Raw genomic sequence first — 55,992 nt, 5'->3', positions numbered from 1 at the left:
GACGAGAGGTTCGGCCACGACCGCCCCCTGCACTACGGCCAGGTCTACTCGACGATGTCGCGCCTCCTCAAGAACGGTCTCGTCGAGGTCGACGGCATCGAGGCCGGCGGCGGCCCCGAGCGCAAGCGGTACGCGATCACCGAGGCAGGCGTCACCGATGTCGCCCAGTGGCTCGCCACACCCGAGAAGCCGGAGCCGTACCTCCAGTCGACCCTGTACACGAAGGTCGTCCTCGCACTGCTCACCGGCCGCAGCGCCGCGGACCTGCTCGACACGCAGCGCTCGGAGCATCTGCGGCTGATGCGCATCCTCACCGACCGCAAGCGCCGCGGCGACCTCGCCGACCAGCTCATCTGCGACCACGCGCTCTTCCACCTGGAGGCCGACCTGCGCTGGCTGGAGCTGGCCGCCGCCCGGCTCGACCAGCTCGCGAAGGCGGTGACCGCATGACCCCCGCCGGCTCCCTGCTCGTCGCGGACAACCTCCGCAAGGCGTACGGGCCCACGACCGCGCTCGACGGCGCCGAGTTCTCCATCCACCCGGGCGAGGTCGTCGCCGTCATGGGGCCCTCCGGGTCCGGGAAGTCGACCCTGCTGCACTGTCTCGCAGGGATCGTCACCCCGGACTCCGGCACCATCACCTACAACGGCCGTGAGCTGTCCGCGATGAATGACGCGGAGCGCAGCGCGCTGCGCCGCGGCGAGTTCGGCTTCGTCTTCCAGTTCGGCCAGCTCGTACCGGAGTTGACCTGCGTGGAGAACGTGGCGCTGCCGATGCGGCTGAACGGCACCAAGCGCAAGGACGCCGAGCGCACCGCCCTGCAGTGCATGGAGCGCCTGGAGGTCGACGACCTCGCGACCAAGCGTCCCGGTGAGGTCTCCGGCGGTCAGGGCCAGCGCGTCGCCGTGGCCCGCGCGCTGGTCACCAGCCCGCGCGTGCTGTTCGCGGACGAGCCGACCGGCGCCCTCGACTCCCTCAACGGCGAGCGCGTGATGCAACTGCTCACGGAGGCCGCCCGGTCCACGAACGCCGCCGTCGTCCTCGTCACGCACGAGGCTCGGGTGGCCGCGTACTCCGACCGCGAGATCGTCGTACGTGACGGAAGGTCCCGGGACATGGAGCGCGCCATATGACCGCCCGGATCTGGGCGCGCGATCTGCTCATGGGCGCCAGGTTCGCGGTGAGCGGCGGCCGTGAGGGCTGGACGCGCACCCTGCTCACGGGCGTCGGCGTCGGCCTGGGCGTGGCGCTGCTGCTGGTCACGACCGCGATCCCGAGCGCGCTGGGCGGACGCGACGCACGCGCGAGCGCCCGCAGCGAGCACACCGCGCCGACCGCCGAGAAAGCCGGGCACAACACGCTGCTCATCGCCGAGGTCGACACCCGTTTCCGTGACGAGGAGATCTACGGCAGGCTGCTGAAGCCGGAGGGCCCGGACGCGCCGGTTCCGCCCGGTCTGCGGTCCTTCCCGGCAGCGGGCGAGATGGCCGTGTCGCCCGCCCTCGACAAGCTGCTCAAGTCCGCGGACGGCAAGCTCCTGCGCGAGCGGCTGGACGGGAAGGTCACCGCGATCATCGGCGACCAGGGTCTGGTCGGCCCCGGCGAACTCGCGTACTACGCGGGCAGCGACACCCTGAAGCCGCTCGACGGAAAGGTCCCTCGGGTCACCGGCTTCGACAACTCCGCCGAGCCGGAGCCCCTGGACCCCGTACTCCTTCTCCTGCTCACCTTGGTGTTCGTCGCCCTGCTGACGCCCGTCGCCGTCTTCATCGCGGCCGCCGTGCGCTTCGGCGGCGAGCGCCGCGACCGCCGTCTGGCCGCGCTGCGCCTGATCGGCGCCGACGGCCGGATGGCGCGCCGGATCGCGGCGGGAGAGGCGCTCGCCGGATCCGTGGCCGGGCTGGTCCTCGGCACGGGGTTCTTCTTCGCGGTACGCCAGTCGGCGGCCGGAGTCGACCTGTACCGGCTGAGCGTTTTCCCCGGCGATCTCGATCCCACTCCATGGCTCGCGGCGCTCGTCGCGCTCGCGGTGCCGGCCGCTGCCGTCGCGGTGACGCTGTTCGCCCTGCGCAGTGTGGTGATCGAGCCGCTCGGAGTGGTCCGTACGGCCAAGCCCGCCCGCCGGCGCATCTGGTGGCGGCTGCTGCTGCCGCTGGCCGGCCTCGCCCTGCTCTACCCGATGATCGGGCGGGGCAACGACAACGGGAACTTCAACCAGGCACAGGTCATCGGCGGTGTCGTCCTGTTGCTGATCGGGATCACAGCACTGCTGCCCTGGCTCGTCGAGACGGCCGTGGCCCGGCTCGGCGGTGGCGGGGTGTCCTGGCAACTGGCGGTCCGGCGGCTCCAGATGAGCAGCGGGGACGCCGCTCGGCTGGTCAACGGCATCGCCGTCGCGGTCGCCGGCGCGATCGCGCTGCAGATGATGTTCACCGGCCTCGAAGACGCGTACACCAGGGACACCGGTGAGGACCCCTCGCGCGCCGCGATCTCCGCGCTGGTTCCGCAGGACGGCGAGGCGGCCACCCGGATCACCGCCGTCGCCCGGCAGATCGAGCAGGCCGACGGGGTTTCCAAGGCCGTCCCCCTGACCAGCGTCTCGATCGCCGCCACACCGGACTCGGAGCAGGCGACCAGCCTCACCATCGGTACCTGTGCCGCGCTGCGTGAACTGGCGCAGCTGCCCTCCTGCAAGGACGGCGACACCTTCGTCCTGCACGGCGGATACGACGACGCCGGTACGCAGGCGCTGGCAAAGCCCGGCCGCAGGCTCTACGCGGGGAACGTCTACGGCGACGAGGACGAGCCCGGGCCCGTCGCCTGGACGCTGCCCAGCACTGCCAAGCAGGTCGCGAGCCGTGAGGACCCGACCGGCGTCAAGCAGAGCGGTGTCCTCGCCACGCCGGGCGCGGCGCCCGGGAACCTTGGCCGGACGCGGTACGCCACCATCTACATCCAGCTTGATCCGAAGGTGCCGGACGCGATCGAGCACGCCCGTACGGCGGTCCTGAAGGCCGACCCGTTGCTGACCCCGATGCATCTCCAGGCCACCGAGCAGTCCAACCGCTTCGCGTCGATCCGTACCGGACTGTTCGTCGGAGCCACCTGTGTGCTGCTGCTCATCGGAGCCAGCCTGCTCGTCTCCCAGCTGGAGCAGCTGCGCGAGCGCAAGAAGCTGCTGTCCGCGCTCGTCGCCTTCGGCACCCGGCGCTCCACCCTGAGCATGTCCGTGCTGTGGCAGACCGCGGTGCCGATCGCCCTCGGGCTGCTGCTCGCCACCGCGGTGGGCCTGGCCCTCGGCGCCGTGCTGCTCGAGATGGCGAGTGTCGAGGTGACCGTCGACTGGCTCTCGGTGATCTCGATGTCCGGCGTCGGCGCGGGCGTGGTCCTCCTGGTGACCTTGCTCAGCCTCCCGCCGCTGTGGCGCCTGATGCGCCCGGAGGGGCTTCGGACGGAGTGACGGAGTAACGGAGCAAGGGGATTCGTTGCGGCGGGACGCCCGCCCTCTCGCCTGTGCGGCCCTTCCCGTCGGGGAAGAGCCGCACAGGTTTCGTGCGAGGGACGATCAGATCCCGTACTCCTTCATCACCCGCCTGGCCTGGGCGAAGAGCATGCCCACGTTCACCGACTTACGGCACACCGCGACCGCGACGACGTCCTGGCTCTCGTTCATCCGGATGAAGAGATGGGTCAAGTTGTCGCTGTTGACCAGGATTTCCTGGAAGTAGTGCTGGTCGCTCTGGACGCCTCGCCGTTCCTTGAACACGTCCTCGATCATCACGACCGTGCGCCCCTGGAACAGGTCGAGGGTCGCTCCGGCGAGCAGGTCCAGGACCTCCGGTGGGTGGCTGTCGACGGTCTCGTACGACAGGAGCATGCCCGTCGCCATGTCGACGACGCCGGCCGCGACACAGTCGGGTGTCTCCGCACGCAGAGCCTTCACCAGCGCCATGACCTGGTCCGAGAACCCCTGCCCGATGCGTTTCGTCGCCATGAATACGTCACTTCCTCTCGGACAGGATGGCCCCGATGCGCTTCAGCATCGGCTGGGACTCCAGGTGGAGCCGTTCGACGTCGAGCCCTTCGTCGCCCAGCACCACCATCAGGGCGGTGTCGCCGACCGCGTACACCGCGGTGCAGCCCTGGCTTCCGTAGGCCACCGTGCGCCGAAGGGTTCCGCGGCCGGTGGCCGCCGCCGTACGCCGGGCGATGCCCAGGCCCGCCGCGGCGAGCGCGGCGAGGCCGTTCGGTTCGATGCCTTCCTCCGTGTCGGCCGCGATGAGCAGCCCGTCCACGGCCGCGAGCGCCGTATCGGTGACGCCTGTTATCTGGTCGCGCAGTCCTCTCATTTCCCCGGCCAACGCCTTGTCGTCCATTCACTGACCCCCTGCCACGTATGCATGTTCTTCCCCGGGTGCATCAGGAATCGCCGACCCTGAAATTCTGCGCCCGGGTACGGCTCCGAAATCGGAAGAGCCCTTTCCAGCTCGCCGTGGATTCCTCCGCGACGAGAGTCTTCGCCCGGAAGCCGCTGGCCCCGGGAGTGCGGCGGGGCAGCGCCTCGCCGGCGCGCGGCCGGTCCCCGGCGGCGGCCGCCTGCCGGGGCGCCGGAGCCCGGTCCGCCCACACCTTCGGTACGCCGGCGCCCACACTGCGCGCGGCCCGCTCCAGCAGCCCTTCGCCGAGCATGCGAGAGGTCTCGACGGTGACGTTGTAGACGCCCCGGCCGAGCGTGAAAGCGATGTCCCGCGGGGTGCGCCTGCCGTCGGCGAGAAAAAGGATCTCCCGCCTCTGGGGCGTCAGATCGTCCGGCGGACCGTCGACCCCGCGGCCGGCCACGACCGGCTCCCGGTCCGGCAGGACGGCCTGCGGCAGCGCGGCGAGCGCGGCGAGCTTCCTGGCCGCCGTGTCCAGCAGCCGCATCGGGTCCTCGCCGGTGCCGGCGGGGACCGCCGGACCCGCGTCCGGCTCGGCCACGCAGTCGGTCATGTCGCCCGCGATGACGGCGAAGACCGCGTCCTGCATGGCCATCGCGGAGACGACCTGCAGCTCGGCCGCCCCGATGTGCCCCCGTGCGACCAGTGCCGCCCCGGGCCGCCCCCAGGTCACCTCCGCGGCCGGCAGTTCCGCCCAGTCCGCCTCACTGACCCGGCCGGACCGCAGCAGCAGTGCCTCGATCCCGGGGGCTCCGGAGGTCTCGACCGCGACCACGCTGCCCTGCCGCAGGTGGAACACGCCGCCCGGTCTGCCGCGCACGCGCAGTGCCGTGGTGGAGCGGTCCGCCCGGCACTGGGCGAGGGCGAGGTACAGGACACCATGTCCGGCGCGGTGAAGGGATTCGCGAATGTCCGACACCACACCACTTCCCCAGGCCCCGGCACCCATGGCAGGGCACATGAATTTCGTACTGGTGCCTGACATATGACACCCGAGGGGGAATATGTATCAGCCGCGGAGTCTGTTCTTCCGCCCGTGGCGGAATGTGAGAGAACCTGTAATTTCCGCTGATCGAAGAGTTTTTCGTCGAGCGGAAATTCGACCGGCTTCTTGCGGTTACCGTCGGTCACTGAACACGATCACGGAAGCACCCGCACCGGGAGCTCCGCGAGGGCCTCCCGGAGGGCATCCGCGAACTCCTCGAACTCGCCCTGGCGGGCCGCCCCGGCGCGCATCGCCAGAGCGACGCGCCGCGAGGGGGCCGGATCGGCGAAGTACCCGGTCACGAGGCGGTCGTTGCGACCCGTCTCGACCTGGACGGCGGTGCGCGGCAGCAGCGTCACGCCGAGCCCGCCCGCGACCAGCTGGACCAGCGTCGAGAGGCCGGCCGCGGTCGTGGTGACCGGGGCCCCCTCCGTGCGGCCCGCCTCGCGGCAGATGTCGAGGGCCTGGTCACGCAGGCAGTGGCCCTCGTCGAGCAGCAGCAGCGGGAGCTCCTTCAGCGCCTCGCGCGGAATGTCATGGCGACCGCCGAGCCAGTGCTCCTGCGCCGTGACGAGGACAAAGTCCTCGTCGAAGAGCGGCAGTTCGGTCACCCCCGGCACCCCGAGCGGCACCGCGAGCAGCAGCAGGTCGAGCCGTCCGCCGGACAGCCCCTCCAGCAGTGACGAGGTCTGCTCCTCGTGCACCTGGAGGTCCAGCTCCGGATAGCGCTCGTGCACCAGCCGCAGCACGCTCGGCAGCAGGTACGGCGCCACTGTCGGGATCACGCCCAGCCGCAGTACCCCGGTGAAGGGGGCCCGCACCGCATCGGCCTCCTCCAGCAGCTCCCCCACCGCGTCGAGGACCGCCTTCGCGCGGACCGCGAGCCGCTCCCCGGCGGGCGACAGCAGCACCTTGCGCGTCGTACGCTCCAGCAGCTGGACACCCAGTGCCTCCTCCAGCGCCGACACGGCCCCGGACAGCGCGGGCTGACTCATCCCGATAGCGGCCGCCGCGTCCCGGAAGTGCAGATGCTCGGCCACGGCCGCGAAGGCGCGCAGCTGCGCCAGGCTGGGCTGTTTGCCCCGGTTCGCCGTACTCACTCCGCCAGTCACCGCCGCCACTGATAGGCACCTCCGATCACGATGACCCAGTCTAGCTATTTCCGTGATCAATGCACTCTGTGCCAGGCTGAGGGTCCGTCCAACCCCCGGAAGCCCTCACGAGGGGTACTTCCAATCTGCAAGGAGAGCGCGTGCTCACTGTCGGTGACCAGTTCCCCACGTTCGAGCTGACCGCCTGCGTCTCGCTGGAGAGCGGCAAGGAGTTCGAGCAGATCACCCACAAGTCCTACGAGGGCAAGTGGAAGGTGGTCTTCGCGTGGCCCAAGGACTTCACCTTCGTCTGCCCCACCGAGATCGCCGCGTTCGGCAAGCTGAACGACGAGTTCGCCGACCGTGACGCCCAGGTCCTCGGCTTCTCCGGCGACTCCGAGTTCGTCCACCACGCCTGGCGCAAGGACCACGCCGACCTGCGTGACCTGCCCTTCCCGATGATGGCCGACTCCAAGCACGAGCTGATGCGCGACCTCGGCATCGAGGGCGAGGACGGCTTCGCGCAGCGCGCCGTCTTCATCGTCGACCCGAACAACGAGATCCAGTTCACGATGGTGACCGCCGGCTCCGTCGGCCGTAACCCCAAGGAGGTCCTGCGGGTCCTCGACGCCCTGCAGACCGACGAGCTGTGCCCCTGCAACTGGACCAAGGGCGAGAACACCCTCGACCCGGTCAAGCTGCTGGCCGGTGAGTGAGCATGGCCCTCGATGAGCTGAAGTCCGCGCTGCCGGACTACGCCAAGGACCTGAAGCTGAACCTCGGTTCGGTGATCGGCAACAGCGAGCTCCCGCAGCAGCAGCTGTGGGGCACGGTCCTGGCCTGCGCGATCGCCTCGCGCTCGCCGATCGTGCTGCGCGAGCTGGAGCCTGAGGCCAAGGCCAACCTCTCCCCCGAGGCGTACACCGCCGCCAAGTCCGCCGCCGCGATCATGGCGATGAACAACGTCTTCTACCGCACCCGGCACCTGCTGTCGGACCCCGAGTACGGGACGCTGCGCGCGGGCCTGCGGATGAACGTCATCGGCAACCCGGGCGTCGAGAAGACCGACTTCGAGCTCTGGTCGCTCGCCGTCTCCGCGATCAACGGCTGCGGCCAGTGCCTGGACTCGCACGAGCAGGTGCTCCGCAAGGCGGGCGTCGACCGTGACGTCATCCAGGAGGCCTTCAAGATCGCTTCGGTGATCCAGGCCGTCGGTACGACGCTCGAGGCCGAGGCCGTTCTGGCGGGCTGACGCACCGAGAGATGACATGGGCGCCCCTGCCCGGCTGCATGCCGGGGAGGGGCGCCGTTGTCGTGTGTGGACGTGTTGTCGTGGGTGGACGTGTGGACGTGCTGTCGTGTGTGGACCTTACGGGCCCAGGAGCTGCCCCGCGGCAACCGCCGAGGCCACCGTCCCACCGGCCACCACCGCCGAGGCCGCGAACAGCGGAATCCGCGGAATCCACGTCCGCAACGCCTGGGACCGGGAGACACGGTCCAGCAGCGCGTCCCTGCCGCGCAGCACGATCAGGCCGACGCCGGTGAGCGTCAGCGCCATGCCGAGGCCGAAGGCGACGACCATCGCGAGGGCGATGCCGACCTTGCCGGTGAGCAGCCCTGTGAGCAGGACGAGGAAGGCGGACGGCGAGGGCAGCAGACCGCCCGATGCGCCGAGGAGCACGAGGCCGCGCCACGTCAGCAGTGAGGGTGCGTCCGGGATGTGATGACTGTGCCCGTGATCGTGATCGTGGGCATGGGCATGGGCATGGGCATGGGCATGGGCATGGGCATGATGGTGGTGCCTACGGTGACGCAGATGCCGCCGGAGCAGGCTCACCCCCACCCCGGCCACCACCAGCGCCGCGATCAGCTGGAGCCACCCCGTCAGCGCCGCGATGTCCGGCGTGCTGTTCGCCGCCAGCCACCAGCCGACTGCCAGGGCGGCGACCGAGAACGTGTGCATCACGGCGACGATCCCGCCCAGCCACACCGCGTCGCGCGGCCGGCCCCGGCCGCCCACCAGATACCCGGCGGCGAGCGACTTTCCGTGCCCCGGCGCGCACGCGTGGAGCGCGCCCACGGCCGCGGCCACGAGCAGCGCCAACGGGAGAGCCGCACCGTGGTCCAGCAGCGACGTCAGATCGATCGTCCAGGCCGTCCTGCCCGCGGTCTCCGGGCCGGCCCCGGCGGCAGCCGTCGTCGTGAGTGCGAGCGAACGCGTCGGCTCCTTCGCCGTGTGCAGCCCGCCGGAGCCCGTGTCCGTCACCGACAGCGTCCGGTACGCCGGATTCACGTCCGTCAGCGCCGTGACCGTCAGGTCGATCCGGTCCACCGGCTTGGGGCAGACGAAGTGGAGCTCCATGCCGTCCGCCCGGTCCACACGGCACGGGCGGCCGTCCTGTCGTACGACGATGTGCGCGCGCAGATAGCCCGCCTCGTCACCGCCGGACTCCTTCTTCAGGACGGCGACATCGTCCTGCTGCGCGGACCAGGCCGCGTCGACGGCGTTGCCCGCAGCCTCGATCCTCACGACGGGCGGGGTTCCGAAGGGGTGCGCCTGCGCCGTCCCCGCGCTGCCGAGGAGCAGCGCGGGGACGGCGGCCAGCAGGAGCAGCACCCCGGTGCGGAGTGATCGCACGGTGGTGCTCCCCCTCTACTTCCGGCGTGCGGCGAGCGCGTGGACCGTGCCGTCGTCCGTGAGGGCGAAGACCCAGTCACCGCTGACGGAGAGGGCCGAGGCCACTCCCGCGCCGAGGTTGTACGAGGCGACCTGCGTGCCGCTCGCCCGGTCCAGGACGAGCAGGCGGCCGTCCCACGTCCCGACGTACACATGGGACTTCGTCACCAGCGGGTGCATCGTCGGCGAGCCGGCACCGGCCGAACAGCCCATCGCGACCCGCCACTTGTCGTCCAGCGGGCTCTCCCCGGCCAGATAGCCGGACTTGGCCTCCCACACCGGCTTCGACGGATCGGCCGCGCTCGTGTCGTAGGCCCGTACGACACCGTCCCGGCCCGCGGCATACGCGGTGTCGCCCCACACGGCCGGGCTGGTGAGCGGGGCGCGCCCCGGCTCGCAGGTGCTGGTGCCGCCCAGCTTGGACTCCCAGGTCACCGCGCCCGTCTTCGGGTCGTGCCCGCGGACGCCGTACGCCGTGAACGTCACCAGCTTCGCCCGGCCGCCCGCAGCCGGGTCGGTCAGCACCGGCGACGAGTGGCTGTCGATGTCGCCCGCGGTGTCCTTCACCCACAGCTGGGTGCAGGTCGCGAGGTCCATCGCGATGACGGTGTTGCTCGACATGGAGTGCAGATAGGCGGTGTTGGAGCCGGGCTCGCGGATGACCGTGCTGTGGGCCTGTCCCCAGGAGAACGCGGCACCGAAGCCACCGGGCAGCATCCCGCCGGTCTCGGCGTCCCGGCAGCGGACGGTGTACGCGTCCTGGTGGACGGCGACCGAGCGATGGTCCGCGCCCGCGAGCGCGAAGACGCTGACCGGTCCGCCCGCGCGGCCGTAGCGGCGCACGGTGTCCCCGTGGGTCTCCTCGCGGTCGATCGACTGCCAGACGATCCGGCCGCTCGCCGCGTCGAGCGCGTAGACGCGGCCGACACCGGTGGTCAGATAGACCTTGCCGCCGTGGAGCGTCGGCGCCGACTCGGCGTCGCCGTCCAGGTACGTACGCCACAGCTCACGCCCGGTGGCGATGTCGTAGGCCAGCATCATGCTGTACGGCGAGTCGAAGGCGCGGGACGAGACGATGAGCCTGCCGTCCGCGACGACCGAGCCGTTGAGGTTGAACTGCTCGCCGGTCTGCCGCGCCCACTTGAGGTCGAGCTTCGTCCCCGGCTCGTCACCGCTCGCGGACCGCCCCGCCTCGTCGCCGCCCTGCCGCAGCCAGTCCTGGCCGGTCCTCGGCCCGGCGAGCTCGGAGTCCCGTACGACCTCGAAGGAGTTCTTGACGACGGGGAACTTCATGCCCCGGGTGTCGTACGCGACCGACTCGGCCGTGTACGTGCCGGGCCGCAGTCCGCTCAGCCGGTCGCTCGCCCGTGTCCACGCGCCGCGTGCGTCGGGGCACGGCTCGGGCGTGCCGCCGGGCGGGGTGTAGCAGTTCTCGATGCCGGGCCGCGCGGCCGCGGTGCCGAAGCGCACCGTGGTCCGCTTCACCACATGACCGCGGTCGTCGCGCACGGTCAGGGACGCCTTCGCGGGCGTACGGCCGTCGTCCTCCGCGTACACCTCGACGGGCACTCCGGCCCGCTTGCCGTGCACGCTGCCCTGTGCGGGGCTGACCAGCGCGGAGTCGTCGTCGATGTCGAACTGCCGGTGGATGCCGGTCACATGACCGGTGTCCTCGTTGCGGCGGGTACGGGGGTCGTCCGTGATGGCGCTGAAGTCGAGGACCTTGTAGTCGGGGTGTGCGCCGTCGATGCCGTACGTGCCCTGGTTGTTGATCTCGACGGATCGCTTGAAGGCGCCGCGCCGGAACTCGGCCTGCTGGTTGTGACCCGCGGCGACCATCCGTACGTCGTACTTCGCGAGCTCGTCGATCGTCGGCTGCATGCCGGCGCCCGGGCCCCACTGGGTGAACAGCGAGCGGTGGGCGAAGACGAACACCTGCTTGCCGACCGCGTGCCGGGCGAGGTCCTGGCGCAGCCACTCCAGCTGCGGCTTCAGCCCGCTCGCGTCGTAGTTGTCCTCGAGGACGACGATGTGGCGGCCGCCCCGGTCGAAGCTGTACCACTCGGGGGCGAGGTTGCGTCGGTAGTACTCCATGCTGCCGGCGTAGCCCTGGGAGGTCGCTGTGCCGCCGAAGTCGTGGTTGCCCATCACCGGGTAGAAGGGGTGGCCGAGCCTGCCCTCCTCCAGGCCCTTGCTGAACAGGTCGTACGCGCCCTGCCGGCGCGGCTCCGCAGCGTAGTCCGTGACGGTGAGGTCACCGGTCGAGATCTGCATCGTCGCGCCGTCGACCTCGGACATCGCCTGGACCTGGCCGGTCCACTGGGGCAGCGCGCGGCGGGCCTCGTCGTCGGTGCGGTTGCCGACCTCGGGGTCGGAGTTCATGACCCACTTCTCGGTGGGGTTCGAGGCGTTGCGGTCCGGTACGAGCGCGAAGTCGACGCCCGTGCCGCCGGTCTCGGGGACCTTGTGGAAGAACTGCGGGATGTAGTCCTTGCGCAGGGCGGGTGTGTATCCGTCGGGCGAGACGATGCCGACGAGGTCGGTCTCGCGCCGCTTCGGGTCGATCTGCAGGCTGTACGACCCGTCCGCGCCGGTCGTGGTCCACGCGGCGCCGTCGGTGACGTCGATGCCGGGCATGGGCTGCTCGCCCTTGTCCCGCGCGCCGTTGCCGTTGCGGTCCTTGAAGACGGTGCCCTCGACGGTGACGGTGGCGGCCCGGTCCGCGCTGTCGTCGGCGAAGGCCGCCTGGGGCGCGAGGAAGGACAGCGCGACGGCTCCGGCGATCGTCAGCTGCCGACGGCGCCGGCTGCGGCGCACACCGCGGACGAGGGAGGGCAGTCGCCGGGCGGCGAGCAACAGCACGACACCGGCCGCCGTGACGAGCGCGACGGTGAGCCAGGGGAACGACGGCAGGGCGTGTGCGCCGTGGACGTCGACGAGCGGAGTGGCGGCGGAGGCGTCGACCGCCGTGCCGTCGAACTCGACGACGACCTGGGTCAGTCCGCCCTTGTCGATGAGCGGGCTCAGGTCGAGCGCGGCGACGTGGCAGCTCCACGCCAGCTCGATGACGACACCGCCGGGCACGCCGCCGTTGTCGCCGGGCACGCCCGAGCCGGTGGCCGGGCAGGGCGCCGAGAGCAGTGCGGCCGCCCACGCACCGGCCCGCTCGGGGGCCACGACGGCGTTGTGCACGACGAGGCGGCCGCTGGTGACGTTGTCACCGGTCGCGATCACAAGTTCCGCATGCTCGCGCGAGACATGCGCGAACGCGGGCTGGGCGCCGATGCCCAGCACGAGAAACAGCAGCGCGAGCGTGAGCCCGGCTGCTCTGCGTATGTGTGTCATGACGCGGACGCTAATGATCCGGTGTTCGGTTACCGGTCGGTCGTGAGCGACTTTACGGAGCCGTCGGGAAGTGTTCAGCGCCCTGTTCGCGACTGTTGGGTCATGCGGGGCGCTTGAGGCGTGCGATCAGTGCCTTCATGTCCTCGATGACAGGGGTCCTGAGATCGGAGATGTTCACGGGGTCCGGCGTGGTCTCCACGACTCCCTCTCCCTCTCCCTCTGTCTCCACGAGGCGCTCGGCAGAGAGGTCGATCCGGACCACCGCCTGGCCGTCGAGCACCACCAGATGAAGCTCGCCCAGACCGCCCTCACCGGTCAGCAGCAACGCGCGTTCGCCGATGCCTGCGAGCCGTTCGGCCTCGACATTTTCACCGTAGACCGACGGCGGGAGGGCCAGGGCGTCGAACTCCGGCTCCGGGTCGGTCTCCTTGTGGAGCTCGTAGGAGACCGAAACCCAGTACAGGAGCTCCTCGGTCTTCTCGATGTCGAAATTGCAGGACGCGTCGTCGAGCGCCGGGTGCTCGTCGAGCTCCGGGCTGCCCTCGCTCCGCTTGCCGATCGCCGACACGGCCTTGAGCTCCGCGTCCTTGCACAGATTGCGGCTCACCCGGTAGCCCCCGAGGTCGGGGCCGATGCGCTCGTACGCGTACAGACCGCCCGCCCACACCGCGGACGCCAGCACCGCGCCGCCGACGGCCCACAGCCAGGGGCGCGGCGGGCGCGGGGGCTTCGGTGTGTCGTCGCGGCCGGCGACGACATCGGCGGGGTGCGGTGCGGGGAAGTCGACCCCGCCCACCAGCTCCGGTTCCGAGATCACTGTTCCCCCTCCTGACCCGGCGCCGGTGTCGGCGCCACGTCCATCACCGTCGCTCCGTGGGGCCCGGGGCCGATGCGGTGCAGCGGCCCTTGGCCGTACGAACGGAGATAGCCCACCACCGTGTTGGTCACCGCCACCAGCGGAACCGCCACCACCGCGCCGCCGATGCCCGCCGTCAGCCCACCCGCGGCGACCGCGAGGACGACGGCGAGCGGATGGACCCGCACCGCGCGGCCGAGGATGAACGGCTGCAGCACATGGCCCTCGATCTGCTGTACGGCGAGGACGACGACCAGCACCATGAGCGCGGTGAACACGCCCTGGGTGACGAGCGCGACGACGACCGCGAGCGCGCCCGAGACGACGGCGCCGACCAGCGGGATGAAGGCGAAGAGGAAGATGAAGACGGCGAGCGGCACGGCCAGCGGGACGTCGAGGAAGTAGATGCCGAGCCCGATGAAGATCGCGTCGATGAGGGCCACGATCACCGTGCCCCGCACATAGGCGGTCAGGGTCCGCCAGGCCCTCGGGCCGGCCCCCGCGACACCGGGCCGCGCCTGAGCAGGCACGAGCTTCAGGGACCACTGCCAGATCCGCTTCCCGTCGTAGAGCAGGAAGAGGGTCGAGAACATCGCCAGCAGCATCCCGGTGAGGATCTCGACCAGCACGCTCACGCCCTGCAGACCGGCGGAGGTGATCTCCTCGGTGTTGGTGCCGATCGTGTCCTGGAGGTTCTTGGCGACGTCGTTGATCTGCTGCTCGGTGACGTGGAACGGGCTGTTGAGCAGCCAGCGCTTGAGCTCCTCGATACCGTCCTTGACCCGGTCGGCGACATTGTCCAGGTTGTCCAGCACCTGCCAGACCACGAACCAGCCGACCAGGCCCATGACGACGAAGCCGAGGATCGCGGTGACGGCGGTGGCGATCCCGCGCGGCAGTCCGACCTTCCTGAGCCGGCGCACGGTGGGCTGGAGGAGGGCGGTGATGAGCAGCGCGGCGACGAAGGCGAGGACGACGAGCTGTACGGCGCTGATGACCCGCATCAGCACCCAGAGGGTCCCGGCGAGGACGAGCAGGCGCCAGCCGGCCTCGGCGGCGACCCGCATCCCCCACGGGATCGCCGAGGCGGGTTCGGGCCTGGACACGATGGTGGGTACGGAAGGGGCGGCGGGGACGGAAGGGGCGTACGAGGGCGGCGGCGGGACGCTTTCGGGGAGCCGCCCCGCAGGCAGCTCCTCCTCACCGTTGCCGTTGCCGTTGCCGTTGCCGTTACGGGCCGCCTCGGCCCGTCGCTCCTCCAACCGCGTTCCCCACCGGGCCAGTCCGGCACCCAGCCGGTCCAGCCACCCTGGCATTCTCGACATCTCGCTTCCCTCTCCCCCCGGGTCCGCCCCGACCGTACACGCACGGAGCCCCTCACCGTAGGACGGTGAGGGGCTCAGCGACGTTGAGCGCCGGTCCGGGCCCGGGCGGGGCCTGGTACCGAGGGCCTAGTACCAGTGGTTGGCCTGCCAGAACGACCAGGCGCCGCAGGGGCTGCCGTAGCGGTCGTTCATGTAGTTGAGGCCCCACTTGATCTGGGTGGCGGGGTTGGTCTGCCAGTCGGCGCCGGCGGACGCCATCTTGGAGCCCGGGAGCGCCTGGACGAGACCGTACGCACCGGAAGACGGGTTGCTGGCACGGTAGTTCCAGCTGGACTCGTGGTCCACGATGTTGCTGAAGCACTGGAACTGGTCGCCCGAAACCATCTGCCGGGCCATCGCCTGGACCTCGGCGACGCTGTAGGACGACTGGGTCGCGAAGGTGGAGGCGTCGCGGACCGCGTCGCGGCTGGCGCGTGCTTCCTCCTCGGCCTCGCGCTCGGCTTCCTCGGCGGCTTCCTTCTTCGCCTTGGCGTCCTTGGCGGCCTGGATACGGGCCGCCTCCTCCGCAGACTTCTTCGCAGCCGCGTCCGCGGCAGCGGCCTGTGCGTCGGCCTGCTGCGTCAGGGACGCGACCTGAACCTGGGCCTGCTCACCCACGGGGATGTCTGCGAGAAGCGTCGCGTCGGCGGCGGTCGCCTCGAAGTCGTTGCCCGACTGCGGGGTTCCCGAAGCGACGCCCACGACGGCGCCGACAGTGGTGACCGCAGTAGCGGACGCCACGGCGAATCCCCGGACCGAGATCCGGCTCACACGGTTTCCTTCCAGCATCGCCCGCACAGGTGACCTCGCGGACGCAATCGTGCCCCTGGCACTGGCACTCCCACTTGCTAGGTCACGGGAGGCACGGGCCCGATGGACAACTCCCTTACGGGAGTGCCGCATGGTGCTCGGGCGGCATACGGCGGCGTCTGTTGAGTTGTGTGGTGCCGCATCCCTGGGGATGCGCGTGTGCCGCATGCGGGGCCTGACGGAAGCAAGACTCTGCCGGAAGCCGAGGGCGCAAGGCAATTCTTCGTTACGTGGGAAAGCTCACACCCCGTTTGCCCCAGGGGTTTTACGGAAAGCGCCGCGCAGCACGACGCCGCCCGGCTAGGCTCCTTCGCTTCGCCGGGCGGCGCCAACTCCCTTGCGGAGTTACCGGGTTTTACCGGTTCTTGCCGGGTCTACCGGGTCAGATCGGACCGTCCTCCAGCATTTCGGTCACCAGTGCGGCGATCTGCGAGCGCTCGGAGCGAGTGAGCGTCACATGGGCGAACAGCGGATGGCCCTTCAACTTCTCGACGACGGCGACGACTCCGTCATAGCGGCCGACGCGCAAATTGTCCCTTTGCGCCACATCGTGGGTCAGGACGACCCGCGAATTAGCCCCAATACGGGACAGAACGGTCAGGAGGACATTCCGTTCCAGGGACTGGGCCTCGTCGACGATGACGAACGCGTCGTGCAGGGACCGGCCCCGGATGTGGGTGAGCGGCAGCACTTCGAGCATGCCGCGCCCCAGGACCTCCTCGATGATCTCGCGGCCGGCGACCGCGGAGAGCGTGTCGAAGACCGCCTGCGCCCAGGGGCTCATCTTCTCGGCCTCGGTGCCCGGCAGATAGCCGAGCTCCTGCCCGCCGACGGCGTACAGCGGCCGGAAGACCATCACCTTCTGGTGCTGCCTGCGCTCCAGGACCGCTTCCAGGCCCGCGCAGAGGGCCAGCGCGGACTTGCCGGTGCCCGCGCGGCCTCCCATCGAGACGATGCCGACGTCCTGGTCGAGCAGCAGATCGAGGGCGATGCGCTGCTCGGCGCTGCGGCCGCGGATGCCGAACGCCTCGCGGTCGCCACGGACCAGGCGGACATTACCCTCGGCGGTGATACGACCCAGGGCCTTGCCGCGCTCGGACTGCAGGACGAGACCGGTGTGCACCGGGAAGTCCGCCGCCTCGGGGACGTACAGCGTCTCCTCTTCATAGAGGATGTCCACCTGCTCGGCGGAAAGGGCCAGTTCGGACATTCCGGTCCAACCGGAGTCCGTGACGGCGAGCTCCGCCCGGTACTCCTCGGCGAGGAGACCGACGGACGAGGCCTTGATCCGCAGCGGCAGGTCCTTGGAGACGACCGTGACGTCGTACCCCTCGGCCTGGAGGTTGCGTGCCACCGCGAGGATCCGTGAGTCGTTGTCGCCCAGCCGGTAGCCGGCGGGGAGCACGCCGGGGTCCGAGTGGTTGAGCTCGACGCGGAGTGTGCCGCCGAGGTCGCCCATCGGAATGGGTGCGTCCAGGCGGCCGTACCGGACCCGGAAGTCGTCCAGCAGGCGCAGGGCCTGGCGGGCGAAGTAACCGAGCTCCGGATGGTGCCTTTTGGCCTCGAGCTCCGTGACCACGACGATCGGGAGCACGACTTCGTGCTCGTCGAAGCGGGACAGAGCGTTCGGGTCGGCCAGCAGGACGCTGGTGTCGAGAACATAGGTGCGCCTGTCGGGCATGCGGCGCTTAGTGCTGTTCACCACGGAAGGACGTACCCCCTCGGCTGAGATCGGGGTGCGACGACGTCGCGGGCAGTGGGACCGGTCTCCGGCCGCGATGCACGGGCCGGGCACCGGCCCCCCGTTCCTTCCGTGCTGACCGCACGGTCGTCCTGGCGCAAAGGGCCTCCCGGGCGAGCGACTCGGTGCCACTCGCTGTAGAACGGCATCCGGGCTCGAGTGTCCGGATGTCGACCTGGAAGGGGTATTCCCTCGAACAAGCGCCGCCATGCCATGGCATATGACGACGCGTCGATGAACAGGCGATGACCTTGAACGCGTGGGTACGGAGGCGCGGGTTCACACGCCTCGGACCCGGCGTGCCCAGGACGCCGCCCTCGGCGAGAAACCGCCGCTTCTCGGCGGTCGCACTTCGGACCGGGCGCGCTTCTCGGCCCGTCCGGCGTTCGAGGACGGACACGAGGCTCCACCCGTCGGTCCCGGGAAGGCATCGGAGCCCGGCGCCTGCTGCGCGGGGCCCGGGGGCACCGCCCCCGTCAGGTGCCGTAGCGGCGGTGCCGGGCCGCGTAGTCGCGGAGGGCGCGGAGGAAGTCGACCTTGCGGAAGGCCGGCCAGAAGACTTCGCAGAAGTAGTACTCGGAGTGGGCGCTCTGCCAGAGCATGAAGCCCGACAGCCGCTGCTCACCACTGGTGCGGATCACCAGGTCGGGGTCGGGCTGCCCCCGTGTGTAGAGGTGCGAGGCGATCAGGTCCGTGTCGACGATCTCCGCGAGCTCCTCGAAGGTCGTCCCCTTCGACGCGTGCTCCGTCAGCAGCGACCGCACCGCGTCCGCGATCTCCTGGCGGCCGCCGTAGCCGACGGCGACATTGACGAGTATCCCGTCGTTCCCGACCGTCGCCTGCTCCGCCTCCTTGAGCACGGCCTGCGTCCGTGCCGGCAGCAGATCCAGCGTGCCGACGTGGTGGACCCGCCAGCGGCCGTCCGCCGCCAGGTCCCGGACCGCGTTCTCGATGATCCCGAGGAGGGGTACGAGCTCGTCCTCGGGCCGGTCCAGGTTGTCCGTGGACAGCAGCCAGAGCGTGACGACCTCGACATCGGTCTCGGCGCACCAGCCCAGCAGCTCCTGGATCTTGCTGGCGCCGGCCTTGTGCCCCTGCTCCGTCGTACCCCCGGACGCCTTCGCCCAGCGCCGGTTCCCGTCCAGGATGACGCCGATGTGCTTGGGCACCTGGGCGTGGTCGAGGCGGCCTTCCACACGGCGCGCGTAGAGCCCGTACACCAGGTCGCGCAGGTTCACGTAGTCCACCCTCTCGGTTCGTCCGGGCCGGCACCACCCTTGTGGGGTCCGGCCCGCCGCCCAGCGGCACCCCTCACGTGCCGTGGCTGCCCCCCGAGGTCGTCACATTACTGCGCACCGGCCACAGCCACCCAACCCGGTCTGTCACAAGTCCGTGATAAGCAGTGAAGCGTGAACGAATCCCCCTACTACCGCGCCGCCGAGAGCCGCTACGACTCCATGGAGTACCGCCGCACCGGCCGCAGCGGGCTGAAGCTCCCCGCGATCTCCCTCGGTCTCTGGCACAACTTCGGCGACGACCGCACGCTCGACTCGCAGCGTGCGATCCTGCGCCGCGCCTTCGACCTGGGGGTGACCCACTTCGACCTGGCGAACAACTACGGACCCCCGCCCGGCTCCGCAGAGCTGAACTTCGGCAAGATCTTCGCCCAGGACTTCGCCCCGTACCGGGACGAGCTGATCATTTCCACCAAGGCCGGCTATCTCATGCACCCCGGCCCGTACGGCGAGTGGGGTTCACGCAAGTACCTGCTGTCCTCGCTCGACGCGTCGCTGAAGCGGATGGACCTCGACTACGTCGACATCTTCTACTCGCACCGCTTCGACCCGCACACCCCGCTGGAGGAGACGATGGGCGCGCTGGCGTCCGCCGTCCGGCAGGGCAAGGCGCTGTACGCCGGCGTCTCCTCGTACAACGCGGAGCAGACGGACGAGGCCGCGCGGCTGCTGAAGGAGATGGGTGTCCCGGCGCTCATCCACCAGCCCTCGTACTCGATGATCAACCGCTGGATCGAGGACGACGGCCTGCTCGACACGCTGGAGACGACGGGTATGGGCTGCATCTCCTTCGTGCCGCTCGCCCAGGGCCTGCTGACCGACAAGTATCTGACCGGCATCCCGGAGGGCTCGCGGGCGACGCAGGGCAAGTCCCTCGACCCGAATCTGCTCTCGGACGAGGTGCTCCGCCGGCTGCAGGGGCTCAACGAGATCGCGCAGCGCCGGGGCCAGTCGCTGGCCCAGCTCGCGCTGAAGTGGGTGCTGCGCGACGAGCGCATGACCTCCGCGCTGATCGGTGCGAGCCGGGTGGAGCAGCTGGAGGAGAACGTCGCGGCGCTCGCCGGGCCGCCGCTCTCCGACGAGGAGCTGAAGGAGATCGACGCCTTCGCGGTGGACACCGCGGGGACGAACATCTGGGCCGGCCGGGGCTGAGACAGAAAACGGGCCGGTCCGTGGGGGGGATACGGACCGGCCCGAGGGGGGGTTTCCACCATAACCCTTCGTAAGTGATGCTGCGTGCCACGCCATGCCGCAATTACTCTCCGAAAGCACCGGACTGCGGTGCGAAAGCGGAAACGTGCCGGAAATACGGCGTCCGGCGTAGGCGGAGCGGTACGGATCCGGGCGCGCGACTACTCCCGACGGGGGACCCGTGGTCCTGGTCACCCGGTTGACACGCCATGGGGGCGGCTCCGCAGGCGCGGCGGAGGCGTGCCGGTGCCGGGCATCCGCAGGCGGGTCAGGCGACCTGGTCCCCCGCGCGCGCTTTGTTGGCCAGAATCCGGTCCATGAAGTCCTCGCCCCACTGACCCAGTGGCAGCAGTGCGGTGTTCAGCGCCTGGCCGAGCTCGGTCAGTGAGTACTCGACCCGCGGAGGCACCTCCCGGTACACCTCCCGGTGCACGATCCCGTCCGCCTCCAGCTCGCGGAGCTGCTGGATCAGCATCTTCTCGCTCACGCCCGGCACGCGCCGCTTCAGCTCGCCGAAGCGGTGGGTCCCGTCGTGCAGGGCCCAGAGGATCATCGGCTTCCACTTTCCGCCGACGACGTCGACCGCCGCGTCGAGACCGCAGGTGTAGGAAACCCTGCTCTTCCCCACCGTCGACCAACTCCCTGATTCGCCATGGCACTTGTGACCCTCTGACGCTTACCTGTTCGACAGTACTCCACAACATGACGGACAGGATGTGACCTAAATGCCTCGTATCGTCGTTCCATGACGACGACGCGCCGCGTGACCTGGACCGAAGCCAACGCCCGCCGCATCGTCCGGCAGGGCCTCGCCGTCCCCGTCCCCGCTCCCGTGTCCGCGATCACCAGCGCCATGCTGGGCGCGCACGCCCAGGTGCTGTCCGCGGCCGAGCTGTCCGTCGCACTGCGCGTCGGGGGCGCGACCCGGGCGGACGTGCGCGCGGCACTGTGGACGGACGGCACGCTGATGAAGACGTACGGGCCGCGGGGCACCGTGCATCTGCTGGCCGCTGCCGATCTGGCGCTGTGGACGGGCGCGCTCTCCGCGATTCCGGCCGGCACGAGTCCGATGCCGCCGGAGACCCGGATGACGGAGGAGCAGACCGAGGCGGTCCTCGCGGCGATCGGTGACGCGCTCGCGCACACGGAGGCGGGTGGGGACGCGGCCTTGACGGTCGACGAGCTGACCGACGCCATCGTGGAGCGGACCGGCCCCTGGGCCGGAGAGCGGGTCATGGAGGCATTCCAGGACAGGTGGCCGCGGTGGCGGCAGGTGACGCACCGGGCCGCGCACACCGGGCTGCTGTGCTTCGGCCCCGACCGCGGCCGCAAGGTCACGTACACCAGTCCGCACCGCCTGCTGCCCGGCTTCACCCCGATGGCGGGGCCCGCCGCGCACGCCGAGCTCGTACGCCGCTATCTGCGCGCGTACGGCCCCGCCGCCCCTCAGCACTTCGCCAAGTGGCTCGCGGCGCCGCGCGGCTGGGCGGGTGACCTCTTCGCCTCGCTGGCGGCGGGCGGGGAGATCGAGGAGGTGCTCTTCGAGGGCGAGGCGGCGTGGGTCGCCGCGGGCGACGCGGACTTCGCCGACGCCCCGGCACGCGGTGTGCGGCTCCTCCCCTACTTCGACGCCTTCGCGATCGCCTCCCAGCCGCGCGAGCTGCTCTTCCCCGGCCGCGCCCACGAGCGTGCCCTCGCGGGCGGCCAGGCCGGCAACTTCCCCGTCCTGCTCGTCGACGGCACCGTCGCCGGCGTCTGGCACCAGCGCCGCTCGGGCCGCCGGATCGCGGTCACCGTCGAACCGATCACCCCTCGCCTCCTGACCGCGGCGCGGCGCCGCGACCTGGAGGAACAGGTGGAGCGGGTGGGCGAGGTGCTGGAGGGGAAGGCGGAGCTGACGGTGGGGGCGGTGACGGTGGGCGGGCACGCGTGACGCACCCGACGGGCGGGGCGCCCGGCGCCTGCGGCGCCCCGACCCCCTACCTCCGCAGCAGGGTGATGCCGTCGCGCTCGGCGACGACCTCGTAGCCGTACGAGCGCTTCGCCGCGTCCAGCTCCGCCAGCTGCTGCTCGGCCGGGTACGGCCAGTGCCCCGTCCTGTACGGCCAGGCCTCGGGCGCCCGCCGGTCGTGGATGATCCACTCCGCCGTCGGCCGGGGCAGCCCCTTCTTGGGGTACTGGTACAACTGCCCGTCGACCGGCCAGGTCGGAAAGAGCACGACCTCGCAGCGCGAAGTGAGTTGCGGCGCGAGCCGATTGGACGCGGCGACCGTCGCCCCGTCCGGGATGCGCTGGAGCAGCGAGCGCGCGGCCTCGACGTGCGGGGTCGTGCGCCACGTGGCGCGCTGGGCCAGCTGGGCGAGGGGAAAGGAGGGGAGCATCACAGCCGTCACGGCGATGACCGTCACGAGCGAGGCGCGGACGTGGCGCGCCGCAAGCGGGTGGTCGGACGCCCGGTAGCGGGAGAGGGCGTCGACGAGGCCGGCGAGGACGACCGGCATCAGGACGGCGCTGTAATGGAAGGCGGTGCCCCAGTGGAAGCCCTGCTCCGACAGCATCCGCCAGGCCAGCGTCGGTACGGCGAGCAGCGAGAGCGGCGAGCGCAGTGCGACGAGCGCGCCCGGGGCGAAGACGAGGACGAGCGTCATGGCCTTGGCGTCGGGCCTCAGCGCATCCAGCGGGGCGAAGGCGAGCGTGGCGAGGAGCGAGCTGTGGCCGTCGGCGAGGATGCGGCCGTGCGCGTACCCGACGCCGGAGTTGAACGCCGGGAGCAGCAGCTTGATCTCGATCGCGCTGCCGATCAGCCCGGCCGCGGCGGTCGCGACGCCGAGCCTGCGCGCCCCTTTCCCTGCGCCGCCCTTCCGTCCGCCCTGCCATCCGCCCTTCCATGCGATGTACGCGCCGACCGCGGCCAGCGTCAGCCCCAGGTCCTCCTTCACCAGCAGCAGCGGCGCGGCCCAGGCCACCGCCCGCCCCCACCGCTGTCGCCCGAGCGCTTCGAGCGCGTACGCGAGCAGCGGTACGGCCAGGGCCACCTCGTGGAAGTCGAAGGCCGCGGCCGACGCGATGCCCCAGCTGGCCCCGTACCCGAGGGCGACGACATGCGCGGCGCGCCGCCCGAGCACCCGGGCGGCCCAGCGGGCGAGCGGGACGACGGCGACGGCGAGCAGCGCGGACTGGGCGACGAGCAGACAGAGCGGGGACGGCCAGAGCCGGTAGAGCGGGGCGAGGACCGCGATGAGGGGGTGGAAGTGGTCGCCGAGGAGGTTGAAGCCGCCGCCGCGCAACGGGACGACGGGGGCCCCGAGTTGTGCGTAGCCACGTACGGCCTGCTCGAAGATGCCGAGGTCGTAGCCGGTGGTGCGGAGGAGCTGGTGGCGGCGCACGGCGACGGTCGCGTAGAGGAGGAACAGGCCCGCCGCCCATCCCCAGGGAAGGAGGAGGGCGGCGGGACGGCCGGCGGGCGGCCGTGCGACGGGGGTCGGGACCGTGTTCGTATGCGCACCGGCCACCGTCGCTCTGTCAAAGAATGTCCGCATACGCCCGAATGCTAGATGGCGTGTCCTGTGGTGCTGTCCACATGACCGGGGATCTCCCCCTCGTGGCGGTCACCTGTCGTGCTGGTCCCGGACGGTTCGAACATCAGGATCGACCCGCCGGGCGACGACGGCTTGTGCTCCGTGCCCTTCGGCACGACGAAGGTGTCGCCCTTGTGGAGCTGGACCGTCGTCTCCGTGCCGTCGTCGGCGTCGCGCAGCGCGATGTCGAAGCGGCCGTCGAGAACGAGGAAGAACTCGTCGGTGTCCTCATGGACGTGCCAGACGTGCTCACCGGCAGTGTGCGCGACGCGGACGTCGTAGTCGTTCATGCGGGCCACGATGCGCGGGCTGTAGACATCGTCGAAGGAGGCGAGAGCCTCACCGAGATTGACGGGCTTGGTGTCCATGCATCGATGGTGCGCGCGGCAGGACCGCCGTGTCTTGTACGTAGGTGCGTACGCGTACGTGCCTTCGTACGTGCCTTCGTACGTGCCTTCGTACGTGCCTGCGTACGTGCCTGCGTACGTGCCTGCGTAGGTACGCGCCTACGCGCAGCGCTAGGCCGCGAGCGCCCCCAACAGCAGCCCGATCAGCGCCCCCGAGATCATGAACGGCCCGAACGGGATCGCCGACTTGCGCCCTGCCCTCCGCAGCACGACCAGCCCGAGCCCGTACGCCGCCCCCAGGAGAAATCCCGCGAAGGCCCCCACGAACAGGGCCCCCCAGCCGTACCACCCCAGCGCAACCCCGAGCGAGAGCGCGAGCTTCACATCGCCGAAGCCCATGCCGTTGGGGTTGATCAGAAAGAGCACGAAGTACCCGCCGCCGAGCGCCAGCCCGCCGAGCAGCGCCGCCGGCCACGACCCGGCGGCGCCGGGAATCAGCGCCGCGCCCCCGAGCAGCACGGCGGCCGCGCCCGCGAGCGGCAGCGTCAAATGGTCCGGCAGCCGGTGGACATTGCGGTCGATGAGCGCGAGCAGTACGGCGACGGGCGTGAGCAGCATCCACACGGCGGTCTCGGGCCGCGCCCCTGCGGCGGCCGCGAGCGCGGCGCAGACGAGCGCGGTGAGGGCCGGTACGAGGAGGGAGGGCCGGTACGGTACGGGCTCGCGCTCCGGGGCGGCGTCCTCCGACTCAGCGTCTCCCGGCCCGACGGCTTGTGGTCCAACGGCTTCCGGCGCGGCGTTGTCAGACGCGGCGTCAACCGGCCCGTCCGGCGTCGGTCCGACGACGGACGTCACGGGCGCGGACGCCGGCGCCTGAGCGGGCGCGGGCGCCGAGACCCGAGCGGCCGCCGCGCAGCTCGCGCACCGCGCCAGACCCAGCCAGCCCCGAGCGGGCCCGGTGATCGGATGCCCCGCCGGGCACGCGTCCCGCCACCCCTCCTCGGGCTCGACGGACAGCCGGTACGCGGCGCGCGACACGAGCGCCCCTGCCCCGGCCCCCCAGGCGGCGGCGATGACGGTCAGCGCGACGACATACCCGTTCTCCACGCGCTCGACCCTAGAACCGCCCCGCGCTCCGGTCATGGGCCCTGGGACCCACTCTGCGTGATCCTGGGCCCATAGCCGGACGACTGCCGCTACGGTCTACCCCCATGGGTATCTGGCATGACGGCAAGGGCGCATTGAGGATCCCGGGCCACGACCATCCGGTGGATCTGGTGATAGCCGCCTCGTACCGGGCACGCACCCGCGGTCTGCTCGGCCGGGACGGCATCGACGGCGCGATCATGCTGACCCCGTGCAACAGCGTGCACACCTTCCGGATGCGCTTCGCCATCGATGTGGCCTATCTCGACAAGCAGTTGCGCGTCATCGACGTACGGACGATGAAGCCGGGGCGGCTGGGCATGCTGCGGCTCCGCTCCCGCCATGTGCTGGAGGCGGAGGCGGGGGCGATGGAGGGCTGGGGCCTGCGACCGGGCGTACAGCTCGCGATCGAGAGCTGACCTGCGCGGCCCCGCCCGCACCTTCACTCACCCCCGCGAAGCCGGCACCCCGCCCTTACGGCAACTTCGCGGACTGCTTCCGGACCAGAGCCGCCGGGATCTCAGGGGTCGTCGCGTCGATGAAGTTGGCGGTGTAGAAGGTGGCGACCGCCGCTCCCCGGCGTACGACGTGGAACACCAGCGGCACCTTGCTGCCGTCCACGGCGCCCGTCACCTGGTACGCGATCGCGTCGTCGCCCACCTTCTGCGTGGGAAGCTTCTTCACCTCGGAGTAGGTCGAGGCGCCGCCGTCACCGCCGTGCGTGGTGAAGCCGCCGGCGCACGCCTCGACGGCGGTACGGACCGACTTCAGGACGGCATCCGCCGAACCGCCCGTGTGGGAGGTGAGGATCGTGGTGACCACCGTCTGCTTCTCGTTGCCCTCTTCCCTCTTGTCCACGATCGTGCGGAACACGGCAGCGCTCGCCGCGGGTTCGGGGGCGCCGTTGATGACGGCCGCCAGCGGCTGGCAGTCCGGCTTGTCCGCCTTCTCGGTGCCGGTCTCCTCGCCGCCCTGCATCGGTGTGACCACGTAGTTCGGTACGTCACCGGTCACCAGGGCCGCCTGCGTCAGCTCCGCCTTGGTGAGGGTCTTGCCGGTGCTCGGCTTCTCGGCGGCGGGCGGCACGGGTGGGTCGGACGCCTCGGGCGGCACGCCGTTCGACGGAGTGGCCTCCGGAGGTGTCGCGGGCGCGGACTCCTCGACGGGCTTCTTCGCGTCGCCCTCGGCCGTGTCGTCGCCCTCGCATCCGGTAGTCACTACGGCTGTCAGAGCGACAGCAGCCGCGACCATCACGATGCGCCGTGCCCTACCCGCGGTCCCCGTGCTCATCCCGTTCCCATCTCGCTTCGCTGAGTGTGAGCAGCACGCTAACAACGATGCTCCGGGCGGCACATGGGCCCACGGGCCCATTACGGCGGCCCCGGCCCGAGCAGGGTGAAGGCCCCGTACGCGCCCGAGGCGACGGCGAGCAGCGCCACCACCGCGACGACCGTTCGCTGCCGCAGTCGCGCCAGCGCCACCGCGGGGGGCAGCAGCAGCGGGAACGCCGGCATGATCAGGCGCGGCCTGGAGCCGAAGTACGCGGCGCCGATCAGTGAGATCACGACGATGCCGATCCCGTACACGAGCACGGGCAACGGCTGCCGCTGCCGCACGCACAGCCACACCACCCAGCCGAGCAGCCCGAGCGCGGCGAGCAGGCCGATCCCGGCGAGAGGCGTCGGTCCGGTCAGCTGCTCGCCGACGAACCTGGCGAGGGCGACGCCGCCGTCGATGTTGTTGCCCCAGGCCGCCTGGACCTCGAAGTACGCGGTCGGGCTGCCTTCGCGTACGGCCACGAAGATCACGTACCCCAGCCAGCCCAGCGGCGCGAGCGCCACCCCCACGGCCATCCGCCACGTCAGCGCTCCGCGGCCCTCCCGGACGAGGCGCACGATCGCGGTGATCCCGACAGCGGCGACGAGCGCCGCGGCCGACGGCCGGGTCAGCCCGGCGAGCGCGCACAGCGTCCCGGCCGCGATCCAGCGGCCGGTCAGCAGCGCGTGCAGCGACCAGGCGGCGAGCGCGGTGAACAGCGTTTCCGTGTACGCCATCGACTGCACGAACGCGGTCGGGTACACGCCCCACAGCACGGCCAGCAGCACCCCGGCCCGGTGCCCGGCCACATGCGCCCCGACGGCGTAGATCCCCCACGCGGCGGCGAACGCCGCGGCCCAGGCGACGACCAGCCCGGCGGTCGCGGCGTCCACACCCGGCAGGACCTCCGAAGCACCCCGCTCCAGCGCCGGCAGGAGCGGGAAGAAGGCGAGGTCGGAGTGCACGCTGCCGTCGGGGAGCCGGACTTCGTACCCGTACCCGTGCTCCGCGATCCGGACGTACCAGACCGCATCCCAGCGCCCCTTGAGCCGATGCAGCCCGTCCACCCCGGCGACGGCCGCGCCCACGGCGAGGATCACCATGCCGGTCAGCCGGACGGCCGCGTAGCCGAGGAGTGCGGGGGCGGCGGCAGGGGATCCGGAGAGTCTGCGCAGGTGGGGGGCTTGGGGCTGCTGGGACATGCGGTCGATTATGTCCGGCGGGCCGGGCGGGGTCGGTCCCGTGGCACAGTGGGCCGGACCTCCAGGGTCCAGGTTGCGGAGGCGGCGTCGCCGGGCGGCGGGTCGAAGAGTTCGGCACGGGGGTCGCGGCGCTGCACGGCGACGTGGATGTTGCGGTACGCCGGGACGCTGCTGTCGACGGGCGCCCCGGGCGGGCAGGTGAGCCCGGGTAGGTCGACGGCGTCGATGCGGATGCGCATACCGGTCATCGTCCTCATGCCCGTCCGTGCTTTTGCGTCACGGTCCGCGTGGCGATGTTTGCTGATGCCCCGGTCGTCTCCGGTGCAGTCAGCAAAAAGCCGAAGATGGACCGTCCCAGGGCCTCGGCGCGGGCCTGGTCGACGGGCATTCCGGTGTAGTCGGGGTGCTGTTCGGCCCAGGTGCGGGCGGTGCGGCGGCTGGTGAAGAAGTTCAGGGCGCCACAGGTGATGTCGGCGGCGGGGCCGGTGCACGAGCGTTGGCCGATGTAGACCACGGCAGAGGACGGCTGCCAGGTCATGTGCCCCCCGCTGGAGATGACGGTGACGGTCTCTCCGGTGACCGGGTCGGCGGAGCTGATCACGGCGTCGGTGCCGAGCATGTCCGGGATGCCCAGCGCGTCCACCGCGCACATCGAGTACACCTCGATGCCGCCGGCGAGCCGTACCCGATGGCCGGTGGGGACGGCGGAGAACGGGTACGCGGCTTGGATGCGGCCGTGGCCGTCGAGGGTCAGGAAGTCTTCGGCCGCCAGGTCGGCCAGAACCTCGGCGGTGCCACGGCCGTGCACAGCGGCTGCGGCTTCCAGCGCGCCGGCCGAGGGTGCTCCTCCGGTGGCCGCGAAGTGGCGGAGCACGGCTTGTTGTACGGCGCGCAGCCCTCCTGCCACGGGTGCGAGGCGGCCCCGGCCGCCGCGGCCGGCCGCATCCATCGGCGGGCACTCGCAGTCCCCGGTGGTGTCGGCCGCATCCAGTGCGCTCCGCAGATCGGCGACGCTCGGCGCGCCCTCGACCCGACCGTCCCGGCCCCGGTACAGGCGGCAGGACAAGGAGGCGGGTGCGCCCGGCACGGCGAATGGGTCCGCGCCGTCGATCAGTACGGTGGGCGAGCCGGTCATCCCGAGCCGGGCAGCCTGCTCCTGGTCAGCGATCTCGATGCGTTCCACCGCCGCGCCGCGGCCGGCGGCCGCACGGGCGATCCGTTCCTCGATCACCGGGGCGTTGGGGCAGTCGGGCACGGTCAGCACGGTGATACGCATGGCATCGTCCTCCCAGCTCAGGACCTGTGCGACCGACGGTAGACCTTCCAGTGCGCTGGAAGGTCAAGGCGTAGCCTCGGCGGTATGCGCACCGGAGAACTGGCCGCCGCGAGCGGACTGACGGCCAAAACCATCCGCTTCTACGAGGACGCCGGGCTGCTGCCCGAGCCGCCGCGCACACCCGGCGGCTACCGCGACTATCCGCCGCAGGCCGCGCACCGGCTCGCCTTCGTCCGCGACGCCCGGTCGGCCGGGCTCACCCTCGCCGAGATCCGCTCCATCCTGACCCTGCGCGATTCCGGCGAGGCACCGTGCACCCATGTCACCGAGCTGATCGAGCAGCACCTCGCGGACATCGAACGCCGCATGGCCGAGCTGCGCAAGACCCGCACCGCCCTGCGCGGCCTGGCCCAGCGCGCCGCCGCCACCGACCCGAGCACCTGCACGGAGGCGGACATCTGCCGCATCATCGCCACCCCGCAAAGTGACAACAAGGGATAGCCACCCACCAGAGCCCACGATGGACCAGCTCATCCAGGCAGCCCACGCCAGCGCAGCGAGTGACGACTCCCTCGCCCTGCTCGACGCCGTCCTGGCCCTCACCCGCGACCTCTCCGGACGTGGCGACGCGGCCGTCGACCAGGTCGTCAGGCAGGCACGCCAGGGCGAGCACCACACCGCCGACCCAGTACACCTGGTGCGGCTCTTCGGCATCGCACCCTCCACCGCTGTGCGTACGTCCCCGGATGGGTGCGGATTCATCGATGGCGACGCCTGCCGAGATGCCGCAGCGCCCTCGGGACCGCTGTGCCGGCCAGGAGGGCCGCGAGCGGGACACCCAGCGACGGGATGAACTGCCCGCTCATGTCCTCAACTTCGTCCTGGATGGCTCCCGCCGCGGTGCGACAAGGGAGACGCACGTCACTTTCGTTCCTGTCACATCGTGCCGAGCTGTTCCGTCAGGGAGGTGTAACCACAACAACGGCAAGGAGTGCACTATGGATGCTCGCTTGAACCTCTTCGGCAACCCGGTCGCAACCAAGTCCCTGAAGCACTTCGTCTCGGCGGGCAAGGTGGTCTCGGACTCGACGCTGCCGGCCGCGACGCAGGAACTGGTGAAGCTCCGCGCCAGTCAGATCAATGGCTGCGGTTTCTGCACCGACATGCACACCAAGGACGCCGCGCACGCCGGAGAGACCTCGACGCGCCTCAACCTGGTCGCGGCCTGGCGAGAGGCCAAGGTGTTCACCGATGCCGAGCGCGCTGCCCTGGAGCTGACGGAGCAGGGCACCCGCATCGCCGACGCGGCCGGTGGTGTCACCGACGAGGCCTGGGCGAATGCCGCCAAGCACTACGACGAGGACCAGCTCGCCGCCCTGGTGTCTCTCATCGCCCTCATCAACGCCTTCAACCGCGTGAACGTCATCGTCCAGCAGCCCGCCGGCGACTACCAGCCCGGCCAGTTCGGATAACGAGGAACACCTGGCCGGGACCGCCGGTGCCGACTGACACCAGCAGCACACGCCCCGGGCACCGCTCACCGGAGCCCGGGGCGTGCGAGTCGGCCCGCATGGTCCGCAAGGAATGCGGCGCGCCCCAGCTGATGAGCGAGCGGATGCTGCCCATAGGGGGCGCGTCGGCCGGGCGGAGCGCGGCCAGGCGGTCGGGGGTAGGACGGGGCGCCACCAGAGAGTCTTCCCTGCAGCTACAGCCGGCGGAAGACATCGCGGACTTCGCCCGCGACGGCGCTGAGGTTGTCGGCGTGGAGGCGGCCGTCGAACTCGTACGGGTCCTCCATGATGACCGTGGAGGCCGCGTCCAGGACGTCGGCGAAGGCCTCGTGGACCTTCGCGTCTTTGAGCGCCAGGATGACGGCGTCCTGGTCTGCGCCGCGGCGCTTGAGGCTTTCGGCCAGCAGGCGCAGCGCGGCGGCCGCGGCCGGGGCGAGGTAGGCGAGTTCGCTGTCGCCGGTGCGGTCGGCGGTGGTCTCGATGGCGGTGACGGTGGTGGTCGCCGCGATTTCCTTCGACTTCGGTTCCATGGTGGGTCCTCCCCAACGGGAGCGGGTCCGTGAACGTGCGATGGACACGGGCCCGCTCCCTCGTGCGATCTCACGCCCTGTCAAGTGAGACAGATTCACGCTAACGGGGGCGCGGACGGAGCGGCGACTCAAGATCGGCTGATGGAGTCCGCCGACCGTTCCAGGCGTGCGAGCGCCTGGTCACGGACGGTCGGCGGGTTGCATCGTGGCCTCCTGCTGCCGTCGGCGCCCGGTCGGCCTCCAGCCGTCGCACGAGCTTCTCCCAGAACATCAGCGACTCACGCGACCGGTTGACGAGCTCTGCGCAGACGCGTGCCCGGGTCACCCTCCCCTCCGGCGTGCCGCCCCAGTACGCCGAGGGCGCACCCACGTCCACCGCCGGAAACAGCACCGTGGCGCCGCCATGGTGTCCGGCGCCGGCCGGTGCACGGTCAGGAAGTCGTAGAGCATGAACAGGTCCCGTACCTGAGCGTCGCTTCAGGTCAGGCAGTCCGGGTCAGGCCAGATCCACGACCTCGGCAGCGGCGCCGCCTCCGTAGCTGTCCACCCACCGCTGCTCGTCCGCCTCGTTGCCGGTCCTGATGCCGAAGGTCCACGTCGGATCCAGGAAGAGCGTGTAAGAGCCCTCGAAGTCCAGCGCAAGACAGGTGGTGGCGCCCTCGGCGGTCACATACGCGCGCAGCGCGGTGCAGCGCAGCTCGTCCCTGCCGTCCCCGAAGAGCTGCTCCCCGTACGAGGCGACGACGACCTCGTCCTCCGCCTCCACGAGCAGCTCGACGTCGTCCCAGCGGACGGCCGCGACCCGCTCCGAGGCCAGGCCGCCGTGGCCCCCGACCGAGGCGAACCTCAGCAGCCCGTCATCCAGCCGCAGCCACACCACCAGAGGCTGCGGGCGGAACTCGGGGATCTTGTCGTCCCGGTCGATCCAGCCCGGGACGAGGACGTCACGGACACGGTGCTCCCGGAGTACCGCAGCCACCGCATGTCCCACGCTCATCCCGGCTAGCCCTTCTTCTTCGGCACCTTCTTGGTGATCTCGATCGATGTGTCGAGGCCCTCACCGCTCTTGAGAGCCGTCCAGAAGTCGCCGTTCTCCCTCAGGACGATCGTCACCCCCTTGCCACGATAGATCAGGCCCTCCGGCTCGCCCTTCTTCAACGTGCCCTTGCCGACGAGTTCGAACGTGCCGTCCTTGATGGCCTTGGCGATGTCCTCGCGGAAGCGCGGTCCGTCCTCCTTGAGCTTCTTGTACTTCGTGCCCAGGGCGTCCTCGACGAGCTTCTTGTGCCGCAGGAAGTGGTCCTTGAACTTCTTGGCGTCGCCTTCTCCGACATCCGGCTTCCGGGCGGCGTCGACCTCTTCCGGGGACATGTCGCAGTCGTTGTTGTGCACGAGAGCGACGGCCGGACCGACACCCACGTAGTAGGTGTGCAGGCCCTCGACAGCGAGATCGTGCGTCGTCCGCCGCTGCACATAGTGGCGAGCGGTGAGGACGGTCAGGCCGCTGCCGGACTCGGTGCGCAGTCGTGCCCCGGGCCGCACTTCGCCGGCGTCCACCCAGCGCCCCTGGTCCGTGAGCCAGAACGGGTGCGTGTCGGTGGCCGTGATGACCGCGGTGCCGGACGCGGTCCGTACGGTCAGCCGCGTGAAGTCCTTGTCGTCGTACGTGGTGAAGACCGTGGTGACCAGCCGCGTCCCGGTCTCGCCGGTGCTCGGGTCGGTCGCCTTGACACGCATCCCGGTGCGCACGGTCTCGATGGCGGCCCGCCGCCCGTCCGCGAGCAGCACGGGCGTGCCGGGCAGGAAGCTGTGCCTGACGGGGCAGGTGGTCGGTTTCTTGTCCGGCTTCTTCTGTTTCTCCGGGTCGTACTTCTTCTTCGCGTCCTCGAGCGCCTTCTCCGCGTCCTTGACCCGCTTGCGGTTCTTCAGCAGCCCCTTCAGGCCGTCGTACAGGTCCCCGCCGTGCTTCTTGAGCTTCTTGATGAGCTCATACGCCTTCTTCCACTTCCACGGCGCCCCGTACTTCGCCGCCAGCTTCCCGACCGCACCACCGATCAGACTCAGAAGGACATTGATGAGCGTCTGCGTGCACGCCCCCATGTCGCCCTCGGTGATGCACTTCAGCGCATCGGTGATCCCCAGCTCCTCGGCCAGGATCTTCCCGAGCTCCTTGGCGGCTTCCTTCGCCTTCTCGGAGTCCGACTTCTCCGCGGCCTGCGCGTCCTGGAGCTCCTTCAGCGCCTTCTCGTAGTCCAGTTGCTCCTGCGACTTGGGGGTGTCGCTGTCGCCGTCGTCGGATGCGGGATCGCCCTGTGAGCCACCGGTACCGCCGGCCTGGGTCCCGGCGCCGCCACCGCACTCACCGCCGCCGATGCACTCCACCTGCGCCGCGATCTTCTGCGTCAGCTCCGCACCGATGCCCGTCGCCACCAACGCACCGACGATCGCCACCACGACCAGAGCCAGACCCAGGTACTCCAACGCACCCTGACCACGGTCACGATGACGCCGGAGCCCCAGCAACCGAGCCTCCGTGCGCGGGACACGGCTGATAAGCCGCCGGCCCACGCTGCGCACATCCCCCAGAACAGACATGCTCGCGAAACTAACCGGCCGACGCATCACCCGTCATGGGCCCCAGGGCCCACTGCCGGCCCCGGATTCGTGGACGGGCCACGGCAGTTGGTGGGGCCCGCGCACTTGGGCCTGAGATTGGGGCCGGGGGCCCACGTCACCGGAGCCCGGCGCTCGTACGCTCGCGCCGCGCAGGCATGCACGGATTGCAGTACGGGCTTCGGAGACGAGAGAGGTACGGCCGTGAGCGGTGGCGGGGCGTGGGGCAGCGGAAGCGGCAGCGGCAGCGGCAGCGGATACGGACGCGGCGGGTACGTGCCACCCGGGCGGCACGGCCCCGGTGGCTCAGGTCAGTTCTTCGCGCTGATACGCAGCTGGGCAGCAGCCATCATCGTGTACTTCGCCTGCGGACTGCTCTTCGCCAAGGCCCTCCTGGAGCCCCTCGCCACCTCCGAACGGCTGGAGACCTTCGGCTGGCGGCTCGCCCTGCTGCATGTCCCCGGCATCCTCACCACCACGCTGACCGTGCTTGTCGCCGCCCGCGTTCTTCCCGGACCGAAGCGCGACTCCCTCGTCACCCGCCTCCTCGCCACCCTCACCGTGCCCTTCGCCGGCCTCGTCTACGGCTACACCGTGTCCTGGGACTTCCTCTCGGCGGAGGGCCTCTTCATGCCCGTCGTGTCCCTCGCCACCGGCGCCGCCACAGGCCTCGCGTTCGACCGTCTGCTGGAAGGGCGCGGTGCGGACAACCGCACCCCGGCGGCGTATCCGTACACCTGGCGGGACAGCGGCGCGACCGCGCTCGAATACCTCGGCGTGATCGTCGTGGTCGTCGCCCTGATCCTCGCGGTCTCCGCGGCCGGCATCGGCGGCCGCGTGGGTGCCCGGATCCAGTGCGCCGTCGCCTCCCTCATGGGCTCCGGCGGCGGGAACTGCGTCACCGGCCCCGACGGCACCGCCAGGCCCAAGACCGACGCGGACTACGAGCCGAAGCTGTGCCAGGTCTCCAGCGTCTCCGACACGGCGGGCGGCAAGGTGAAGATCGGCTGGTTCGAGTGGGGCGAGGAGTACGGCTTCCAGCAGAAGGTCGCCCAGGCGAACACCGACGTGAACGGGGACGGGAAGGTCGACGGCAACGACAAGCTGGTCTATCTCACCTTCACCGACGCGGCGTCCGCGGGTGTCAACGGCTCCACCCCCGGCGTGAAGCTCGGCAAGCTCGGCAAGGCCGATGTGGACCTCGGCGCCGGCATCAAGGTGACGAACGGCGACACCTGGGTGTTCAAGAGCGAGGAGGACGCCAAGAAGATGCGTGACGACATCGAGGAAATGAAGATGTGGGAGACCTCGATGAAGCACAGCGGCGCATACGGCGGTGGCAACTGGTACGCGGCCAAGGAGTGGGCCGAGAAGAAGGAAGCCATCGAGAAGCAGATCGGCGACAAGAAGATCTCGTACTCGACGATCGGCGCCTACGCCCAGGCGGACGGCGGGCTCGGCATCAAGGCGGGCGACGACACCAAGCTGGGCGCCAAACTGGGCGGCAAGGCCAAGTTCTCGCCCGACGTCACGATCACCAAGGACGACGTCAACGGCAACGAGTCGTACACGTACACCGCCAAGCTGGAGATCGAGGGCAAGGTCAGCGGCGAGGCGGGGCCGCTCGGCGGCACGGCCGGCGCGAAGGACTCGTACACCGGCGCCATCACGGTCACACGCGATCAGAAGACCGGCAAGCTGGTCCGTATCGACATGACGAAGACGTTCGAGGGCACGCAGACGTCGGACAAGACCGAAGTCGGTCACGACAACGGAAAGAAGAAGGAGGACAAGCGGGGCGGCAAGGGCAGCGTCAACGACTCCTCCGGGCCGACCGGCATCGAGGTCCAGACGAACTCGATCGTCTTCGGCAAGGAGAGCGACCAGGGGACCGAGGACAAGCGGGCGATCGCCGAGAAGTGGCTCGACGGCTCCGGGAACAACACCGCCCCGTTCGAGTACATGTTCGGCGATGAGTCGCTTCAGCAGAAGCCCGAGGGGAACGACCCCTTCGAGCAGATGATGTTCCAGGACGGTCTGTCGAGCACGATGAACTACAACGGAGAGACGGATGCCCAGGAGTTCGGCTTCGAGGTCTCGCTCGGCATGAGCCTCGGGTTCTCCATCTCGGACGAGCACAAGAAGGAGACACTGACGGACGCCCAGTTCCTCGGCGCCCCGCAGGGCGACAAGCGCTCCTACCTGCCGTACAGCTACTGCGCGAAGTAAGGACGTAAGGACGATGAAGAACTTCCGAGCGCTGAGCGGAGCGACGGCCGCCGCCCTCTCCCTTGTCCTGCTGACCGGCTGCGGTGGCGGTGGCGGCACGGACGCCGCTGCCCTCCCCGACGGCTGGGGCACGCTCGACACCAAGAGCCTGTCCGTCGGCTACCCCTCGGGGAAGGGCTACAAGGAGCAGCCTGCCGCCGAGCGCAGCAAGCACAACGCCGCGGTCGCACTCAAGGAGGAGGGCGGGCTGCGCACCGGCATGGTGTCCGTCCAGCTGAACTTCGCCACGGGCGTGGACGACGCGGCGGAGGCCGCCACCGCGGCGGGCGCGGTCATCGGCATCGGGGCCACCCGGAAGGACACCAGCGACGTGCGGCTGAACGGTGAGGAGAGCGCGCGGCAGGCACGCCGTATCAACTACGAGTTCACGTCGAGCGGCGAGGAGCGGACCCCGGAGAAGGGCACCCGTATGACGGGTGTCATGGTGGCCGGGGTCGATTCGAAGGGCGTGCCCTTCCTCGTACGGATCAATGCGGTGAAGGACGCCCTGAGCGAGGACGAACTCGATACGTTCGTGGAGTCGATCACCGTCAAGTAACCCAGGCCGTGACGCCGTGACGTAAGGCAGGCAGCGATGCAGATCCTTCCCGGTGGTGGAGCCACGCTCCTGCTGCTCCTCGGCCTCCTCTTCGGGGGTTTCGCGATCCGCTCCGCCCTTCGGCTGCGCCGCGTGCTGTGGCTCGTGCGGCGCGGCGAGCGCGCGGAGGGGCGCTGCGCCGAGCGCCGCATGGTCGACCGCGGCCCGGGCATGGAGCACCGCTACGCCACGGAGTACGTCTTCGCCTTCCGCACCCGTGACGGCCGCGACATCGAGTTCACCGACTCGGCGCCCGGTCCTTTCGGCTTCGAAGTCGGCGCCCCGATCCGCGTCTCGTACGACCCGGCGGCCCCGGACAAGCGGGCGACGGTGGCCGGGCCCGGGGCCTGGGGCCCGCTCATGGTGCCGGCCGCGTTCGCGGTGGGGCTTGGGGTGCTCGCGCTGGGGCTGCTGTACGGGTTCGTGGCGGTGTGGGGGTGGGTGTGACCGGCGGCCTCTGAGCCTCGGACGCCTCGGACGCCTCGGAGGCTCGGAGGCTCGGAGGCTCGGAGGCCTCGGAGTGTCACGGACGGCGCGACGTCGGGCGGAGCAGAGTCGGGCGCCACACCACTCCCCGTCATTCCGTCGGGGTCTGCCCGTAATAGGGCCTGACGGTCCTGGCCAGCTTCCGCTGGATCGATCGCAGCGTCCTGATGGTCCGTTCGTCGTCAAGCCCCGTGGTCGTCCTCCACTCGAAGCCGGTGCCCGCGAGATCGCTGACGAAGACGATCTCCGTAGCCAGGAGCGCACGCGCCCAGTCCACCGGAGCAAGCGCGACATCGTCGGCAAGTGCGGCCCGCAGCCTGCGGCACTGGTCGAGCAGATCCTGCATGGACGCGAATCCCATGCCGATGGCGAGCTGATCGCTGCACCGGGCCGGCCCTCCCCATTCCAGGAGCGCCCGCCGGATCAGTGCGATCTCGTCCTCGGCGAGCAGTTCACTCGCCGGCACGTCTCGTCCCGCCATCAGTTCAGTCCTTCCCAATACTCTTCGAGCGAGGCCGGATCCCGCCGGAAGACCGTCCCGCCGTCAGGATGCATGGGATCGTGGATCACGATGGTCGTGCCGTCCTTGCCGAGGAACGCCTTCCGGCCGCTGCCCAGGTCCTTGGTCCGCGAGGGATTCTGGATCACGTCCTTGGTGAGTTTGCGGAGATCGGAGACCGACATACCGGGGAAGTCCCCCGCGTGCTTGCTGCCCGCGTGCCCGTCGGCGATGTCGTCGGCGTCATCGAGGCGCATCTCGTCCGTGCACCAGTCGTTGTTGTGCACCAGGACGGGGCTGACCCCCGCGAGCACATAGTACGAGTGAAGGCCGGCGACGGTCAGGTCGTGGGTGGTCTGCCGCCGGGTGTAGCGGTCGACCGCGGTGACGGCGAGCGTGCCGCCGGACGGCATGCGCAGCAGGTCTCCGGTCGAGACCTCCCCCGCATCCACCCAGCGGCGCTCGTCGACGAGCCAGAAGGGGTGCGTGTCCGTGGCGGTGACGGTGCCGGCAGGCGTCGTCAGCCGGGTGAAGTCCTTGTCGTCATGGGTGGTGATGACGCGGCTCACGGTGTGCAGGGCAGTGAATCCTGTGGCCGGATCGGTGGCGGCGACCTGGTCTCCGATGCGCAGCGCCTCGATGGGGACGCTCAGGCCGCCGGCGACGAGGACACGGGTTCCGGGCGGGAAACTGTGCCTGGTTGCGGGGCAGGTCGGGCGGTCGTCGGGCTTCTTCTCGTCCGGCTTCTTCTGTTTCTCCGGGTCGTACTTCTTCTTCGCGTCCTCGAGCGCCTTCTCCGCGTCCTTGACCCGCTTGCGGTTCTTCAGCAGCCCCTTCAGGCCGTCGTACAGGTCCCCGCCGTGCTTCTTGAGCTTCTTGATGAGCTCATACGCCTTCTTCCACTTCCACGGCGCCCCGTACTTCGCCGCCAGCTTCCCGACCGCACCACCGATCAGACTCAGCAGGACATTGATGAGCGTCTGCGTGCACGCCCCCATGTCGCCCTCGGTGATGCACTTCAGCGCATCGGTGATCCCCAGCTCCTCGGCCAGGATCTTCCCGAGCTCCTTGGCGGCTTCCTTCGCCTTCTCGGAGTCCGACTTCTCCGCGGCCTGCGCGTCCTGGAGCTCCTTCAGCGCCTTCTCGTAGTCCAGCTGCTCCTGCGACTTGGGGGTGTCGCTGTCGCCGTCGTCGGATGCGGGATCGCCCTGTGAGCCACCGGTACCGCCGGCCTGGGTCCCGGCGCCGCCACCGCACTCACCGCCGCCGATGCACTCCACCTGCGCCGCGATCTTCTGCGTCAGCTCCGCACCGATCCCCGTCGCCACCAACGCACCGACGATCGCCACCACGACCAGAGCCAGACCCAGGTACTCCAACGCACCCTGACCACGGTCACGATGACGTCGGAGCCCCAGCAACCGAGCCTCCGTCCGAGGCACCATCACACGAACCCGCCGACGAACACGTCGCACAACCCCCGCTGGTGACATACACACGACGCTAGACCCCGCAGCAGCCACACGTCGTGGGCTCCTGGGCCCAAGGCGGGTCTCAAATTCACGGCCCCGCAACGCCCGGCTCTCTGCTTGGGTCCGGGGTTGGGCCCTGGGGCCCACGACGTCGCACGACTTCTGGCCATACCCTGACTGATCTTCACTTCCCTTATAGCCAGCGTGGGTTGGGGTCACACATGTCTGCGTTCGGCGGCATATCTGCTTATGGAGGCGCCGTTCCGACGTCCGGCGCGGGGCGGCGGGAACTCCCACGCGAGCTCCGCGTGGTACGTGTGCTGCTCCATGTCCTGTTCGGGGCAACGGTGCTGGGTGGTCTCGGCCTGTTCGGCTCGGCGCTCGCCGCTGACGCCATGGGCGGTCTGCTCATGGGTCTCGCGTTGTACGGCGCCGCGCCCGGAGTGGTGGGCTGGCTGCTCGGGCGACGTGTCTGGACCGGCGGCAGGGGCGTATGGATCGGCCTCGTCGCCGTACAGGGGTGGCTGATCCTCGGCGGTCTGGCCAACATCGGTGACGGGTCGGGGCATGGTTTCAGCCAGCTCTTCCTCCCGGCGCTGATCCTGCTGTTCCTCCTGCAGACCGAGAGCCGTGAGTGGTTCGAGCTGCCGGAGCGGGAGCGGGAGGACAAGCCCGAGTTCTCGCTCTCGCACATGATCACCTGGCGCCGCGACCGGGGCCAGACGGCCCTGGAGTACCTCGGCCTGGTCCTGGTGGTCGCCGCGATCATCGGTGGGCTGGTGGCGACCGGGATCGGCCAGGAGCTGACGTCCAAGATCAGCGCCCAGGTGTGCCGGATCGGCGGAGGCTCGGACTGCGGTGAGGACGGCGACGGCACGACCGTCGAGGCCGGCGACGGAGACAGCGACGACGGAGACAGCGGCGGTGACTCCGGGGGCCAGGGTACGGACGGACCCGGTGACTCGGGGGGAGCAGGGTCCGCCGGCTCAACGGGCGGCTCCACGGGCGGCGCGGACGGTGGATCGACCAGCGGCACAGGCGGCGGATCGACCGGGTCCACCGGATCTGGCGGCTCCACCGGGTCCACCGGGTCCACCGGGTCCACCGGGTCCACCGGGTCCACCGGATCTGGCGGATCTGGCGGATCTGGCGGCTCCACCGGATCTGGCGGCTCCACCGGCGGCCCTGGGGGCGATACGACCGGGGGAACCGCCGGCGCGAGTGACACCTACCCCGAGACCCACGAGGAACCCGAGGCCTCGTACGACGTCCCCGCCTCCGACACGGACGAGGAGTCGGAGGACGGCGACGAGGGCGACAAGACCGAAGAGGAGGACTGCGGCGGCTGGGGCTTCTTCGGCTGCGCCTGGGACCGCGGAACCCAGGTCGTCAAGGGCATCGCCGTCGACGGCGTCTGGGGTGACGTCACAGGCATCGTCGACCTGTTCAAGGCCGAGACCTGGTCCGGCATGGCCGACTACGGCAGCCAGCTCGGCGACCAGTGGATGCAGGACTCCAAGGACGCCGGCGAGAAGTGGGACAACGGCGACTACCTCGGTGCTCTCGGCGACTGGGGCGGCGCCTCGCTCAACACCGTGGTGAAGGTCGGCGACGACGTCTTCGTCGGCGACGAGGTGCGCGACCGCTGGAACAACGGCGAGAAGACCCGCGCCGTCACCGACGTCGTCTGGAACGTCGGCTCCATGTTCATCCCGGGCTACGACGTCGCGAAGGTCGTCGGCAAGGTCGGCAAACTCGGCAGACTGGGCAAGGTCGCCGGCGAGGTGGCCGAGGCCGCCGCAGATGCGGGCAACGCGGCGCGCCGGGCCCGTAAGGCCGCCGAAGCCGGAGATGTCGAGGGCGCCCGAAAGGCGGCGAGGGAGGCCGACGAGGCGGCGGACGAGGCCGAGGAGAAGGCCCGTAAGTCCGGCTGCTCCATCGCCTTCGGGCCCCGCCCGCGCCCCGGGTTCACGGGCGTCGCCGGGTCCGGGACCGGCGTGCTCGCCGCGGGACCTCCGGACCGGGTGGTCCTCGCCGATGACGGTTGCGACACGGAGGCCCAGGCCAAGGCGAAGGAGGCCCGCGAGCAGGAACGGGCCGCCTACCTGGCCAGGAAGCGCGCCGAGGAGCCCACCCGTGTCGTGACGAAGAAGCCGTGGCCCGATCCCAAGCGGAACGACACCTCCGACCCGCGTAACTACAACCCGCCGGACTGGGCCAAGGACCTGAAGGACCCACCCCTTGGTTCGGCCGACAACGCCGACGGCTACTGGGCGAGCCGTGACCGCAACCCGAAGCCGAACTGGAAGAACGAGTCCTGGCTCCGCTACCAGGAGCAGGTCACCGGCACGAAGCGCGGCAAGGAGTACGTCGTCCCGCACCCCAAGGAGGGCAAGCCGGATGTGGAGTACGACGGCTGGGACTCCGGCAGGCAGACGTTCCTGGAGGCCAAGAACGGCTACGGGAGCTACCTTTCCAAGACCGACAAGGGTTCGCTGACCAAGTCGGGCAAGGAGGAGTTCGTCACCGAGGCGCGGGCGCAGGTCGAGGCGTCCGGCGGCCGTGCCGTCGAATGGCACTTCTCGGACCCGGACGTGGCCAAGGCCGCCCGCAAGGCGTTCCGGGAAGAGGGCCTGCCGATCAAGGTCGTCCACACCAAACAGAAGCCGTCGGACAGCACCAGGAAACCTGAGGCGTTTGACTAGCCTGGGCGGGGTGACCCCTTTGGCCGGGCCCGAGGCCCGAGGCCCGAGGGACGAGAGGCGAGAGGCGACGGAGGCAGGACATGCGACGCGTGGTGCGAGGCTTTTGGGGACCCCGGGAGGAGTCGGTCGAAGCACTGGCCGGACGCTGGGAACTGACGCTGAATCGGCTCGCATCGCTCCTCCCGGCGGCCGGGCCCGGCTCCGGGCCGGGCTCCAGGCCGGGCGAGGCCTGGATGTGGCGGCACATCCACGCCTCCGGTCCCGCCACCGAGCTCCGGGCGGACGAGGCATCCCTCCTCGCCGCCCTGCGCACGGCGCAGACGGCCGACGGCTGGTCCGACGTCACCGGCACCGGACTACGGCTCGTCACCGCAGGCGAGCCGGGCTGGGAGATCGAGATCAGCGGCCTGGCGGGCGGTGCCCCGGAGTTCCTCCTCCAGTCGATCGTGATCGGCATCAGCTCACCGGACGACGCGGAGATCCCCGACGCGGAACTCCTCGCCCTCGTCGCCCAGGTGTGGGAGCCCGATTTCGGAGACGTGAGCGACGACGACGTACTCGATGCCCTGGAGGACGACGGTGGCTTCGGCCCCGGCGAGCCTTCCGTCGGCTGGGTCGGCTACCTGTCCCCGGGGCGCGCGGCTCTGCTGCCCGACGACATGAAGGCCACCCGCAAGGAGCTCGGCGACGGAGGCGTCCTCCTCGAGATCGCACAGCAAGGCGACGCCGAAGCCGTGGTCGAGGCTTACCTGCGGCTGCGGGACTCCGGGGCGCTGCAGCCGTTGCCCCGCCCGATGGACCGAGCCGCGCTGTGAGCGTCCGGGCCGGGGAAACGTTCGACGTCGACAGGGCCGTGGCCGACGTCGAGTCGCTGCTGACCGTCCGCGTACCGGCGGCCGGGCCCACGCTCGGCGAGGGAGAGCCGGTCACCGGGGAGTGGACCGTGACCCGGGGTGAGGGTTTCGTGATCACCCCGCTCTGGGAGAGCGGGAGTCTCACGGGGCTGTACGAGCCCGAATGGAATGAGGCGGTGGAGGCGGCCGAGGGGCATCTGGCGGACCTGGTCGGCGAATTGGACCGCCGATGGGGCGCCCACCGGAAGGTCGCCATGCATGTGCCGCTCTTCCGGGAGCAGGCGGACGAGCCCATGCCGCCGCTGTTCCAGGCTCTGTGTGACAACGACAACTATGGCGATCTGACGGTGTGGGGGCCCGTACCGGTGGGCGGAGAGGATGGCGCCGACCGGTGGGTCGGGGTCTCCGTCGGTCACAGCGACGGCGACGCCCCCCTGGTCATGGTGGCCGTCGTCAGCGACCGGCCGATCATCGAACTGGAGGAGTAGCCCGTCATCGGCGGGTGGGCGGGGGTTCGGGTCAGGCGGCGCCGGTTCGCGCCGTGGTGACCGCCACCGTCGTGTAACGCATCGTGAAGCTGCCGCCCATCGCGTCGACAGCGGCCCCGACACCCTCCAGCACCTCCCCCAGCTTGTCCGACGGGAGCTGGGTGAGGATGCCGAGGGTGGCCATCTGGTCCAGCCACGCGTCCCGGGTGTAGGACCACTCCCAGTCGAATCGCCACTGCTCCGGGTCGCTGAACCCGCCCATCTCCCGCATCCCGTCGCCAGTCTTGGTGAACAGCGCCTGGTACCCGTCCAGGGCTTGCTCCGTCATCGCGCGGAGGTCGAACGGCGAGTCGGGCATCACCCGCCGGCAGACCGCGGCGAAGGCTTCCGCCACGTCGGGCGGAAGCTGGAACACGTTCCAGAACGCTGCCAGCCGGCCGCCGGGCCGCAGCACCTGCGCGGCCTTGACCGCACCCGCAACCGGGTCCCTTCAAGGAGCGATCCGGGATGTGTGCCTCAGCTGAGCGCGACGCTCTCCCACCAGCTCAACTCGACCGTAGATCTGGTCTTGGCCCCAGGATCGACGTCCACCGCCCACGCGGCGAACCGCTCCAGACACCACCAGTAGGTCTCGTCGTCCTCGTCCTCCAGCGGACCGACGATGTCCAGGGCCCGCCACCACCGCCAGGCGCACTCCACGAATGCGGTCACCGATGTATTCACAAGGGCGACAGGAGAACTGGTCTGTGTCGCGATGGCGAACACCGCGCCTTCACGCTCCGACGCCGCGTAAAGGCGTCTCGAACTCGTCGCGAGCCGGTAGCCCATGGGTCCCGAAATCCTCGAACGGCCGAGGTCGCCCGCACCGGCGGCCCCTGGTGCGGCCGAGAGATTCACCACCGGCTCGAGTTCACTCTGAAAGTCCGCCGACGGCAGGTGCGATGGTTCCCCGTAGACGCTGAGCAGGGGAAGCCCCCAGCTCATGAGGGACTCGATGTCAGCCGTGGGGAGGTTCCACCGGTGCGCGACGTCCGTCGGACATGTCACCGGAGGCGGCGCGACCGCCACCCCGCCCATGTCGCGCGCGAGCAATTCCTCCAAGTCCCGCTGTGCCTGCTTGTCCATACCCTCGCATCCTCCGGTGAACACCGCATTCGGGCCCTCGGCACGCTACTTGACGACCTTGTACGTCGGCATGCCCGGCGCCTTCTTGTGCTTCTTACGGGCGCCTTCAAGAGCTTCCTTGTCCCTCGCGGCGTTCAATGCCGGGGACATTCCCGGCCGAGGAGTCAGACTCCAGGACACATTGCCCTTCACGTTGGGCCAGTCCCTCCAAACGAGGGCCGCGCAGTCGTGATTGAGGTTCGTACAGGGAGCTCGTTCGCTGTAGAGCGCTTTGACGGCGGTCCGGGGAATGTTGTTGGCCTTGAGATAGTCGTCCAGGACTTCCTCGGAATGGCGGCTCTTCACCCCGGGAGCCGTCTTGCCTTCGCTCGCGGCAACCAGGTACTGCTCCTTGCCACCGATCTCGATCTTGATGACGGCCACGTTGCGCCCGAGCGGGACCTTGCCCTGGATCCGCGCCGCCATGGCGATGTTGGCCATCGGTGTGGAGTCGAGGTCGACCTCCTCACCGCAGTTGCCACCCCCCGGCGCCCTGACCGGCAGTGAGGCAACCCGCAGCGAGGCCGCGGTGGTCGTGACAGTTCCCGACGACGAGCCGGCGACAGCACCAACAACCTTGCCGCGCTGTCCCTGAGGCTGCGCACCAGCCTGGACGAGGCACTTCTTGCGCTTGTTGTCAGGTTTGTCGTCGTCCTTGCCCTTGCCGTCCTTGCCGTCCTTGCCGTCCTTGCCGTCCGGCTTCTTCTCGCGCTTGGGGAGCTTCTTCTTGAGGTCCTCGACCTTGCCCTTGAGCTTGTCGACCTTCTTCTTGGCCTTCCACATCCCCTTCGCACCGCCAATCACGTCGCCGCCGTGCTTGACGATGTTCTCGACGACCTTCTTGCCCTTCTTCCACTCAGTGGGCCAGCCGTACTTCTTGAGGATCTTCGCCGGAAGACCGCCGATCAGTGAGGTGACGACGTTGATCGCCGTCTCACTGCACGAGCTGGGATCGCCCTCGGTGAAGCACTTCACGGCATCGGTGATGCCGAGCTCCTCCGCGAGAATCTCGGCGAGCTTCTTGGCCGCCTCGACGGCCCGCTTCTTCTCGTTCGCGTACTCGCCCTCGGCGGCCTCGAGTTCCTTGACGGCCTTCTCGTAGTCCTTCTCGGCCTGCGTCTTTTCCGTCGACGCCGGCTGCGCTCCGTCGTCGCCACCCGTCCCCTTGGGCCCGTCGGCCTGGGCCTGACCGTCCCCGCCGGAACCACCGCAGTCGCCGCCCCCGCCGATGCACGACACCTGAGCCGCGATCTTCTGCGTCAGCTCCGCACCGATCCCGGTACCCACGAGCGCACCGACGATCGCGACGACCACGAGGAGGAGCCCGAGATACTCCAGGGCCGTCTGACCCGACTGGCCCGACCGGCGAAGCCCTAGGAGCCGGGCTTGCGTACGCGGGAATCGGAGGCGGCGCGCGGGACGACCAGTGAGGTGACGGCGCTGAAGTGACATACGAGCCAAGGTAGTTCGTATGTGCGAACGCAAGCATGGGCCCAAGGACCCAACGCCGGACCCAAACAGAGCTCAGCGCAGTGCATTCGCGAACACTCGCCTCTCAGCTCAGCGCGGCAGCACGACCCAGGACTTGGTCCCCCGGTGCGGCGGTGGCGCGCCGTAGATCCCCCACTCACCGACATCGTCCGCTGTCGCTGTACGGGGACGCCGGCCAGGCACCGACTGGTGGCGCAACGCGGCAATCACCCGAACAGCAACAGGGCCCAGGTCCGCGACCTGGGCCCTGCCTGTGATGATGTGTGAGCGAGTCAGGCGGCGGGGCGTTGGAACCGCTGCTTGAGCGCCTTCCCGCGCGCCTCCATGGTGGCTTCCAGCTGGGCCTTCTTCTGCTCCCGGCGCGCCTTGGCGGTCTCGCGTTCCGCCTGCTCCTCCGCCTCGCGGATCGCCTTGACCTCGGCTCGCACCCGCTCGGCCGGCCTGCGTTCAAGCACCGCATCGAATCGCATGGCGAACAGGTCGATCGCCGCCGTGTCGCGCTCGGCGACCTCAGCAACCAGCAGCGTGCTGCCCGCGCTGACCTCGTCGGCCACCAGGGCCACCAGGCCGGAGCTCTCCGTCGCCCGCCGCCAGTCGGCGCCGCCGCCCACCAGGGCGCCGGTGCCCCAGCCCAGCACCACGCCAAGCGGTCCACCCAGCAGGCCCACGACCGAACCGACGAGCCCGCCGACCAGCGTGCCCTCTCCCGCCCTGGCGTCGACGCCCTCGGGAATCCGCACTGTCCCGTCCAGTCGGCGCTCGACGAGCATCGCGCCCGTGACCTCCACGGTCGGGCCGCCGAGCTGCTTCAGCTCACTGAGCGCCTGGTAGGCGGAGGCCTGCTCGGTGAAGCGGAAGACGACGATGTTCTCGGTCCTGTCCATTGCCACTCCTCAACTGCTCATAGGTCCAGTACGCGGCGGGGAACCTCCGCCTGTGAGACATTATGTATCGAAGATGTTCTGTGAGTCAAGCTGTCTCATAGATGTCGAGTGACGTCGTCGGCATCCCGCGCGCCGCACAAAGGCAAAGGAAGCAGGTGTCGGCTGAGCCAGGTCGACCCCCGTCGCGGCGGGCGGCAGCGGCAGAGATCCTGGGCGCGGGCCTGGGGCGGTCACCCACGCCGCGGCCGCCGAATGCTCCGGTGACGGCAGGGAACACGGTCCACCGCCACTGGCCGCAGGAGCATCTCCCTTCCCGGCCAGTGACCGGCACCGGCTCCGACGACAGCGGGCGGGGCGCCGACACATTTGCCACGGCGAAGCCCGGGACCTTCTTCCCGCTCTAGAGATTCGTGCCGGTGTCGCCCTCGTCGTTCGAAGAGTCTCGCCGCTTGGTCTCACCCTCGGCGGAAGCGCCCTTCTCCTGCCCCTCCAACAACTCCAGGAGCGCAGCGTCTGCCTTTTTCTCGTCTTCCTTCGTCAGCTCGAGAAGGGCGTTGTTGCAGACGGTGTACCGGTCGGGATGAACGATGTTGGTGGTCCTCAAGGTGAACGTCAAAAGCGAGCGCCACCCCTTGCGGTGGCCAACCCTCACTTGGATTCGAACCTTGTAGTCCCGCGCCCAACGGGCATCCGGAACCAACCCGGAAAACGGTGCCTCGAACTCGATGAAGAGTTGTTGCGCTTCTCTGCCGGCCACAACGAATCCAGTCGGCAACTCCGGTTGTTCCTCGTCCGGCCCGGGTTGGAGACGAGATCGTGAAGCCGTCCACAGGAGTGGCAGATGAGAGGCAGGCTCATCGGGGAAGGTCACCCTGAGATCCTGCACGACTATCGGCTTGGCACCGGTGTTGTGAAGGACGAGCGGAAGCCGCAGGCGAACCATGGAGCCGCGGACAATCGCCGCAAAGGAATGAGGCTCCCATGTCTCCAGGCGCCCCTGTCTGGCGTTGAGCCACCAGAATGAGGCGACGGTGAAGACCAGTGCACTGACCGACACAACGCTGGCGGCAGAAAGCGATGAGAACGCGTTCTGATCAGCAGCGGCCATCAGCGGAAGCACAAATTCAGTGTGCCAGCCTCAGGGTGGGTTCGCTAACAGGGTTCGGTGACGAGGGCCCCTTGAGCGACCCGGCCATGCCGACGCGGCGATATCCCGAGGTTCCATGCACCGTACGGAACCTCTGCTCACAGACAGCGAGAGCCCACGACTTACCGAGTACAGCTTCCGGGTTCGCATCGCGACCGCTGCCGCCGCGGACGCGTCTTCCTGCTCGGCGACGCGGCCCATCTGCCTGGTCACGCGCGGCATCGCGTTGACGACAGGGCTGGGCCATAAGCCGATAGGCATCGGCCGTCAGCCCGCCGTCAGTTCCGTCAGCGGCAGTGTGTGCTGGGTGCGGACCACCTTGGTACGGAGGTAGTGGACGTTGTGGGCCGTGGTGAAGACGCCCGTGGGAACGTGCTGGGTCACGGTAAGGCCCAGGGTGCGCAGCTGGGCCGCCTTGTCCGGGTTGTTGGACAGCAGGTCCAGCTCAAAGATGCCGAGGGCGGCGAGTATCTGCGCGGCGGCGGTGTAGTCGCGGGCGTCCTCGGGGAGGCCGAGGGCCGTGTTGGCCTCGTAGGTGTCGAGGCCTGTCGGATTGCTGCTGTCGCTGGGTGCGGTGGCGTTGCGTGAGTCGCGCATGTCGTCTGCTTCTCCGGGTCGGTGGTTGCGGGTGTTGGTTGCGCGATGGGCCGACGCCGGTCGCCGGGGCGGCCCATCGCGCTCGGTCGACTCGTCAAGGAACGAGGATGAGGCGGATCGGATCGCCGATCTTGTTCTCCAGGCGGTGGATCGCCTCGGGGGCGTCGGCCAGGGCGATGTGGTCGGTGATGGACGGGGCCAGGTCGAGACGGCCGCTGCCGGCCAACCGGATCAGCTCGTAGACGTGATCGAACGAGGGCCTTCTCGGGTGGTGGTTGCTGATTCGGAGTGCTGCAGCGGTCCGTGGGACCACAGAGGGGTGAGGGGCGCTGAGAGGGGCCGAGCGATGGGGGGCGTCAGCCGATACGAGGCCGGGCCACGTCTGCCCCTGGCGGGCTGGTGCGGGGTCGGCCGAACGGCATGCCGATCCGTCCGGCCGACCCCGTCCGTGCCCCATATCGCCGGCATCGCCGCTCGGCGGCTATGGGGCAGCCTGTGCAACCCGGTTCTGCGCGAGGACAGCGCGCTGGAACAGGGCATGGGCTCGGGCTGTCTGGCGGAATGCGAGGTTCTGCAGCGCCAGTTGGAGCCCCCGCTCGGCATCGGCCCCCACGGTGAGCCAGAAGTCGGCCGCGTGGTCGGCGTAAGCCTCCGGGTGACGCAGCACCAGTTCGTCGTAACGCGCTGCCGCGCGCTCGCGCCACTGGTCCGCCTCCTGGAAGCTGCCGCCCGCGTGCAACGCGGCCGCGAGGTGGGCTGCATGCTCGGGGTCGTCGCTGCTCTGCGTGAGGGGACGCAGGAGAGCGACGGCGGCCTGAGGGTCTCCGCGCAGCAGCTCGACCTCGGCCAGGTGGCCCAGTACCGGCGCGTAGTCGGGCACCCGGCGCCGGGCGGCCTCGTAGCACGCACGGGCCGCATCGAGATCTCCCTCGCGGTGCCACATCACACCGCGCCGGAAGTCCAGCTGCGCGAGCGGAAACGGCGAGGTCCCCTGATAGTGGCGCCGCGCCTTGCCGAACAGCCGCTCCGCTTCGGTGACCTCCCCGCGCTCGGCCTGGAGTACGGCGAGCGCGCCGAGCGTCGTGAAATCGCTCTGCCGCTGCGCCGCTGTGCGGATCAGGGCCATGGCATCCGTGTAGCAGCCGAGGGCCTGCAGGACGACGGCTCGTTCCGCGTCCAGTGTGGCCTCCTCCGCGCCGCTCCGGCCCGCCGCGCCGAGGTCGGCAACGGCCTCGGCGAAGCGGTGCAGGGTCGCCCGCGTCCTGGCGCGGGCGAGCAGGGCCGTGCCGTCCTCGGGTGCGACGTGCACGAGCTGTTCGGCGAGTTCCGCGGCCCGCTCGTAGTCGGCGACGCGGCCCAGGATGTGGCCTCGGAGGTTGAGGAGGTCGACCAGGGCCGCCCCTTGCACCACCGCCAACGGAGCCCCCGGCGTCTCCCCGGTAAAACGGCTGAGCCGCACGGCCAAGCCGTCGATCTGCCCGTTCAGATTCGTTACGGCGATGGTGCCGCTCGTCGTGACCGGCTCCCACTCCTGGGTAGACGCCCCGGTCATGCCGCTTCCTCGCGGGGAGGGAGCTGCGCGGCCAGACGGGCCGCCAGGTCCGGCGGGGTCGGGTTGGGAGCGTTCAGGTAGGGGAACCTGCGGGTGGCCGGCCGAGTCGGCTGGTCGACGCCGTCGCTGATGCGCTCGCCGTCGACGCCACCCACCATCAGCGTGAAGAGGGTGTCCACGATGTCGTCGTTGGGCGACCGGCCACCGCAGGTCGTGTGCGGACGGCCGGCGAGCAGGGCGGTCTCGATCTCGAAACAGCCGTCCTCGGAGAAGGGCTTGGACAGGTCGACGACGAGGAAGTCCGCCAGCAGCAGTTCGGTCAGCGGGTGAGCACGCTGCTCGTCCAGCGGCCAAGCGGTCTTGCCGTCCAGGCCGTCGTAGAAGGCCAGGTTGGCGTTGAGCCGTGCGCGGTAGGCGCCCGCATAGTCGGGCCGCACGCTGAAGGCGTCCTCCTCGTTGAAGAGGTCGCGGATCTCCAGATCGCTGTTGACGGTGTCGAACTTCTTGGGCGACATGACCACGTTTTTGATCTCCGGCCGGCCCACGCGCTCCAGCCGCACCGGGCGTCCACCGGAAGTCACGGTCTCGCCGACGACCGCCACCAGCGAGCCGGCGGCCGGACCGAGCACCGCGGCGTCGACTTCGAGCACGATGCTCAGCGCGTTCAGGCCCTCCAGAACGTTGCCGGCATCAGACCTGAAGCCCAGCTTCTCCGTTGCCTCGGTGACCATCACTCCCACGAAGTCGATGAAGAACGGGTCGAGCCGCGACCCGGCGAAGATCTTCAGTCCCTCGGCCTCGGTGGGCACCTCGTTGCCGACCTGGAAGGCGACCTGGCGGCCGCCGGGCGCCCGGCACGTGCCCATCTGCACCGTGGTGTCCGGGCCGTCGAGCTGCAGGGGGGGCGTCGAAGGTGAAGTCGAAGCTGTACTCGTCCTCGCCGACGGTGAACGCCGCAGCGGCGCCCTCGCTCCCGGGCGTGACCGGCCGGACGCGGAAACGGTATGTGATCGCATCGGAGAACAGGGCCGTAGGGGCCGAGGCCGGGAACGTGTTGAGGACGAGCACCAGGTTCCCCGGCCGCTCCGGGCTGGGGAAGGCATACACGTCGGCGATGTCGGACACAGGGTCGGCGATGGCACGCGGCCCGGAGAAGTGGTCAGCCATGAGAAACGCTCCTTGGCATGTTGATCGTGAGAGATGTCAGGTGTCGAGGTCGGAGATCCAGCGCAGCGCCGACAGTCCGGGCATGAAGCAGTACTCGCCACCCCGGTTGACGACGAACGGCGGCAGCCCCTTGAAGCGGCGGCGGATCGGCCTGCGCGGGACGGTGAACCCGCCGTCGTCGTTCACTCCGACCAGCGGGTCCTTGTACGCGAACGCGGTGATATTGGCAATATCTGCGGATAGTCGAGAAATCTCCCTTTTCGCGCCCCGTATGTGAGACAGATTGACTCACAGAGAGACTATGGGTCAACTTGTCTCAGAGCGACCTGCGTCACACCGGTTCGGTTTCAAAGGTGTGCAGTGATCGGATCGAGGGCACCCGCACCGGACTGCGAGCCGATCGGTTCGCGCCGACAGGCTCGGCCGACTGCTGCTGAAGCGGTCGGGAAACCCAAAGGTGACAGAACCCTCGCAGCTCTGCATGGGTGCGAAGGACTGCCACCTTGATCAGCCCCGGCCCAACGGAGGACAGCCAGCCACGCCGGGACTCAACGACGCTAGGACCAGCCCCGCAGAGCGGCATCCACGACGGCCTCCACGGTGTCACGCCCCAGGCGGTTTCCGGCGAGAAAGCGCTCGAAGAACAAAGGACCCACGGTAGCCATGGCAAAGGTCTCGGGGGTGACGTCGGACCGGAGCAGGCCGCGCTCCACGGCCGCGGCAACAGCGGGACGCAGGTCATCGGCGATCTGGTTCAGCAGCGACTCCCGGAGGCGGCGCATGCCTTCGTCATGCCGTGAGCCGCCGAGGATCTCAGCAAGAACGGCACCGGACTGCTCATCGTCCCACCGCTCGTCCAGCACGCCCAGACGGTGAACGAGCTCCGCTCGCGGATCGTTGCCCGAAACGGCCCGAAGCTCCTCAGGCATCGGAGGCAGAGGCGGCATGCCGGCTTCCAGCGCGGCCAGGCGGAGGTCGATAAGGTTGGGCCAGTGCCGATAGACGGTGGCTCTGCCGACGCCGGCACGGGTGGCAACCGCTTGATGCGTCACGGCCGCCAGCCCGCCTTCCGTGAGCAACGCGGTGGCCGCCGAGACCATGGCATCACGGCTGCGCAACAGACGCGGATCAATTCTGTCTTCCACCCCTCCGTTCCTTTCTGCGAGACAATACGACTTGCAACTCACTATGGGACATTCTGTCTCAGAGGGGGAGAAGGGGCAAGCCGCAGAGAGTCTGCACGACTCTCCCGGGGGCTGCCCCGTCGAAGGTGCCGGGACACTTCCCCCTTTGATCCCTTGATCCCTCGTGCACCGCAGCTGTCGCAGCAGGTGACTGCAGCACGGCCTGCGCCCCTCTCAGACAGACCCGTTCGTTGATCACATGTGAACGACGGGCGCGGCGTTCTCGTCCTGCTGGGGCACTCCACGGCGGTAGAGCAGGGCGGTCACGCCCAGGCCGATGACGAAGATGGCCGCCGACCACCAGTAGGCGGTGGAGTAGCCCTCGAGGCCGGCCTCGGCCAGGACGCCGGGGTCCTTGGGGTTGCGGCCGGAGAGGTGGTCGGTGACGGCTTCGGAGGCCATCGTGCTGAGCAGGGCGACGCCGATGGACCCGCCAACCTGCTGGACGGTGTTGACGGCGGCGGACGCGGCTCCGGCGGCGGACGCGGCCACGCCGGAGGTGGCCAGGCTCATCGCGGGCGCGATGACCGCGCCCAGCCCGATGCCGACGAGCACCAGCTGTGGCACTACCTGCGTCACGTATCCGCTGTTCAGGTCCAGCGCGGTCATCCAGACCAGGCCGGCGGCCGCAATGGCCATGCCCAGCGGTACCACCGGCTTGGGGCCCATGCGCGGCACCAGGACGTTGGCGGCCACGGCGGAGGCGGACGACGATGCCACGATCATGGGCAAGAAGGCGAAGCCGGTCTTCAGTGCGCTGTAACCGAGGCTCTGCTGCAGGTAGTAGGTCAAGAACAGGAACACGCCGAACATGCCCGCGCCGCTGACGAAGAGGGCGGCGAAGGAGGCGCCGCGGTTACGGTCCAGCAGGACCCGCAGGGGCAGCAGCGGATATGCCGCCCTGCTCTGCCGCCAGACGAAAAGGGCCACCAGTACGGCGCCGGCCGCCAGCATGCCCCAGGTCGCCACCGAACCCCAGCCGTGCGTCTCGGCGTTCGAGAAACCGTAGACCAGGCAGAACAGGCCGGCGGAGACCAGCAGGGTGCCGGGGACGTCGAGCTTCGAGGACGTGTCTCGCGGGGTGCGGTGCAGCAGGGCTGCGCCACCGACGAACGCCACCACCGCGAAGACCACGTTGACGTACATGGTCCAGCGCCAGTCCAGGTACTCGGTCAGCACCCCGCCGAGGATCAGGCCGATGGCTCCACCCGCACCGGCGACCGAGCCTGCGACGGTGAAGGCCTTCGCCCGCTCGCGCGGATCGGTGAAGGTGGTCATCAGGAGCGACAGCGCGGACGGAGCCAGCAGGGCGGCGAACAGGCCCTGGATCGCACGCGCGGTGACGAGCATGCCGAAACCGTTCGCCGCGCCTCCCAGTATGGAAGCGGCCGCGAAGCCGGTCAGACCCACCAGGAAGGTCACCTTCCGCCCGACCAGGTCTGCGACCCGGCCGCCGAGCAGCAGCAGGCTGCCGAAGGCCAGCGCGTAGGCGGTGACCACCCACTGCCGGTCGGCGTCCGAGAAGCCCAGGTCGCGCTGGGCGGACGGCAGGGCGATGTTCACGATGGTGCCGTCGAGGACGCCCATCAGTTGGGCGAGGGAAATGACCATCAGAATCCACCAGCGGCGCTGGTGTGACGGGTCGACAGGAACCTTCTCCGGTGCGGTCTCAGTGCCGCGAGCGGCGGCGGTGGCGTTCTGGGGCATGGGGACAGCCCTCCAGACAGCGGACGGGGGTACGGCGGAAAGAGAAAGGGACAAGAACGGGCGGAGAGATCAGGTACGGCGTGCTGCGCGTTGGGCGGGCACCATGCGCCCTCTTCGGCGGCCAGGTCGGGAACCTGGGCACCCGACGGCCGCACGGCCGTCGGTCCGCCGCAAGCCACGTCTTGGCTGCTCAGCAGGCCGGCACGCCAAGGCCGCGGCCAGATCCGGTGAGCTGCACCTCAGTGTCGCGAACCCGAAGTTGGACATTTCTGGACATACTCTGATATCACTGTACTTCCATACGACGTATGGAACGCAGAAGGAGTGCCGCCGAATCGGCGGCCTCTGTTTTGGCTGGTGGCCGCCGGCTGTGCCCTCACAAGGGGTGAATCTCGCCGATGCGGCTTCGACATAGATGGCGCACCGCACCACCTGCATAAGCAATCGCCGGGTTTGCGGACGACGCCAACACGAAGGAGATAACCATGAGGAAGCTCACGAAGCGCATGTCTCTCGCTGCCGCCTCCGCCGCGGTCGCGGGTGGAGCCGTGCTCGGCGCCGGGGGCACCGCCTCGGCCGCGGTTCCTGAGTCTGCGCACGTGCAGCGCCCGACCGTCAGTGTCGAGGCCGACGACTACCGCGGGGAGCGTGTGGCCTACCGGCACAACTCCGAGGCGGACTACCGCTGGGACGGACACCGCACCCGGCACCACAGCGACTGCAACACGGACTCGGTCCGGTACGACCGTCGTGGTCACTTCTACTACTGGGATGACGAGGACTGCGGCTGGAAGCACGACAGGTCCTACCGCTACGACTGGGACCGGTCCGACCGCGACTCGGACCGGAACGACCACGACCGCGACTCGAACCGGTACGACCACAACCGCGACTCGAACCGGTACGACCACGACTCCAACCGGTACGACCAGGACCGGGGCCGCGACAACCGGTGAGACAGGCGCCGTTGGCACGGGTGGACTCGGACCGTGCACGTCGCCGGTGATACCCGTTGGCGGCAGGGAGGCGGCCGCTGATTCATGGATCAGCGACTGCTGACCGCGCCCGGGGCGGCAGGCAGGAGGGGCTCAACGGCACCCTCCTGCCTGCACTCGTCGTGACCTCTGCGACTTTGCCGGTGCCGTTCGACGCCCGGAACTCGCGTCGACACCCCCTGGCAGGAGCGTGTGCGTCAACTGACGCCACATTTCCGCGCCTTGGCGCACCGCCCCCAAACTCGAGCGACGAGATCGACACGATGAACGGCTGCTGCGCAGCGAGAGCCGCGCACCTCTGATCACGTTCTGTCAATGGTGAGGGAAGACCGCACCTGTCAGCCGCGCCCACGGCCACCGGCAGCCTCCGTTCCCGATGGCGACGCATATCCGGCTCGATGAGCCGCGCTGAGTGGGCCCGCGCCGCCGGGATGGCCGCCTTCATCACCGCGCTTCACGTCATCGGGTGGTTCACGCTGGTGGCGATCGTGGCCCCGGAGCACCACAGCCTGGGCAAGAGAGCAGGAGAGCCAGCACGAAGACGACGCTGGAGTAGGGCGCCGGTACTCAGGAGAGCACCGGCGCCCACGGCATAACACCTCTCACCTCTACGCCGATCTACGCCGACCGCGCTCGGGTGCTCGGACTTCGGATCCCGATCCCGCGCAACCAGGCGGCGGCAGTGCCGTCAGGCCCAGGCGACGGCGTCCTCGACGGGCACGCGGGGAAGCCGCGGGAACCACGGGTCGGCACCGGGGTGACCGATGTTGACCACCAGATGCGAGCGCCAGCTGGTACCGGCGAAGAACTCCTCGTCCACGCCGGCCCGGTCGAAGCCCGCCATGGGACCGGCCGCCAGCCCCGCTGCGCGCACGGCGAGCAGGAAGACCCCGGTCTGCAGTGCCGAGTTGTAGGCGGCAAGGGTCTCGCGCGTCTCGATCTGGTCGGCGAACGCCGCTCGCAGCATGTCGCCGCGAGCCGGGAAGACGGTCGGCATCTGCTCGTGGAAGTCGACGTCGTACGCCAGGATCGCCACGGCCGGCGCACTGAGCGTCTTGGCCCTGTTGCCCTCGTCGAGATGCCGGACCAGTCGCTCCTTGCCCTCGTGGGTGCGCACGAAGAGCACGCGCAGTGGCTGACCGTTGGCGGCGCTCGGCGACCAGCGGGCGAGTTCCCAGATCGTGGCGAGTTCGTCGTCGGCAACGGCCACCTCGGCGAAGGTGTTCGCGGTGCGGGCCTCGGTGAACAGCACCTTTCGTCCGGCGTCGTCGAGGACATCGAGGGCCTGCGGTGCGCGGTCGGTCATGCTCATGGTTTCTCTCTTACTTCGGTTGCCGACCCTCGTCATCGCCGGCGGCGCGAGCAGCCACGTCAACCAGGAGCACCTGGCCCGGCTCGCCGAACAGATTCCCGACGCACGGCT

Annotated in this window: 53 protein-coding genes and 3 pseudogenes (1 of these 56 only partly in view); 18 read left to right on the top strand and 38 right to left on the bottom strand. The window is 69.9% G+C overall.

All coding sequences use genetic code 11. The features are described 5' to 3' along the window. The 3 genes in view from ACWCXB_RS00320 to ACWCXB_RS00310 are tightly spaced (each overlapping or abutting the next) and all read left to right on the top strand, a layout consistent with a single transcriptional unit that may run on beyond the window. Positions 1-450: the 3' portion of a PadR family transcriptional regulator gene (locus tag ACWCXB_RS00320; RefSeq protein WP_450717356.1), read on the top strand. It extends 75 nt beyond the left edge of the window; 450 of the gene's 525 nt are visible here — the last part of the coding sequence; its start codon lies off the left edge, out of view; its stop codon occupies positions 448-450. Then, entirely contained in the window at positions 447-1,133 is a 687-nt protein-coding gene (locus tag ACWCXB_RS00315) for an ABC transporter ATP-binding protein (RefSeq protein ID WP_450717354.1), read from the top strand. Before ACWCXB_RS00320 ends, ACWCXB_RS00315 begins: the two co-directional genes overlap by 4 nt. After that, positions 1,130-3,460: an ABC transporter permease gene (locus tag ACWCXB_RS00310; RefSeq protein ID WP_450717352.1), complete on the top strand. Its 2,331-nt coding sequence runs from the start codon at positions 1,130-1,132 to the stop codon at positions 3,458-3,460. The genes ACWCXB_RS00315 and ACWCXB_RS00310 overlap by 4 nt, the downstream gene beginning before the upstream one ends. Before the next feature lie 105 nt (positions 3,461-3,565). Here the strand turns inward: ACWCXB_RS00310 and ACWCXB_RS00305 are convergent, their stop codons facing one another. The 4 genes from ACWCXB_RS00305 to ACWCXB_RS00290 form a co-directional block, all read right to left on the bottom strand. Beyond that, entirely contained in the window at positions 3,566-3,994 is a 429-nt protein-coding gene (locus ACWCXB_RS00305) for a hypothetical protein (RefSeq protein WP_450717350.1), read from the bottom strand. A 7-nt stretch (positions 3,995-4,001) separates the two neighbouring features. Next, a complete protein-coding gene (locus ACWCXB_RS00300) occupies positions 4,002-4,349 on the bottom strand; it encodes a roadblock/LC7 domain-containing protein (RefSeq protein WP_450717349.1) in 348 nt (115 codons plus the stop codon). 70 nt (positions 4,350-4,419) lie between these two features. Further along, complete coding sequence (locus ACWCXB_RS00295) at positions 4,420-5,355, bottom strand: MarR family transcriptional regulator (RefSeq protein WP_450717347.1); 936 nt, start codon at positions 5,353-5,355, stop codon at positions 4,420-4,422. 221 nt (positions 5,356-5,576) lie between these two features. Then, the gene (locus ACWCXB_RS00290; RefSeq protein WP_450717345.1) at positions 5,577-6,521 is read right to left on the bottom strand and encodes a hydrogen peroxide-inducible genes activator; all 945 of its coding nucleotides are present in this window, start codon (positions 6,519-6,521) and stop codon (positions 5,577-5,579) included. 152 nt (positions 6,522-6,673) lie between these two features. On the opposite strand from ACWCXB_RS00290, the gene ACWCXB_RS00285 reads away from it, so the two are divergent. Beyond that, positions 6,674-7,228: a peroxiredoxin gene (locus ACWCXB_RS00285; protein ID WP_450717343.1), complete on the top strand. Its 555-nt coding sequence runs from the start codon at positions 6,674-6,676 to the stop codon at positions 7,226-7,228. A 2-nt stretch (positions 7,229-7,230) separates the two neighbouring features. Further along, positions 7,231-7,764, top strand: coding sequence for an alkyl hydroperoxide reductase (locus ACWCXB_RS00280; protein ID WP_450717341.1), 534 nt, complete (start codon positions 7,231-7,233; stop codon positions 7,762-7,764). Positions 7,765-7,881: 117 nt separating this feature from the next. Here ACWCXB_RS00280 and ACWCXB_RS00275 read toward each other — a convergent pair whose 3' ends face one another. The 7 genes from ACWCXB_RS00275 to ACWCXB_RS00245 form a co-directional block, all read right to left on the bottom strand. Next, complete coding sequence (locus ACWCXB_RS00275; protein WP_450717339.1) at positions 7,882-9,150, bottom strand: hypothetical protein; 1,269 nt, start codon at positions 9,148-9,150, stop codon at positions 7,882-7,884. A 15-nt stretch (positions 9,151-9,165) separates the two neighbouring features. After that, a complete protein-coding gene (locus tag ACWCXB_RS00270; protein ID WP_450717337.1) occupies positions 9,166-12,534 on the bottom strand; it encodes an outer membrane protein assembly factor BamB family protein in 3,369 nt (1,122 codons plus the stop codon). 100 nt (positions 12,535-12,634) lie between these two features. Further along, complete coding sequence (locus tag ACWCXB_RS00265; RefSeq protein ID WP_450717335.1) at positions 12,635-13,351, bottom strand: hypothetical protein; 717 nt, start codon at positions 13,349-13,351, stop codon at positions 12,635-12,637. Further along, positions 13,348-14,715, bottom strand: a complete 1,368-nt coding sequence (locus ACWCXB_RS00260) for an AI-2E family transporter (RefSeq protein WP_450717333.1) — start codon at positions 14,713-14,715, stop codon at positions 13,348-13,350. Before ACWCXB_RS00260 ends, ACWCXB_RS00265 begins: the two co-directional genes overlap by 4 nt. A 126-nt stretch (positions 14,716-14,841) precedes the next feature. Continuing rightward, entirely contained in the window at positions 14,842-15,525 is a 684-nt protein-coding gene (locus ACWCXB_RS00255; RefSeq protein ID WP_450717331.1) for an aggregation-promoting factor C-terminal-like domain-containing protein, read from the bottom strand. Positions 15,526-15,946: 421 nt separating this feature from the next. Next, positions 15,947-17,269: a PhoH family protein gene (locus ACWCXB_RS00250; protein ID WP_450717329.1), complete on the bottom strand. Its 1,323-nt coding sequence runs from the start codon at positions 17,267-17,269 to the stop codon at positions 15,947-15,949. 512 nt (positions 17,270-17,781) lie between these two features. Next, complete coding sequence (locus ACWCXB_RS00245) at positions 17,782-18,543, bottom strand: isoprenyl transferase (RefSeq protein WP_385418029.1); 762 nt, start codon at positions 18,541-18,543, stop codon at positions 17,782-17,784. A gap of 171 nt (positions 18,544-18,714) precedes the next feature. Here ACWCXB_RS00245 and mgrA point away from each other — a divergent pair, with 171 nt between their 5' ends. After that, positions 18,715-19,752: an L-glyceraldehyde 3-phosphate reductase gene (mgrA, locus tag ACWCXB_RS00240; RefSeq protein ID WP_450717327.1), complete on the top strand. Its 1,038-nt coding sequence runs from the start codon at positions 18,715-18,717 to the stop codon at positions 19,750-19,752. Between the two features lie 307 nt (positions 19,753-20,059). Here mgrA and ACWCXB_RS00235 read toward each other — a convergent pair whose 3' ends face one another. Continuing rightward, a complete protein-coding gene (locus ACWCXB_RS00235; protein ID WP_450717325.1) occupies positions 20,060-20,419 on the bottom strand; it encodes a winged helix-turn-helix transcriptional regulator in 360 nt (119 codons plus the stop codon). A 117-nt stretch (positions 20,420-20,536) separates the two neighbouring features. Here ACWCXB_RS00235 and ACWCXB_RS00230 point away from each other — a divergent pair, with 117 nt between their 5' ends. Next, positions 20,537-21,724: a winged helix DNA-binding domain-containing protein gene (locus ACWCXB_RS00230; RefSeq protein ID WP_450717323.1), complete on the top strand. Its 1,188-nt coding sequence runs from the start codon at positions 20,537-20,539 to the stop codon at positions 21,722-21,724. Positions 21,725-21,770: 46 nt separating this feature from the next. Here ACWCXB_RS00230 and ACWCXB_RS00225 read toward each other — a convergent pair whose 3' ends face one another. The 3 genes from ACWCXB_RS00225 to ACWCXB_RS00215 all read right to left on the bottom strand — a co-directional run bounded on the left by ACWCXB_RS00225 (position 21,771) and on the right by ACWCXB_RS00215 (position 24,823). After that, positions 21,771-23,330 carry a DUF2079 domain-containing protein gene (locus ACWCXB_RS00225; RefSeq protein ID WP_450717321.1) on the bottom strand — a complete coding sequence of 520 codons (1,560 nt, stop codon included), beginning with the start codon at positions 23,328-23,330 and terminating at the stop codon, positions 21,771-21,773. Between the two features lie 11 nt (positions 23,331-23,341). Next, the gene (locus ACWCXB_RS00220) at positions 23,342-23,737 is read right to left on the bottom strand and encodes a cupin domain-containing protein (protein ID WP_450717319.1); all 396 of its coding nucleotides are present in this window, start codon (positions 23,735-23,737) and stop codon (positions 23,342-23,344) included. A 150-nt stretch (positions 23,738-23,887) separates the two neighbouring features. After that, positions 23,888-24,823, bottom strand: a complete 936-nt coding sequence (locus ACWCXB_RS00215) for a prepilin peptidase (RefSeq protein WP_450717317.1) — start codon at positions 24,821-24,823, stop codon at positions 23,888-23,890. A gap of 104 nt (positions 24,824-24,927) precedes the next feature. Between ACWCXB_RS00215 and ACWCXB_RS00210 the strand changes: the two genes are divergently transcribed. Next, positions 24,928-25,281, top strand: coding sequence for a DUF192 domain-containing protein (locus ACWCXB_RS00210; RefSeq protein WP_450717315.1), 354 nt, complete (start codon positions 24,928-24,930; stop codon positions 25,279-25,281). A 55-nt stretch (positions 25,282-25,336) separates the two neighbouring features. On the opposite strand, the gene ACWCXB_RS00205 is transcribed toward ACWCXB_RS00210, so the two are convergent. The 4 genes and pseudogenes from ACWCXB_RS00205 to ACWCXB_RS00190 all read right to left on the bottom strand — a co-directional run bounded on the left by ACWCXB_RS00205 (position 25,337) and on the right by ACWCXB_RS00190 (position 28,657). Continuing rightward, positions 25,337-26,080, bottom strand: coding sequence for a hypothetical protein (locus ACWCXB_RS00205; protein ID WP_450717313.1), 744 nt, complete (start codon positions 26,078-26,080; stop codon positions 25,337-25,339). Between the two features lie 152 nt (positions 26,081-26,232). Beyond that, positions 26,233-27,381 carry a hypothetical protein gene (locus tag ACWCXB_RS00200; RefSeq protein ID WP_450717311.1) on the bottom strand — a complete coding sequence of 383 codons (1,149 nt, stop codon included), beginning with the start codon at positions 27,379-27,381 and terminating at the stop codon, positions 26,233-26,235. Positions 27,382-27,440: 59 nt separating this feature from the next. Then, positions 27,441-27,620: pseudogene (locus ACWCXB_RS00195) on the bottom strand (DUF5990 family protein); the annotation flags it as partial. Positions 27,621-27,634: 14 nt separating this feature from the next. After that, complete coding sequence (locus tag ACWCXB_RS00190; protein ID WP_450717309.1) at positions 27,635-28,657, bottom strand: alkylmercury lyase family protein; 1,023 nt, start codon at positions 28,655-28,657, stop codon at positions 27,635-27,637. 84 nt (positions 28,658-28,741) lie between these two features. Between ACWCXB_RS00190 and ACWCXB_RS00185 the strand changes: the two genes are divergently transcribed. The 3 genes from ACWCXB_RS00185 (at position 28,742) to ACWCXB_RS00175 (ending at position 30,129) form a co-directional block, all read left to right on the top strand. Beyond that, on the top strand, positions 28,742-29,158 hold the full coding sequence (locus ACWCXB_RS00185; RefSeq protein WP_450717307.1) for a heavy metal-responsive transcriptional regulator: 417 nt from the start codon (positions 28,742-28,744) through the stop codon (positions 29,156-29,158). Between the two features lie 19 nt (positions 29,159-29,177). After that, positions 29,178-29,510, top strand: coding sequence for a hypothetical protein (locus ACWCXB_RS00180; protein WP_450717305.1), 333 nt, complete (start codon positions 29,178-29,180; stop codon positions 29,508-29,510). Between the two features lie 145 nt (positions 29,511-29,655). Further along, positions 29,656-30,129, top strand: coding sequence for a carboxymuconolactone decarboxylase family protein (locus tag ACWCXB_RS00175; RefSeq protein WP_450717303.1), 474 nt, complete (start codon positions 29,656-29,658; stop codon positions 30,127-30,129). A 233-nt stretch (positions 30,130-30,362) separates the two neighbouring features. On the opposite strand, the gene ACWCXB_RS00170 is transcribed toward ACWCXB_RS00175, so the two are convergent. The 3 genes from ACWCXB_RS00170 to ACWCXB_RS00160 all read right to left on the bottom strand — a co-directional run bounded on the left by ACWCXB_RS00170 (position 30,363) and on the right by ACWCXB_RS00160 (position 33,179). Continuing rightward, complete coding sequence (locus ACWCXB_RS00170; protein ID WP_450717301.1) at positions 30,363-30,698, bottom strand: hypothetical protein; 336 nt, start codon at positions 30,696-30,698, stop codon at positions 30,363-30,365. 496 nt (positions 30,699-31,194) lie between these two features. Continuing rightward, positions 31,195-31,695, bottom strand: coding sequence for a hypothetical protein (locus tag ACWCXB_RS00165; protein WP_450717299.1), 501 nt, complete (start codon positions 31,693-31,695; stop codon positions 31,195-31,197). A 5-nt stretch (positions 31,696-31,700) separates the two neighbouring features. Further along, positions 31,701-33,179 carry a polymorphic toxin-type HINT domain-containing protein gene (locus ACWCXB_RS00160; RefSeq protein ID WP_450717297.1) on the bottom strand — a complete coding sequence of 493 codons (1,479 nt, stop codon included), beginning with the start codon at positions 33,177-33,179 and terminating at the stop codon, positions 31,701-31,703. 336 nt (positions 33,180-33,515) lie between these two features. On the opposite strand from ACWCXB_RS00160, the gene ACWCXB_RS00155 reads away from it, so the two are divergent. The 3 genes from ACWCXB_RS00155 to ACWCXB_RS00145 are packed head-to-tail and all read left to right on the top strand — an operon-like array spanning position 33,516 to position 36,624. Next, positions 33,516-35,540, top strand: coding sequence for a hypothetical protein (locus tag ACWCXB_RS00155; RefSeq protein ID WP_450717294.1), 2,025 nt, complete (start codon positions 33,516-33,518; stop codon positions 35,538-35,540). 13 nt (positions 35,541-35,553) lie between these two features. After that, positions 35,554-36,138 (top strand): hypothetical protein, encoded by a 585-nt coding sequence (locus ACWCXB_RS00150; protein WP_450717292.1) that lies wholly within the window; start codon positions 35,554-35,556, stop codon positions 36,136-36,138. 36 nt (positions 36,139-36,174) lie between these two features. Beyond that, on the top strand, positions 36,175-36,624 hold the full coding sequence (locus tag ACWCXB_RS00145) for a DUF3592 domain-containing protein (RefSeq protein ID WP_450717290.1): 450 nt from the start codon (positions 36,175-36,177) through the stop codon (positions 36,622-36,624). A 130-nt stretch (positions 36,625-36,754) separates the two neighbouring features. Here the strand turns inward: ACWCXB_RS00145 and ACWCXB_RS00140 are convergent, their stop codons facing one another. Together ACWCXB_RS00140 and ACWCXB_RS00135 are read right to left on the bottom strand one after the other, a co-directional pair. Continuing rightward, positions 36,755-37,144 (bottom strand): hypothetical protein, encoded by a 390-nt coding sequence (locus tag ACWCXB_RS00140; protein WP_450717288.1) that lies wholly within the window; start codon positions 37,142-37,144, stop codon positions 36,755-36,757. Beyond that, on the bottom strand, positions 37,144-38,541 hold the full coding sequence (locus ACWCXB_RS00135; protein ID WP_450717286.1) for a polymorphic toxin-type HINT domain-containing protein: 1,398 nt from the start codon (positions 38,539-38,541) through the stop codon (positions 37,144-37,146). The genes ACWCXB_RS00140 and ACWCXB_RS00135 overlap by 1 nt, the downstream gene beginning before the upstream one ends. Before the next feature lie 314 nt (positions 38,542-38,855). On the opposite strand from ACWCXB_RS00135, the gene ACWCXB_RS00130 reads away from it, so the two are divergent. From ACWCXB_RS00130 to ACWCXB_RS00120, 3 genes are all read left to right on the top strand, one after another. Then, a complete protein-coding gene (locus ACWCXB_RS00130) occupies positions 38,856-41,339 on the top strand; it encodes a Tox-REase-5 domain-containing protein (protein ID WP_450717284.1) in 2,484 nt (827 codons plus the stop codon). Between the two features lie 80 nt (positions 41,340-41,419). Further along, the gene (locus ACWCXB_RS00125) at positions 41,420-42,154 is read left to right on the top strand and encodes a hypothetical protein (RefSeq protein WP_450717282.1); all 735 of its coding nucleotides are present in this window, start codon (positions 41,420-41,422) and stop codon (positions 42,152-42,154) included. Further along, positions 42,151-42,681, top strand: coding sequence for a hypothetical protein (locus ACWCXB_RS00120; protein ID WP_450717280.1), 531 nt, complete (start codon positions 42,151-42,153; stop codon positions 42,679-42,681). The genes ACWCXB_RS00125 and ACWCXB_RS00120 overlap by 4 nt, the downstream gene beginning before the upstream one ends. Before the next feature lie 31 nt (positions 42,682-42,712). Here ACWCXB_RS00120 and ACWCXB_RS00115 read toward each other — a convergent pair whose 3' ends face one another. From ACWCXB_RS00115 to ACWCXB_RS00055, 13 genes and pseudogenes are all read right to left on the bottom strand, one after another. Further along, complete coding sequence (locus tag ACWCXB_RS00115) at positions 42,713-43,096, bottom strand: hypothetical protein (protein WP_450717278.1); 384 nt, start codon at positions 43,094-43,096, stop codon at positions 42,713-42,715. 101 nt (positions 43,097-43,197) lie between these two features. Further along, the gene (locus ACWCXB_RS00110; RefSeq protein WP_450717276.1) at positions 43,198-43,806 is read right to left on the bottom strand and encodes an SUKH-4 family immunity protein; all 609 of its coding nucleotides are present in this window, start codon (positions 43,804-43,806) and stop codon (positions 43,198-43,200) included. Positions 43,807-43,851: 45 nt separating this feature from the next. Continuing rightward, the gene (locus ACWCXB_RS00105) at positions 43,852-45,297 is read right to left on the bottom strand and encodes a nucleic acid/nucleotide deaminase domain-containing protein (RefSeq protein ID WP_450717274.1); all 1,446 of its coding nucleotides are present in this window, start codon (positions 45,295-45,297) and stop codon (positions 43,852-43,854) included. 311 nt (positions 45,298-45,608) lie between these two features. Next, positions 45,609-46,220: a histidine kinase gene (locus tag ACWCXB_RS00100; RefSeq protein ID WP_450717272.1), complete on the bottom strand. Its 612-nt coding sequence runs from the start codon at positions 46,218-46,220 to the stop codon at positions 45,609-45,611. Between the two features lie 400 nt (positions 46,221-46,620). Then, positions 46,621-47,340, bottom strand: a complete 720-nt coding sequence (locus ACWCXB_RS00095) for a hypothetical protein (protein ID WP_450717270.1) — start codon at positions 47,338-47,340, stop codon at positions 46,621-46,623. 294 nt (positions 47,341-47,634) lie between these two features. Continuing rightward, a pseudogene (locus ACWCXB_RS00090) lies at positions 47,635-47,913 on the bottom strand (GTP cyclohydrolase); the annotation flags it as partial. Positions 47,914-48,058: 145 nt separating this feature from the next. Continuing rightward, a complete protein-coding gene (locus ACWCXB_RS00085; protein WP_450717268.1) occupies positions 48,059-48,190 on the bottom strand; it encodes a hypothetical protein in 132 nt (43 codons plus the stop codon). 255 nt (positions 48,191-48,445) lie between these two features. Then, the gene (locus ACWCXB_RS00080; RefSeq protein ID WP_450717266.1) at positions 48,446-49,516 is read right to left on the bottom strand and encodes a tetratricopeptide repeat protein; all 1,071 of its coding nucleotides are present in this window, start codon (positions 49,514-49,516) and stop codon (positions 48,446-48,448) included. Continuing rightward, positions 49,513-50,382, bottom strand: coding sequence for a DUF4331 family protein (locus ACWCXB_RS00075; protein ID WP_450717264.1), 870 nt, complete (start codon positions 50,380-50,382; stop codon positions 49,513-49,515). The genes ACWCXB_RS00080 and ACWCXB_RS00075 overlap by 4 nt, the downstream gene beginning before the upstream one ends. A gap of 97 nt (positions 50,383-50,479) precedes the next feature. Beyond that, positions 50,480-50,683 (bottom strand): annotated as a pseudogene (locus ACWCXB_RS00070) (DUF4331 family protein); the annotation flags it as partial. Between the two features lie 36 nt (positions 50,684-50,719). After that, a complete protein-coding gene (locus tag ACWCXB_RS00065) occupies positions 50,720-50,869 on the bottom strand; it encodes a hypothetical protein (RefSeq protein WP_450717263.1) in 150 nt (49 codons plus the stop codon). Positions 50,870-51,240: 371 nt separating this feature from the next. Continuing rightward, on the bottom strand, positions 51,241-51,828 hold the full coding sequence (locus ACWCXB_RS00060) for a TetR/AcrR family transcriptional regulator (protein WP_450717261.1): 588 nt from the start codon (positions 51,826-51,828) through the stop codon (positions 51,241-51,243). 234 nt (positions 51,829-52,062) lie between these two features. Next, positions 52,063-53,574 carry an MFS transporter gene (locus tag ACWCXB_RS00055; RefSeq protein ID WP_450717259.1) on the bottom strand — a complete coding sequence of 504 codons (1,512 nt, stop codon included), beginning with the start codon at positions 53,572-53,574 and terminating at the stop codon, positions 52,063-52,065. Between the two features lie 485 nt (positions 53,575-54,059). Here ACWCXB_RS00055 and ACWCXB_RS00050 point away from each other — a divergent pair, with 485 nt between their 5' ends. Then, the gene (locus ACWCXB_RS00050) at positions 54,060-54,530 is read left to right on the top strand and encodes a hypothetical protein (protein WP_450717257.1); all 471 of its coding nucleotides are present in this window, start codon (positions 54,060-54,062) and stop codon (positions 54,528-54,530) included. A gap of 727 nt (positions 54,531-55,257) precedes the next feature. Here ACWCXB_RS00050 and ACWCXB_RS00045 read toward each other — a convergent pair. Beyond that, positions 55,258-55,881, bottom strand: coding sequence for a malonic semialdehyde reductase (locus ACWCXB_RS00045; protein ID WP_450717255.1), 624 nt, complete (start codon positions 55,879-55,881; stop codon positions 55,258-55,260). Between the last annotated feature and the right edge of the window lie 111 nt (positions 55,882-55,992).

It is taken from the genome of Streptomyces sp. NPDC001514 (assembly GCF_053597075.1).
This window is presented reverse-complemented; position numbering and strand designations above follow the sequence as displayed.

What these genes read in the sequence shown, in the direction of transcription:
- ACWCXB_RS00105 (WP_450717274.1), bottom strand. Translation starts at nt 45,297, where the DNA reads ATGTCACTTCAGCGCCGTCACCTCACTGGTCGTCCCGCGCGCCGCCTC.
- ACWCXB_RS00140 (WP_450717288.1), bottom strand. Translation starts at nt 37,144, where the DNA reads ATGGCGGGACGAGACGTGCCGGCGAGTGAACTGCTCGCCGAGGACGAG.
- ACWCXB_RS00045 (WP_450717255.1), bottom strand. Translation starts at nt 55,881, where the DNA reads ATGAGCATGACCGACCGCGCACCGCAGGCCCTCGATGTCCTCGACGAC.
- ACWCXB_RS00075 (WP_450717264.1), bottom strand. Translation starts at nt 50,382, where the DNA reads ATGGGCACGTGCCGGGCGCCCGGCGGCCGCCAGGTCGCCTTCCAGGTC.
- ACWCXB_RS00110 (WP_450717276.1), bottom strand. Translation starts at nt 43,806, where the DNA reads ATGGACAAGCAGGCACAGCGGGACTTGGAGGAATTGCTCGCGCGCGAC.
- ACWCXB_RS00260 (WP_450717333.1), bottom strand. Translation starts at nt 14,715, where the DNA reads ATGTCGAGAATGCCAGGGTGGCTGGACCGGCTGGGTGCCGGACTGGCC.
- ACWCXB_RS00300 (WP_450717349.1), bottom strand. Translation starts at nt 4,349, where the DNA reads ATGAGAGGACTGCGCGACCAGATAACAGGCGTCACCGATACGGCGCTC.
- ACWCXB_RS00180 (WP_450717305.1), top strand. Translation starts at nt 29,178, where the DNA reads ATGGACCAGCTCATCCAGGCAGCCCACGCCAGCGCAGCGAGTGACGAC.
- ACWCXB_RS00130 (WP_450717284.1), top strand. Translation starts at nt 38,856, where the DNA reads ATGTCTGCGTTCGGCGGCATATCTGCTTATGGAGGCGCCGTTCCGACG.
- ACWCXB_RS00150 (WP_450717292.1), top strand. Translation starts at nt 35,554, where the DNA reads ATGAAGAACTTCCGAGCGCTGAGCGGAGCGACGGCCGCCGCCCTCTCC.
- ACWCXB_RS00125 (WP_450717282.1), top strand. Translation starts at nt 41,420, where the DNA reads ATGCGACGCGTGGTGCGAGGCTTTTGGGGACCCCGGGAGGAGTCGGTC.
- ACWCXB_RS00055 (WP_450717259.1), bottom strand. Translation starts at nt 53,574, where the DNA reads ATGCCCCAGAACGCCACCGCCGCCGCTCGCGGCACTGAGACCGCACCG.
- ACWCXB_RS00165 (WP_450717299.1), bottom strand. Translation starts at nt 31,695, where the DNA reads ATGAGCGTGGGACATGCGGTGGCTGCGGTACTCCGGGAGCACCGTGTC.
- ACWCXB_RS00310 (WP_450717352.1), top strand. Translation starts at nt 1,130, where the DNA reads ATGACCGCCCGGATCTGGGCGCGCGATCTGCTCATGGGCGCCAGGTTC.
- ACWCXB_RS00050 (WP_450717257.1), top strand. Translation starts at nt 54,060, where the DNA reads ATGAGGAAGCTCACGAAGCGCATGTCTCTCGCTGCCGCCTCCGCCGCG.
- ACWCXB_RS00190 (WP_450717309.1), bottom strand. Translation starts at nt 28,657, where the DNA reads ATGCGTATCACCGTGCTGACCGTGCCCGACTGCCCCAACGCCCCGGTG.
- ACWCXB_RS00225 (WP_450717321.1), bottom strand. Translation starts at nt 23,330, where the DNA reads ATGCGGACATTCTTTGACAGAGCGACGGTGGCCGGTGCGCATACGAAC.
- ACWCXB_RS00185 (WP_450717307.1), top strand. Translation starts at nt 28,742, where the DNA reads ATGCGCACCGGAGAACTGGCCGCCGCGAGCGGACTGACGGCCAAAACC.
- ACWCXB_RS00100 (WP_450717272.1), bottom strand. Translation starts at nt 46,220, where the DNA reads ATGGACAGGACCGAGAACATCGTCGTCTTCCGCTTCACCGAGCAGGCC.
- ACWCXB_RS00230 (WP_450717323.1), top strand. Translation starts at nt 20,537, where the DNA reads ATGACGACGACGCGCCGCGTGACCTGGACCGAAGCCAACGCCCGCCGC.
- ACWCXB_RS00175 (WP_450717303.1), top strand. Translation starts at nt 29,656, where the DNA reads ATGGATGCTCGCTTGAACCTCTTCGGCAACCCGGTCGCAACCAAGTCC.
- ACWCXB_RS00220 (WP_450717319.1), bottom strand. Translation starts at nt 23,737, where the DNA reads ATGGACACCAAGCCCGTCAATCTCGGTGAGGCTCTCGCCTCCTTCGAC.
- ACWCXB_RS00145 (WP_450717290.1), top strand. Translation starts at nt 36,175, where the DNA reads ATGCAGATCCTTCCCGGTGGTGGAGCCACGCTCCTGCTGCTCCTCGGC.
- ACWCXB_RS00080 (WP_450717266.1), bottom strand. Translation starts at nt 49,516, where the DNA reads ATGACCGGGGCGTCTACCCAGGAGTGGGAGCCGGTCACGACGAGCGGC.
- ACWCXB_RS00315 (WP_450717354.1), top strand. Translation starts at nt 447, where the DNA reads ATGACCCCCGCCGGCTCCCTGCTCGTCGCGGACAACCTCCGCAAGGCG.
- ACWCXB_RS00270 (WP_450717337.1), bottom strand. Translation starts at nt 12,534, where the DNA reads ATGACACACATACGCAGAGCAGCCGGGCTCACGCTCGCGCTGCTGTTT.
- ACWCXB_RS00305 (WP_450717350.1), bottom strand. Translation starts at nt 3,994, where the DNA reads ATGGCGACGAAACGCATCGGGCAGGGGTTCTCGGACCAGGTCATGGCG.
- ACWCXB_RS00170 (WP_450717301.1), bottom strand. Translation starts at nt 30,698, where the DNA reads ATGGAACCGAAGTCGAAGGAAATCGCGGCGACCACCACCGTCACCGCC.
- ACWCXB_RS00200 (WP_450717311.1), bottom strand. Translation starts at nt 27,381, where the DNA reads ATGTCCCAGCAGCCCCAAGCCCCCCACCTGCGCAGACTCTCCGGATCC.
- ACWCXB_RS00210 (WP_450717315.1), top strand. Translation starts at nt 24,928, where the DNA reads ATGGGTATCTGGCATGACGGCAAGGGCGCATTGAGGATCCCGGGCCAC.
- ACWCXB_RS00280 (WP_450717341.1), top strand. Translation starts at nt 7,231, where the DNA reads ATGGCCCTCGATGAGCTGAAGTCCGCGCTGCCGGACTACGCCAAGGAC.